Raw genomic sequence first — 57,671 nt, forward strand, 5'->3', positions numbered from 1 at the left:
TCTGACGGCGACCAGGAATTTGAGGTTGTGGGTGAGGGGAGCGAGAGCAGAAGCAGTGATCCAGGCTTCTTCACAACCATACCCGGTGGGGAGGAGTGCACCATCAAAGCCGAGGGAATCTGCGGCCTGGGCGACGCTCTTGAGGTAGTGAAAATCGTTGGTGCGTTTCTGGTTGCTGCTGCCCAGGTGACGGCCATCGCCGCCGGTGGGAATGAACCAGAAAATCTCTGGAACGTTTTTGGCAGTTTGAGTGGTCATGAAGACTCCTTTAAACACACAGGTTTAAACACAGGGAGGGATGCTGCCGGTGAAGCACCGGGCGCTTGAGGTGAAGGTTAGAGTAGATTACAGAATTTGTCAACTATTGAACTGGAAAGCTGGCTTTTGAAGGGACCTGAGATCGAATTTTTTGCGCATCGTCAGCCAGAAAACCCAGATCTAGGTCGGAATTCCAGAAGTTGTACAGAAATCTTCTCTCTGGTACACCTGGATGCCTTGTTGATATATTTTGTAATCTTTACTAGGATTGAAAAGATTACAGATTCACACCAAAGGAGTTTCACCATGAGCAAACGCAAATTGGGCACACTTGAAGTCAGTCCGCTGGGCCTCGGCTGCATGGGCATGTCCCAGTCTTACGGCACCACCGACGATGCAGAATCTTTTCGCACCCTGGATCACGCCCTGGACCATGGCATCAACTTTCTGGACACTGCAGATGTGTACGGCCCACACACCAACGAAGAACTGCTGGGCAAATACCTGCAGGGCAAACGCGATCAGGTGGTGCTCGCCACCAAATTCGGCATTCACCGCACCCCCACCGAACACTTCGGCATCAATGGCAAACCCGAATATGTGAAGCAGGCCATCGAGGGCAGCCTGAAACGCCTGCAGACCGACTTCATCGATCTGTACTACCTGCACCGTGTGGACCCAAACACCCCCATCGAAGACACTGTGGAAGCCCTGGCCGAACTGGTGCAAGCTGGACTGATCCGTCACATTGGTCTGTCAGAAGTGTCTCCTGGGACCCTCAGGCGTGCGCATGCAGTGCATCCGATCACCGCCGTGCAAAGCGAATACTCCCTGTGGACCCGTGACCCCGAAGATGGACTGCTGGCCACCTTGAGGGAACTGGGCGTGGGTCTGGTGGCCTACAGCCCACTGGGACGCGGCTTCCTCACCGGAGCCTTCCAGAGCCCCGAGGATTTTGAACCCACCGACAACCGCCGCAACCACCCCCGCTTTCAGGGCGAGAACTTTTACAAGAACCTCGATCTGGCCCAGCGCATCCAGGACTTTGCCAGAGAGAAAGGGGCAACCCCGGCGCAAGTGGCGCTGGCATGGGTGCTGGCACAGGGGCAGGACATCGTGCCCATTCCCGGAACCAAACGGGTCAAATACCTCGCTGACAACCTCGGCAGCCTGAGTGTTCAGTTGACACAAGCTGAACTGGACGAACTGGACCGCATTGCACCTCTGGGCATTGCCTCAGGAGACCGCTACCCGGACATGAGCTCCATCAACCGCTAAAAGAGACCAGGCAACATTTTTTTCAGGGGAAGGCAGGTTAAGCTTCCCCTATGCGTGTTTTGCTTACAGGCTTTGAACCCTTCGGCGGGGAACAGATCAACCCCTCCTGGCTGGCCGTCCAGCGTGTCCCAGAACTTCTTCCAGATCTGGACATCGTGTGCCACCAGCTTCCCACCGTTTTTGGGGCAGCCCTGCAAGAACTGCGGGTCGCCATTGAGGACCACCATCCCCAGGTGGTGATCTGCACCGGACAGGCCGGAGGCAGGGTGTCCATCAGCCTGGAACGGGTGGCCATCAACCTGATGGATGCCCGCATCCCCGACAACGCAGGCCAGCAACCCCTGGATGAGGCCATCTTTGAAGATGCCCCCAGTGCCTACTTCACCACCTTGCCCATCAAGCGGCTCAGGCAGCGCCTGGCCCGGGAAGGCATTCCTGCAGAAATCAGCTACTCAGCAGGCACTTTCGTGTGCAACAACGTGTTTTATGGCCTGATGCACGACCTGCAGCTGCATTTTCCGGGTGTGATCGGAGGCTTTGTCCACGTTCCCTACCTGCCCGAACAGGTGGCCTCCAGAGGCTGGGAACCCAGCATGTCCCTCTCCACCATCGTGAAAGCCCTGGCGGTGCTGGCAGAAGAATGCAGCAAAAACCCCGAGGACATCGCTGCCTCCGGGGGAAACATCTGCTGATTTGGCAGGTGTCCAGCAAAGAAAAAATCTCCCCCTCGTCAGGGGGAGAAAAGCGCAGCGAAGAGGGGGTCATTCCCAGGAAATGTCAGGCAGTGTCAAAATCTGCTCAGGAGACAGATCCGAGAAAATCTGGTACTGGATGGTGTACTCACCGGGTTCCACATTCCCGAGCCTGAAGGTGTTGCCGCTCATTTCTGCATTGATGCCCTTGCTGGTCAGGTTGCTGCGGGTGGTGAAGGTGTCGCTCCTGGGCAGGGCGTCCACCAGGGTCAGGTTCTTGACGGCTTTCTCTACACTCAGGCTCAGGGTGATGTTGTAAGCCCGACCATCAAAACTCAGGGCTTTCTTGACCCGCACATGGCTGTTTTCCTGCTTGATGCCACTGATCACCAGGCTGAGGGGGCGCACCTGCACCACGTTGGTGGTGCTCAGGTTGCTGATGTCCAGTGCACCCGTGACATTGCCGTTGGCGCAGGCTTTTGCCACAAAGGACACGGTGAGCGGGCTGTCTGCAGAGAGGTTTCCTGATGTCTGGGTGGGTACACTGGCGGTGATGCCCTGGGGCAGGGTCACGTTCAGGGTGCTCTTGATGGGGTAGGGGAAGAGGGTCCGGGCAATGGCATTGATCTGGGTGTTGCCGCAGAAATCCACCACATCAGGACTGGTGGACACCAGCACATCGGTGTTGACCCGGTATTCCAGGGTCACGGTGTTCTCCTGCTCGATCACCACGGTTCCGGTCTGGGTGAAGGTGCTGGATCCGGGAATGTCCGTGGGAATCACGGTGTAGCTTCCGGGAGGCAGATTGATGCTGATGGGCGTTCTGGCGGTGATGCTGGAACTGCCTGCAGGACTGACCGGAGCATTGGGATTGTTTGGGTTGCTGGGATTGTTGGGGTTGTTCGGGTCGCCAGGGTTGTTTGGATTGTTTGGATTGTTTGGATTGTTTGGATTGTTCGAGTTGTTCGGGTTGTTCGGGTTGCTGGGGATGCTTCCTGAGGGGGGGTTGGTGGTGACCTGTGCGTTGCTGGGAATGCCACTCACCTGGAAGGGGATGCCGTTCAGGGGGATGCGGTTGTTGCCCAGCACGGCCACGGCATTCACTTTGAGCTTCCCCTCGTTCAGTTTGGCCACAAAGCGGATTTTGGCTGGAGCCTGATCCACACACACAGCGGTGCTGCTCTGCACATTGCCGGTGCCTTCCACGATGCTGGAACCCACCGGGATGTAGCTCTTGGGCAACACGGGAACAGAGCACCAGTTCTTGTTGTTGGTGAGGGTGTATCCGGCATTGGGAATGGGCCTGCCCTGGGGATCCACCACTTCCACGGTCACGGTGGGGGTGAGTTTCACTCCGGTTGGGGTGCTGAAGGGGGGCACAATCCCATTGAATGGAGCGTTGTTGACGGTCAGTTTCAGGTTGAAGGCGTTGGAATACTGGCTGGGTTTTTCGGGGATGCGGGCGTAGATGCTCCAGGTGCCCAGCAAATCCTGATTGACCTGGAAGCGGTCTGTAGCGCTCTTGCCGTTGTCAGAAGTGGTCAGGCGGTACCGCTTGCCGTCTGGGGCATCTGCGTAGAGTTCCAGATCTGCATTGCCGTCTCCGTCATAATTGATGATCTCGATTTCCCGACCCAGCATGAAATCCGGCACGTTCAATTGTGCGGCCAGCATGTACTGGTCAGGCTTGCCTCTGGCGTTGATGGTGAACTGGTCCGAAAGCAAATTGAGGCCACTGGCCAGACGCAGGGCGTAGGCGTTTTTGCCTTTTCCTTCGCTGTTGACCTTGAGGGTGTAGGTGCCTGCGGGCAGGGGCGTGCTGATCAGGCGTTCCCAGGTGTGGGCCAGGGTGTTTTCGTATCTGCGTTCAAAGACTTTCCCATTGGGTCCCGTGAGGGTGATGATCGAGGCAAAAGGCAGGTCTTTGCCGTAAATTTCATCTCCGTAATACCCGGTGGTGGCCCGGCCATTCACGTAATCGTTGAGGTTGAGGCCCGGAGAGTACACCTCAAGATTGATGGGCACGTTCTTTTGTTCATCCTGAATCACAAAGGTGTAGGTTTCCCCTCTGGTGATCCAGCCAAAACCATCTCCCACATTGACCAGGGGCAGGGTGCCTCCGGTTTGTGCCAGTGCCACAGAAGAGCAAATCAAACTGCCGATCAGGAATGTTTTCAGTCGCATATGCACCCATCTTAAAGTGTCCGCATACCCACTTTGTAAGAGGGAAAGGCCCAGCATGAGGAAAATGGGCATTCCTTCCCTGTAAATCAGGGTTTCTGGCTGTCACACAATCAAAAACGCTTTTTGAGGATTGGCTAAAGAATCCATTAAACTGCGCGAATACAACAGATGCTGGCACCTTCAGGGCTGTGGCCTTTTCACCGGCCTCATGGCATCATTTCCTGCCGGATTCGTCCCCCGGAAGCCAGAATCACTTTCAGGGTGCGGCCCTTTTTGCTCAGCACGATGCTGCCTGCAGCGAAGCCTGTTCCGGTCTGTGCCGGGAAGCCTTCCGGGGTCCAGACCAGATCGGTGGGCAGGTTTTCCTGGTATTGCAGGCCCCGGTAAGGGGCGGTTTCCCAGCGGTCCAGATGGTTATGCGAGGAGCAACTGCCAGTGTGGTCTGCATCCAGGCAACTCTGGATGCCTGCAGCCTCAAAATGCAGCACCACAGGTGTGTTGCGCTTGATGGCTTCCAGCCGGTTTTTTTGCAGAAAAACCTGCAGTTCATTGCCTGCCCGGACCAGCAGCATGCGGTCTGGACTGGTTCTCAATCCCATGATCAGCAGGGCCACGGCCAGGATGCCCAGCACCGTGAGCATTTCAAGTAAAGTCACACCAGAAGTTTTCACCCCTCCAGATTTTCAGACTGGAAGGGTGAATGTTGTGCGGGTGAGCAGTTTTCAGGGTTTGCCCTGAGGAGGGCAGGGGATTTCACTTGCCAAAGAACTCCGGGAGGTCTGCGCTGGAAATCAGGATGTCCCGTGGTTTGGAGCCCTGGTGTTTGCTGACAATGCCCATGGCTTCCAGCATGTCCATCAGCTTGCCTGCACGGGCGTGGCCCACGCTCAGGCGGCGTTGCAGGCGGGACACGCTGCCCTGGCCTTCTTCAATGCAAATCTCTGCAGCCTGACGCAGCAGGGGATCGGAGAAATCCATCGGGCCATTGGCTTTGGGGCCTCCACCCGCTTCATCCACACCATCGAAATCGGTGCCATAAGACTCCCCGAACCAGTCCTCGAAGAACTGGCGGCGCAGGTAGTCGTTGATGCGCACGGTTTCGCCTTCAGAGATGTAGGGACCTTGCAAACGCACAGGCTTGACCAGCCCGGGCTGATAGAACAGCATGTCACCCTGACCGGTCAGGCGTTCGGCACCAGTGTTGTCCAGGATGGTGCGGGAATCGTGGCTGCTGGACACCGCAAAGGCAATGCGGGCAGGCACGTTCACCTTGATCAGGCTGGTCAGGATGTCCACACTGGGGCGCTGGGTGGCCAGCACAAGGTGCATTCCGGTGGCGCGGGCCATCTGGGCCAGCCGCATGATGGAGCTTTCCACTTCTTTGGGGCTGGTGATCATCAAATCTGCCAGCTCGTCAATGATGATCACCATGTAAGGCAGTTCCGGGTCGCCAATCTGACGCATCTTGGCGTTGTACTGTTCCAGGTTCTTGGCCCCGACCTGGCTCATCATCTTGTATCGCCGTTCCATGTGGGCCACGGTTCCCAGCAGCACCCCGGCGGCATCTGCAGGATTGGTGACCACCGGACGGATCAGGTGGGGAATCCCGTCGTAGGGGGTCAGTTCCACCATCTTGGGGTCGATCATCACAAAACGCAGTTCCTGGGGCAGGTACCGGTAGAGCAGGCTCACAATCAGGGTGTTCACGCACACCGATTTCCCGGACCCCGTGGATCCTGCAATCAAGAGGTGGGGCATGCGGGCCAGATCCCCCACGTACATCTCGCCATCAATGCTTTTGCCCAGCACGATGGGCAATTTGGCCTTGGAATCACTGAAAGCCTTGGAGGCAATGGCCGCATGGAAGGTGATGGGTTCCCGTTCAGCATTGGGCACTTCCAGACCGATCACGCTCTTGCCTGGAACGGGGGCTTCCACACGCACGCCCCCCACGGCCAGTGCCCGTGCAAGGTCATTGCTCAGGCCTGAAATGCGGGAAATCTTCTCTCCGGGAGCAGGTTCAATTTCATAACGGGTGACCGTGGGTCCACGGGCAAAATCCGTCACGCGGGCCTGCACCTTGAACTCAGAAAGGGTCTGGTTGATCAAATCTGCCCGTTCTCTGGCCATCTGGTCCAGAATGCGGCGGTCCTGGTGGGTGTTGGGGATGGGATCCAGCAGATCCGGTTCGGGCCGGGTGGCAGGAATGGCACCGACCGTGGGCTGGGGGTCCCGCAGGCTGGCTCTGGTCTGCTCGGGTTCCAGAGGGTTGGAGGCTTCGGTGTCTTTGGTTTCTTCAGGGTCCAGCCAGGGGGCCGGATCCGGGTCAGGCAGGGCAGACGCAGAACGGTTCTGGGTGGGAACAGGAGCAGGCATGGGATCTGCAGGCACAGGAGTTGGATCTTCAAAAGTGAAATCCAGGCTGCTGAAGTCCAGATCGAATTCCACATTCTCTGCCACTTCATTTCTGGCTGCAGGAACGGCGGGAGAGCCTTGCAGGTTTTCCAGGCTCTTTTGCCACCAGCCAATTTCACGCAGGGTTTTCTTGAAATTCTGGGTGAGTTTCTTGGCCAGTTCGCTGTCCAGCACCAGACCCTGGGCATGGGCGGCCACCTCCACCAGAAAATCCATCCAGGGCAGGAAGATGTCCACCTGCAGTTGCCATGCAGCCACGGCCTTGCTGGTCTGCTTCCAGGACAGCAAACGGCTTTCCTGCTGGGACAGCACCTGCCTGAGGTGGTGGGATTTCACCTGACCCGAAAGGGTTTTGACGTTCTGGTCTCGCTCCCGGTTCATCTTGCGGATGGTGTTCAGCAGCTCTGCATATTCCCGGTTGAGCTGGGTGCGGTGCCCTTCCATCAGCTGAGCGCTTTGCAGCTCCAGACGCAGGGGGCGTTCCAGTTCATGGGGAAGCTCGGGAAGCGGATATTCTTCTTCTTGCAGCTTCTCGGTGATGTCATGGGCTTTCTTGGTGGAGAAATCCTGCAACAAATCATGGGTGTTGCTGAGTTCCTCTTCCAGCTGCAGTTTTTCTTCTGGGGTGAAATCCGGGATGTTGACTTTGGCTTTCCTGAGGGTGCCCAGCCAGACCTTGAGTTCCTGTGAGGTGGGATACAACCCCATCAGCGCTTCGAGTTCCTGCTCCTGGGCGCGCAATTTGCTGTAAAGCTTGCGCTGCTGGGAATTCAATTCGGTGGTCTGGGCAAGACCCATCACCTGGGTGGTGACCAGCCGGAAAAACACAATCAGCAAACTGAATGGAGGAAGCAAAAGCAACACTTCTGCCCCCAGGGTCAACCCAATCAGGGGAAGCAGCAAACCCCCCCAGCTGATGCTTTTGCGGATGGGCTCGGTGAGGTACCCCAGCCACTGTCCTCCAGACAGCGGATCGATGATGTTGCTGGCCAGCAATCCTGAAATGAGCAAGATCACACTGGCGATCACAGGGCGAGAAATGCTTTTGGGGCTCTTCTCCATGAACAACAGCACCCCATACACGATGGGGTACAGGGGAATGGCATATGCGGCCCAGCCCAGGTTGTCTTTGAGGTAATCCCGGACAGAGGTTCCCAGTCCTCCGGTGTACTGACTGGGAGCATAAATGCACAGCATGCAGAAGAGCGCGACGGCAAAAAGCACCAGCCCGTACACCTCATGGTTGCCGGGATTGACAGGCACTTTCTTGCTTTTGCTGGCGGATTTTATGCGTTTGGTCACGTCTCAAGAATAGCATGCTGCACACCTTCATGGATTTGAGCATCATGCTTTGGTGAGTGTGATGTGGGTGTATGGGCAGAAGGCAGAAAGCAGAAGGCCAAAAACACTTCAAAGTCCATGCTCTTGCTGGTTTTCTTCTTTTGTCTGCCCTTTTTCTCAAGCCTAATGAGGTGCATTCGTGACCCAGCCCAGCAATCTGAACTGGGCTGCACTACTGGGTCATCCACAACAATTCATGGGGATCAGATTGTTGCCTTCAGCCTTCTGCTTTCCGCCTTCTGCCTGCTACCATAAACCTGTGAAAGAGCTGTTCTCCGACCTGTGGCGCATTGCCAAAATTTTCTTCATGTCTGCTGCGGTGCCCGTGGCGCTGTACTTGCTGCTTTTGTGGGCAGGGGTTCTCAAGTAGCTGTCAAGCAGGGAAAACCCCAAAAGTGTGACTTGTTAAGGAAAAAGACAGGTTTTTTCCTGCACAATGAAAACATCAAGGTCCAGGATGCGTTGCAGGGCTCTTCGGTGATCCCCTCGCTTCATCCAGACCCGAATGGTTCAGGGAGGTGGGCTGTGATCCTGCGTATTCCAGAAGTGCTGTGGAAAGAACTGTGGTCCCATGCATTCAGAGATGCCCCCAGAGAATGCGTGGGCCTCCTGGCTGGAGTGGGAAATCTGGTCCAGGCGGTGTACCCCCTGATCAATGTGGCCCCGGACCCCACCCGAAATTATTTTGCCGATCCTCAACGCCTCCTGCGGGCCATGAAAGTCATGCAATCCGAAGGACTGGAACTGCTGGGCATCTACCACTCCCACCCTCAGGGTCCCAGTGTCCCCAGCATGACCGATGTGCGCAATGCCGAATACGACGTGCCTTACCTGATCCTCAACCTCCGGGAAGGAGAAATTGGAGCTTACCTGCTGCCCAGCCAGGAGCAGGTGGTGGTGCAGGTGGCCTGAAGCAGCACCACTGCAGAAAAAGAGAGAAGGGAGACCTGAATTTCAGGTCTCCCTTCTGGTTTTGAGCAGGTTGTTTTTGAGCAGGTCATTGCTGTGCAGCAGTCAGCGGAGACAGCACCCGACGCACCCCCACCACCCGTCTGGCGTAATAGGTGTTGGTGATGTCATCAATGGACACCCGTTCCAGATAGCTGTTTGCATGAATGAACTGGTTGTCTCCCAGGTAAATGCCCACATGGGACACCCCGTGCCCCAGGGTGTCAAAAAAGATCAAATCGCCTTCTTTCAGGTCCGAACGGTCCACCACTTCACCAATCTGGGATTGTTCCATGCTGGTTCTGGGGAGTTGAACGCCTGCCTGCTGCATCACCAGCAAGGTGAATCCACTGCAGTCCAGCCCCTTGTCGGGGTTTGCGCCCCCATAAACATAAGGGATGTTCAGCAGGCTCATGGCGTAATCCCGCCAGGGGTTGGGGGTGGCGCCCACAATGTTCACCAGACTGGAAGGCTCAGGAATGCTCTTGATGGTGCTGGGCAAAATCAGCACCTGTCCCACCCTCAGGTTGGTGTCGGTCAGGCTGTTGGCCTCTTGCAATGCCCCCACAGTGGTGGAATACTTGCGGGCCAGCACGCTGAGGGTGTCTCCTTTTTGCACAATGTGCCGTTCAGGGTTGCTGACCGGGGCAATCACCACAGCATTGTCCACCACCTGCACAGGTTTGATGGTCATCTGATCTGCTTCAGCAGGTTTGAGGGTGGAGGCCACTTTTACAGGCTCTCTGGCTGCTTCTTTTACAGGTTCTTTTGCAGGCTCTTTGCTGGAAGCTTTGACGTCTTCGATGACTGCCGGGGTTTTGACCATGACAGGATCGGAGGCAGGCGTGGGAACAGGTTGCACCCTGGCAATCAATTGCAGGGACTGACCCACCCCCAGTGTGCTGCTGTCCAGGGCATTCCAGGCCATCAACTCATCCACAGTGACCTCAAATCTGCGGGCCAGTGCATAAAGGGTGTCTCCCCGTTCCACCACATAAGTGATGGCTCCGCTCAGCACAGGTTTGACCTTTGCTTCTTTGGGTTCGGCTTTGAGGGGTTCGGTTTTGGGTGGTTCAGTGGTTTTTGCTGTTTCGGTTTTGAGGGGTTCAGTCTTTGCTGATCCCGATTTTGTTGTTTCAGCTGTGCTGGTTTTGACTGGGGTTTTGGTTGATTCGACTTTGACCGGTTCGGTTTTTGCTGTCTCGGTTTTTAGGACTTCAGTCTTTGTTGGCTCGGTTTTGCTGGTGGTAACGGGGGTCTTTGCAGTTTCGGTCTTGTTGGTTGTTTTGGTTTCAGCTGTGCTGGTTTTGACTGGGGTTTTGGTTGTTTCAACTTTGACCGGTTCGGTTTTTGCTGTCTCGGCCTTGCTGGGGGTTTTCACCACGTCAGATTTGACCCCTTGTGTTTTGCTGCCAGAAGATGCTTTGACTTCATTCTTGACACTGGTTTTGACTGGATCGGTTTTTGCAGCTTCGGTTTTGCTGGATTCAGTCTTTGCGGTCTCGGTTTTGCTGGGGCTTCTGTCTGCAGTGCTGGTTGCAGGAGCACCTGGTCCAGAATTTCCTGCATCTCCCTGCAGTTTCAACACCTGACCAATGGCAATTTCATTGCTGGTCAGGGTGTTCCAGCGTTTGAGGTCTTCCAGTTTGATGCCGTATTTTCTGGCAATGCCAAACAGGGTTTCCTGTCTGGCCACAATGTGTTCTTTTGGGGCCGGGGAAAGGGTTTTGACTTCTGGAGTGACCTTGATGTCGGTTTTGATGTCGGATTTGATGTCGGGTTTGGTTTCGATTTTGACATCAGGCACCTGCAGGACCTGTCCAAGGGCAATGTTTGGTGCGTCTAAATGGTTCAGTTTCATGAGTTCTTCGACACTCAGGCCGAAGCGTCTTGAGAGGCTGTAAAGTGTATCGTTCTTCTGAACGGTATAACTGCCCGCCTGGGCGGCGGAGAGCAACAAAAGAACACCCAAAACACTGAGGTTGGAACGCATGACCTTCCCATCATAACCAGAGAAAGATGTTGAGAAGATGTGAGGTTTTCATGATGCCTCATAGTATTAAGGGTTGCATTTGTCAGGAGATTCATCTTTGTGACTGTCAAAGTTTAAGCCAGCATGCTTAGTCAGAGGTTGTGCAGGACGGGCTTATGATGACCTTATGAATGGCTTGCAGCAGTGGCAGAAACGCACTTTTCAGGCCCTGGTTCACACCGATTTCAGGGTGTACTGGTACTCCCAGATCCTGAGTTTGCTGGCCAGCTGGATTCAGACCACCGCCCTGTCTTATCTGGTTCTGGAACTGACCTCGTCCAGTCAGGTGCTGGGATGGGTCAATGTGGTGCAGTTCACCCCGACCCTGCTGTTTTCGCTGTTTGCTGGAGCATTGCTGGACCGCATTTCCAAGAAAGCTGTTTTGCAGGGCACGCAGGTGGCTTTCATGCTGATTGCAGTGGTGTCCGGGTTGCTGATTCACAGCGGCTCCATCACCCTGCCCCTGATTTTTGTGATGTCTGCCCTTTCCGGGTTCACCAATGCTTTTAACATGCCTGCTCGCCAGTCCCTGCTGGCCGAATTTGTGCCCAGAGAAGCCCTGCCCAATGCGGTGGCCCTCAACAGCCTGGCGTTCAACACCTCCAGAACCATCGGTCAGGCGCTGTTTGGTCTGGTGGTGCCGCTGGGGGTCTATTTGCTGGCTGGAGGGGATGAGCATGACCTCAGCCGACTGGCTTTTCCTTTCTACCTGAACGCCGTGACGTTTCTGGCGGTGATGTTCATTCAGGCACAACTGCACTGGAAGGACCCCGAACCCCAGATCCAGCAGGGCATGCTGGGCCGCATTGCCGAGGGACTGCGGTACGTGAAATCCAGCCCTAAAGTGAAATTCATTATGCTTTTGATTGGGGTGGTCTCCATCACGGTGATCAACTTCAACATCCTGATTCCCTACTTTGCCAAACAGGTGTTTCACCTCAGGGAAGCGGCTTTTGGGGGCCTCAGTGCGGCTTTCGGTGTCGGTTGCATGATGGGTGCCCTCTGGCAGGCCAGCAAACCCAGACCCGAGCGCAACCTCAGGTATGCAGCTGTGGCGTTGCCTTTCACCAACATGCTTTTTGCCCTCAGCCCCAACCTGATGCTGGCTGCAGGTGCACTGGTGCTCTGCGGCTTTGCCATGATGAGCTGTCTGGTCAGCGCCAACAGCATGATCCAGCTTTCCATTCCCCATGAACTGCGGGGCCGGGTGATGAGCCTCTACACCACCGTGCTGGTGGGCACGGCGCCCATTGGATCGGCGCTGGAAGGCTATGTCATTGCCACCAACGGTCCGTTTGGACCGCATCTGGGTGTGATGGTCCTCAGCTCCATTGGCTTTTTGCTGGTGGGATGGTTGCTGTACAGTTACCGTCAGGCTCTGAAATAAGCTTTGAACCAACAAAGAAAAAGCCCCCAGTCTGGGGGCAGGCTCAAATGGACTCAAACAAATAAAGGGTTGTCGTCTTCATCCCGGTCCACCTCATCGGGATGCTTCCGTTTCAGGAAGAACAGGGCGACAATCACTCCAGCAATCACGCCAAGCACCACGGCGGTCACGACAGAGCCCGTGTAATTGCGTTTGCGTGCAGGGGTCGCACGGGTTTCACTGTTTTCTGTCATGGTCTCATTTTAACAGGTGTGAATGAAAGGAGGCAAAGATGCCGAGGGCCCAGAGCCGAGAGCCGAGGGCAAGTGGTAAAGCACCGGCTCCAGCTTTGAGTTGTCTGTTTTGCTCTACCCGCTTGATTGGAGTGGAGCACGTCCCGTCTCAACACTTTCCCTTGACAGTCTGAGCTTCAGAATTTACGGGGCTCTGGGCTCTGGGCCCTCGGCACCTTCAAAACGGCCACTTCCACGGGATGATCACCATCCCCAACACAAACGCCAGCAGCGTCAGGGGCAAACCCACTTTTACAAAATCCATGAACTTGTAGCGTCCAGGACCGAACACCAGCAGGCTGGCGGGCTCCAGGGGGGTGATGAAGCTGTTGCTGGCGGCAATGGTGATGGCAATGGCGAAGGTGCGGGGGTTGTAACCCAGTTCGCTGGCCACCCCGAGGGCCAGGGGCAGCACCACCAGTGCAGCGGCCTGGTTGGACATGGGCTGGGTCAGCACCACCGTCAGCAGGTAGAACGCAGCCAGAATGCCGTAAGGTCCGAGAGGTCTCACCCAGTCTGCCAGCAGACCTGCGATGGCTTTTGCCGTTCCAGTGTCCTGAAAAGCCACCCCGAAAGCCAGCATGGCTGCAATCAGGGCCAGCACCGGCCATTCGATGGTGCTGTAGCTTTCTTCAGGAGAGATGACCCGGAAAATCAACATCACCACCACGCTGATCAAAATGGCAGAGGAGAAGGGCATCCACCCGAAAGCGCCCATCAGGATGGGGAACAGAAAACCCAGCACAGCCAGAGGGGCTTTGCGGTGTTCCCGCACGGTTTCGGAGACATCATCGATCAGCACGAAATTGCTTTTCAGACGCTCGGCCTGCTCCGGGGTGCCCTGCACCAGCAGGACATCTCCCACCTGGAAGCGGGTGCGGGCCACCGGAGCAATCACGGTTTTTTGCAGGCGGTGAAAACCCAGCACGGTGCAGCCGTATTTTTCCCGGAACCCATGTTCTTTGAGGGTGCGGCCCAGCAGGGGAGAGCGGGGCATCACCAGCAATTCCACCAGTTTCAGGGAGCTGGGGCTGGCGTTTTCTTCGGCTTTGGTGACCAGGCCCAGGGCGGATTTGGCCCGCATCAGGTTGGCACTGCTGCCTTCCAGCAGCAAAGTGTCTCCAGTCAGGATCACAAAACCAGAGCCTGGAGACTGGATCAGGTGGTCCCCCCGCCGGACCGCCAGCACCCACAACTGGTAGGTTTCTCCCAGACCGGTTTCCCGCAGGGTTTTCTGGTGGTAGGGGTGTCCTTCTGGCAGGGTCAGGTCTGCCAGATAATCCCGCAGCTGGTAATTGACATCAATGTCGGTGCTGCGTTCTGGCAGCAAACGTGGAGCCACAAACCACAGGTAGGCCAGTCCCAGCAGGGTCATGGGCACCCCGATCCAGGCCAGCTCAAAGAAAGCAAAGGGTTTTTGCTGGAATTTGGGCAGGATTCCGGAAACCACCAGGTTGGTGCTGGTCCCAATCACCGTGATGGTGCCTCCCAGAATGCTGGCAAAGGCCAGAGGCATCAGGGTTTTGGAGGGGTTGAGGTTCAATTTGTGGGTCAGGCTGAGCATGAATGGCAAAAAAACGGCGGCGGTGGCGGTGTTGGAGACAAAACCAGAAACGGCTGCAATCACGGCCAGCATCAGGCGCAGCACCCATTTGACCCGCTTCCCCAGGTGTTTTTGCAAGGCCGTGCCGATGCCTTCGATCACCCCGGTTTTCAGCAGGGTGCGGGTCAGCACAAAGAGACCTGCAATCACCACCACGGTTTCAGACCCGAAAGTCTGAAAGGCCTCTTGGGGTTTGATCAGGCCAAAAACGATCAGAAGGGCCAGGATCAGCAGTGCGGTGACATCCACGGCCAGCAGTTCAAAAGAAAAAAACACCAGTGCCACCACCAGCAGCACCAGCATCAGGAGTTGTTCTGTGGTCATTCCGTTCCTTTCGGGAAAGTGGCCCGGGTTTGCTGGTCCAGGCCACTTCCTGAGGTTCAGGCACCAACGAGTTTGATCAATGCCCTTTTCAGCACTTCAATGGCTTTTTCGTATTCTGCAAGTTCAAGGTGTTCAAACGGTGTGTGATCCAATCCAGAGTCTCCCGGACCGTAAGCCACCATGGGGGCATCCCAGTGGGGGGCCACCACGTTCATGTCGCTGGTGCCGGTTTTGACTTTGAATTTGGGGGTGCCGCCCATCTCGCGAATGGCGATGCGCAAAGCGCGGCTGATGGGGGTGTCTTTTTCTCCCCGGTAGGGCACTTCATGGCCCATGAAATTCAGGTGCATTCCAGGAAGGCGGTGCTCAAAAATCTGGTGCTGGGCTTCAGTGGGATGGAGTCCCGGAGGAAGCCTGAGGCCGATGGTGGCGCGGGCCACCTGTTCCATGCCGTCTGCGTCTCCATGAATGCTTTGCACCATCACCGAGATGGTGTTGAAGGCCCCTGTGGCGTTGTGTTTTTCACCCCAGTCCTGTGCCCACTTTTTCACGCGGGTGCAGAACTCCACCACATCGTCAGAAGCACTGGTGCCGTCTCCAGCGGTGTGAAAGTTGTCTTTGGTGATTTCTGCTTTGCAGATCAGGCGGCCTTTGTACCCCAGCGTAATTGCATCCCAGGCGCTGGGCTCCCCAATGAAAATGAAATCCGGCTGGTGCTGTGTGACCGCATGTCTGGCCCCTCTGGAGGTGGGGGCCTCTTCCTCGGTGGCTCCGACGCACACAAAGCGGGCTTTTTGCAGGGCATTTTCGGGAAGCTGTTGAACGGCGCTGACAAAGGTGCAGAAGCTGCCTTTGGCATCCACGGAACCGCGCCCGTACAGTTTGCCGTCTTCAATTCGCACCTGAATGTCTCCAGGAACCGTGTCGATGTGCCCCAGCAGCACCACGGTCAGGGGACCGGAGCCACGCATTCCGACCGCACTGCCAGAAACATCCACCTGGGTGTTGTTAAAGCCGTTTTTGGACATGTAATCGGCCAGATAATGGGCCACTTCGGATTCATGGTAGGACACGCTGGGAATGGCCACAGCGTGCCTGAGCAGCTCGATGCTCATTTTCTCTCCTGCTGGTCAATCAGCACCCGCAACACTTCGCTGAGCACCAGCACCACCAGGGCCAGGAAGATGCTGGACACGAACATCCACACCGACTGGATCAAAAGGGCATGGTTGTCGGTGTATTGCAAGCCTCCGAACACTGCGCCCACCAGCACGATCAAGAGGGACAGCAGTTTGAAGCGCCCGATCAGGGTGCGGGCTTCTGACTGCAGGTTTGGACGGGAAATTTCAGCTTCTTCGGGTTCAACCTCAACGGCTTTTGGCGCAGGCTGGGGTCTGGGAGCCGGGGTGGGCTTGGGTTTGCTTTGTTTTGGCGCAGGGGTGGGTTTGGGGGCAGCAGCAGGTTTCTGTGTGGCCTGCACTGCTTTTTGTTTGGACTCGGAGACCAGGGGTTTGAGGCCTTCAAAAAATTGCTTCAGGTCGGTGGCCTGAAAGCCCTGCACCGACACCGAGAGGGCGTCCTGTCCTCCGGCCTGAATTTTGAGGAGCCCCTGTGCATCAATGTTGATTTTGCTGATTTTGGACAGTGGGATGCGCTGTGCCCTGCGCCCATCCAGATAAACAAGTTCATCAGAAGAAGCTGCCAGCACCGCCTGAGGGCTGTCTGCCCGCAGGTTTGCTGCAATGCCCTCTTCTTTCAAACGTTCGTCCCAGTTCATGTGACCTCCACAATACTGATACAGCATAGTGCATCTGTGTGGGTTTTCCAGCGAAAAACCCTTACAACTTTACGATCTGGCAGTGTTATAACCAAACCATGAAACGCCTCGGACACCGCGGAACCCCCCGAACCCACCGTGAGAACACCCTCGAAGGCTTCCAGAACGCCCTGATTTGTGGTCTGGATGGCATCGAACTGGACACCCAGCCCACCCGTGACGGCCAGATGGTGGTGTTTCACGATGAGCACCTGCCCGATGGTCGCCTGCTGGCCTCTTTGACCTGGCAGGAGATCCAGCAGGAATTCCCTTTTGTCCCCTTGCTCTCCGATGTGCTGGGCTGGGCAAAAGACCACCCAGGTTTTCTGATCAACGTCGAACTGAAAAACGACTCCAACGTCTCTGATGGTCGGGAAAAACACCTGATGGAAGTGCTGAAAAAATACGGCATGCACGAGCAAATGGTGATCAGCAGCTTCAATCCCATCAGCCTGGTGCGGCTGTACGCCCTGGACAGCAGTTACCGTCTGGGCTTCCTGTATGACGGCGAGCACGGTCTGGAATGGCTGGCCACCGTGGGTCTGCATTTGCCCCTCTACAGCTTGCACCCCCACCACACCCAGGTGACGGAAGACCTGCTGTCAGCAGCCCGCAACAACAAAAAACAGGTTTTCACCTGGACGGTGAATGACCTGGCTCTGATGCAAAAATTCAAGGCCTGGGGCCTGGATGCTGTGATCGGGGATGTGCCGGAGGTGCTTCTGGGAGAGGGGTGAGATCCTCCCGCACCTCGCTTTAACGAAGGGGGGTGGTTCTTGTTTGAGGTTGCTGAGGGTGAGATTTCCCTGCTCCTGATCAACGCAGCAAAGGCTTTGTCATCCACAAGAAAATCCATCCTTGCAACGCAAAGGGCGCAGCACGTTCTCTTGTACAAAACAGGGGGACCAATTCCGGTCCCCCTGTCCGCTGCGCCCTTAAATGTCTTTTAAGCCTTCTGCAATTGGCCGTCAGGCCAATTTACGCCAGCCACTCTTGCAAACTCTTCACAGAGGGAGCCTCATCTTGCACAGCCGCCAGGGCTTTGGCGGTCCAGATGGCAGCCTCTCTGGTGCTGACAATGGGTACACCACGCTCCAGGCAGGTGCGCAGGTACTGGCTTCCGGTGGTGTCGATCAAGAGGCGGGGGAGTTCCTTGCCGGGTCGGGTGCCTACGGCGTAACCAGCATCCTGCAGCATCTTGCACACGTCGTCCAGATCCCTGCCGATCACGGTGATGGTTCCTTCGCCGGGCAGCATGCTCTTGACCCCAAGCTGGGCACGGTAGAACGCCTTGTAAGGATCGGCGTCAATGCCCATGCTTTCCCCGGTGGATTTCATTTCTGGACCCAGGATGGGGCGCACGTTCTTGAACTTCAGGAAGGGCAGGTGCACTTCTTTGACGCTGTACATTTTGGGCTGGGGGGTTTCCAGGAAGTTCAGGTCTTCCAGGGTCCTGCCCACCCCAATCAGTGCAGCGTATTTCGCCAGAGGGTGCCCGATGGCCTTGCTCACGAAAGGCACGGTGCGGGAAGCACGGGGGTTGGCTTCCAGAATGTAGGGCACACCGTCTTTGATGGCGTACTGCACGTTCATCAGGCCCCTCACGCCAAGTTCGAGTGCAAGGCGCTCCGTGGTTTCCTTGATGGTTTTCAGCATCTCGTCGGAGAGGTGCACGGGGGGCAGGATGCAGGCGGAGTCGCCCGAGTGAATCCCTGCAGCCTCGATGTGCTCCATGATGCCTGCCACCACGGCACGTTCACCATCGCAGAGGGTGTCCACATCCAGCTCTAAAGCGCCTTCCAGGAATTGATCGAGAAGGATCGAGGGTTTGCCTTCCACTTCGGCGTACACCTCTTCCAGGTAGGTTTTCAGCTCATCCATGCTGCGCACGGTGCGCATGGCGCGGCCCCCGAGCACGTAGGAAGGACGGACCATCAGGGGGAAGCCCAGTTTTTCGGCGTGCTGGTAGGCTTCTTCTGCGTCGCTGGCAACCAGGCCTTTTGGCTGGGGAATGCCCAGTTTTTCGCAGAGGTCGTTGAAGCTCTTGCGGTCCTCGGCCTGGTGGATGGTTTCAGGGCTGGTCCCGATGATGGGTGCCCCTGCAGCAGCCAGTTTTCCAGCGAGTTTCAGGGGGGTCTGGCCCCCGAGTTGCACGATCACGCCCACGGGTTTCTCGTGGTCGATGATGTTCATCACGTCTTCAAATGTCAGGGGCTCGAAGTACAGACGGTCTGCAGTGTCGTAGTCGGTGGAGACGGTCTCAGGGTTGGAGTTGACCATGATGGTCTCATAACCCGCTGCCTGCAGTGCCCACACCGCGTGCACGGTGGCGTAATCAAATTCCACGCCCTGCCCGATGCGGTTGGGACCGGAACCCAGAATCACGATCTTGGGTTTGTCGGTGGGGGTGACCTCATCTTCCCACTCGTAGGTGCTGTAGTGGTAAGGGGTGAAAGCCTCGAACTCGGCACCGCAGGTGTCCACAGTTTTGTACACCGGGGTGGCCTTGGCCTTCTTGCGGAGTTCACGCACTTCAAGTTCGGTCAGGCCAACAATTTCACCGATTCTGGTGTCACTGAAGCCCAGACGCTTGATTTCGCGCCAGTATTCGTACTTCCACTCTTTGATGTCTCCGAGCTCCAGGATCTCTTTCTCGGCGTCCATGATCTCTTTGACCTGGGACAAAAACCAGGGGTCAATGAAGGTGATTTTGTGCAGCTCTTCCAGGGTCATGCCACGGCGGATCAGTTCCAGCAGGGCACCGATGCGTCTGGGGTTGGGGTAGAGGAGACCCCGCAGTTCTTCTTCGCTGCGCTCGGCAAAGTCGGCACGCAGGTCCCCTTCCAGGGAGCGGATGGCTTTCTGCAGGGATTCCTTGAAGGTGCGACCAATGGCCATCACTTCGCCCACGGAGCGCATCTGGGTGCCCAGGTGGTCGGAGGTTCCGGGGAACTTCTCAAAGGCGAACCTGGGGATCTTGGTCACCACGTAATCGATGGTGGGTTCAAAAGCCGCAGGGGTCACGCGGGTGATGTCGTTGGGAAGCTCGTCCAGGTGGTACCCGACGGCCAGCAGTGCAGCAATTTTTGCAATGGGGAACCCGGTGGCCTTGGAGGCCAGTGCAGAAGAACGGCTCACACGGGGGTTCATCTCAATGACGATCACGCGCCCGTTTTTGGGGTTCACGGCGAACTGGATGTTGCTTCCGCCGGTCTCCACCCCAATTTCCCGGATGATGGCCAGAGACTGGTCCCTGAGCCTTTGGTATTCCATGTCGGAGAGGGTCTGGGCAGGGGCCACGGTGATGGAGTCCCCGGTGTGCACGCCCATGGGATCGAAGTTTTCAATGCTGGTGATGATCACCACGGTGTCGTTGGTGTCCCGCATCACCTCAAGCTCGTATTCCTTCCACCCTAGAATGGATTCTTCGAGCAGCACGCTGGTCACCGGAGAGTCGCGCAAACCCTGTTCGGTGATCTCGAGAAATTCCTCGTAGCTGTGGGCAATGCCGCCCCCGGTGCCCCCCAGGGTGAAGCTGGGGCGAATCACCACAGGCAGGCCCAGTTCTTTCTGGAACTCTTTTGCTTCTTCGAGGGTGTGCACCATCTTGCCTCTGGCGGTCTCTACGCCAATTTTCTTCATGGCGGCCTGGAACAGTTCGCGGTCCTCGCCTTTTTTGATGGCCTCAGGACCTGCCCCGATCAGTTGCACCCCATACTCTTCCAGCACGCCGGTTTCATGGAGTTCCATGGCCAGGTTCAGAGCGGTCTGGCCCCCGAGTGTGGGCAGGATGGCGTCCGGGCGCTCCTTGGCAATGACGGCCTTCACGTAATCCCTGGTCAAGGGCTCGATGTAGGTCTGGTCTGCAAGTTCCGGGTCGGTCATGATGGTGGCCGGGTTGGAATTGATCAGGATCACGTCGTAACCGGCTTTTTTCAGGGCCTTCAGGGCCTGGGTGCCGGAATAATCAAACTCGGCAGCTTGCCCGATCTGAATGGGTCCACTGCCGAGAATCAGGATTTTTTTGAGGTCGGTCCGTGCAGGCATAACGCTCCTTCATGGGTCACGCTGCATTCAGCAGCAGGGAAACGGGTCAGGGGTCGGGATGGTCTTGCTGTTTTGCAGCTTTTCAGAATCTGCAAACATTCCAACCGTAAAGGATAGCATGAGAGGGTCGGGTCTTTGCAACACATCTATGCAATGGGTTAATAAATTTATGCAGAAATCAACGCCTTCGATTCACAGTATTTTCCTTTGCAGAGCAGGACTTTCCCTTAAAGTTTTTGAGGTGCGGGCATAAAGATGCCTCACAGTGGATGCATGAGAAGCAGCTTTTTGCTGTCTGTGCTGCCAGAAACCCATTGTTGAGGATGCAGCAAGAAAATGCGTATTCGCTGTATATACACGGGTGTTGATGGTTGCCTGGGAGAGATGACGGGTCTGTTCTGGCTGCTGAGAGCCAAGGGTCGAGAGCTAAAAAAGCTTTAGCTGAAGCCTGGTTTTGCCCTCGGCCCTCGGCCCTCGGCTCTCGGCAAGTTTACTTTACAGTGCAGACCTGCTCTTGCCATATGCTGAATAATCCATTGACACCCCCGCATAAAAATGTTAATCTCTGTATGAATATACGCTCAAGCGTGTTCCCTCAACCATGATGACCAGACTGCCACGACGTTAAGACCACCCGACACACCCGAGATTTAAAGGTGTTATGGTCTTTTACGTCGGGGTTTTTTCTGTCGACCCTTCCCAATCGGGAACAGCGAGACCCCCCTGAGATTTCCCCTGAAGTCCCTTCTAGAGGAGTTGCACCATGACCAAAGAAAAAATCGTACTGGCATACAGCGGAGGACTGGACACCTCCATCATTCTCAAATGGCTGCAGGTTGAGCGCAATTACGACGTGGTGGCTTTCACCGCCGACCTCGGACAGGGCGACGAAGTGGAACAGGCCCGCGTGAAGGCCCTCAACACCGGAGCCGTGAACGCCTACGCCCTGGACCTCAAAGAAGAATTCATCAAAGACTTTGTGTTTCCCATGATGCGTTCGAGTGCCCTCTACGAAGGCTACTACCTGCTCGGGACCAGCATTGCCCGCCCCCTGATTGCCAAGCACATGGTCGAGATCGCTGAAAAAGAAGGTGCAGTGGCCGTTTCCCACGGTGCCACCGGAAAAGGCAACGATCAGGTGCGCTTCGAATTGACCGCTTTCGCCCTCAAGCCCGACATCAAAACCGTGGCCCCCTGGCGGGAATGGGACTTCAAGGGCCGCTCTGACCTCGAAGCTTTCGCACACGAGCACAACATCCCCGTGCCCACCACCAAAAAGGACCCCTGGAGCACCGATGCCAACATGCTGCACATCTCCTACGAAGGTGGCGTGCTGGAAGACCCCTGGAGTGAGCCCCCCAGCCACATGTTCAAACTGACCGTGAACCCCGAGGATGCTCCTGACACCCCTGAATACGTGGAAATTGAATTCGTTGCCGGTGATCCTGTCGCCATCAACGGAGAAAAACTCTCTCCTGCACAGCTGCTGGAAAAAGCCAACCAGGTCGCAGGAGCGCACGGTGTGGGCCGCGTGGACCTCGTGGAAAACCGCTTCGTGGGCATGAAGTCCCGTGGCGTGTACGAAACCCCCGGTGGAACCCTGCTCTACCATGCCCGCCGTGCTGTGGAATCCCTGGCCCTGGACCGTGAAGTGCTGCACCAGCGCGACCAGCTTTCCCCCAAGTACGCCGAACTGGTGTACAACGGCTTCTGGTATGCCCCCGAGCGTGAAGCCCTGCAGGTCTACTTCGACCACGTGGCACAGCGCGTGACCGGAACCGCCCGCATCAAGCTTTACAAGGGCAACGCCACCGTGGTGGGCCGCAAGTCTCCCTACAGCCTCTACGACAAGGAACTGGTCACCTTCGAGGCCGACAGCGTGTACAACCAGGCAGACGCTGCCGCCTTCATCAAACTGAACGCCCTGCGCCTGCGGGTGTTGAACCGGGTGAACAGCAAGTAACCCCCCAGGGGCGAGGCACGCCTCGCCCCTGCAATTCCCCTGACGAGGGGGGACTGTTCCTCACTCAGGGCACCTGCTTTCCCCCCAAATCAGGGGGGATCTTTTCCCTCTCACTGCGCTCTCCCTCCCGGGTAAAATGGTGACAAAGACACTGCTGCCGTTTCAGAACGCTCCTGGCGTTTCCCAGGGAATGAAGAGGACCCACCATGAAATCAATCCAACCTGCCACACGTGAAGATGCTGAAACCATAGTCTCTCTGGTGCACGGGGCCTGGAAAGACACCATCGATCCCAGGTCCAGCGGTCACCGCATGACGGTGGACGATGTGCACGCTGTTTTTGACGATGAAGGCGGGGGATTTCTGGTTTCCCGTGATGACCATGTGGTGGGGTGCATCTGCTACCGGCCCAACGGCAAGACCCTGGAACTTTCCAAACTGGCGGTGTTGCCTGAGGCCCGCAAGCAGGGGTTTTCCATCATGCTGGTGCAGGCTGTGGAAGATTACGCCCGCCAGCGCAACTTCAAACGTATTTTGCTGGCGGTCAGCCAGTACAACCTCTCGGTGATTCCGCTCTACCAGAAACTGGGCTACACCATTCAGGAAAATGAGGTGTACGAGCATTCCCATCCGGGCAGCTCACCTCCGGTGGTGATGACCCGCAAGCTGCAGACCCGCAAAGATTACCGCCTGAGGGCCGCCACACTGGATGATGCGGCAAACATTGCTTCCCTGGTGCGTGCAGCCTGGAGAAACACCATCGATGAGCGCTCCAGTGGCCACCGGATCACCCCGGAAGCTGTGACAGACATTCTGCAACGTGGTGGGGGCTTCATCATGGAAGAACACTTCAACTATGGTGAAACCCGTCCGGTGGGCTGTGTCTGTTACGTTCCAGATGAAGACACCCTGGACCTGATGAAACTGGCCGTCTTGAACGACACCAGAGGCTACGGTCTGGCCAAACGTCTGGTGCTGGCTTTAGAGGAACATGCGGTCCGGGAGGGCTTCAAGAAGGTTCTGCTGGCCGTGAGCACCTACAACCTGTCTGTGATTCCGTTTTACGAGAAACTCGGGTACAGCATTGATGAAGACGCAGTCTACAAATACCCCAGTGCCTCTGTGCCTGGTCCCAAAGTGCTGGTGAAAAGCCTGTGAAGAATGCTTTCCCTTACACCTTCCGTCTGGCAACGCTGAACGATCTTGAAACGCTGGTCACCCACCGTTTTGAAATGTTCTCAGACATGGGGATGGGAGAAAAGATGGACATTGCAGCCATGCGGAAAGCCTTCATCCCCTGGGTGAAAGCCCAGATGGAAGCAGGCACCTACCTGACTTTTCTGGCAGAACAGGACGGTCAGGTGGTGGCGGGTGCAGCCCTGATGCTGGTGAACTGGCCTCCGGGACACCTGGATGCCAGCCCTATGCGGGGCTACCTGCTGAACGTCTACACCCACCCTGAACACCGCAGAAAAGGACTGGCCCGCATGCTGGTCGATCAGGTCATGGACGAATGCCGCAGGCGAAAGATCAAAGCGCTGTCCTTGCATGCCAGTGAACACGGCAGACCCATGTACGAGAAACTGGGTTTTCAGAACACCAACGAAATGCGCATCATTTTAGGAGCAGAAACATGACCAAAAAACTGTGGGGGGGACGCTTTCAGGAAGCCACCGACAAGCTGGTGGAGGTTTTCAATGCGTCCGTCACCTTTGACCAGAAACTCGCAGAGCAGGACATCCGGGGAAGCCTGGCACACGTCGCCATGCTGGGCAAGCAGGGCATCCTGGAGCCCGAAGAAGTCACCCAGATCACAGATGGTCTGAACAGCATTCTGGAAGACATCCGTGCAGGAAATTTCGAGTGGAGTGTGTCTTTAGAAGATGTGCACATGAACATCGAATCCCGCCTGCGTGAGCGCATCGGGCCTGTGGCTGGAAAGCTGCACACCGCCCGTTCCAGAAACGACCAGGTGGCCACCGATTTCCGGCTGTTCACCAAGGAAGCTGCTCTGGAACTTGCGGACCTGCTGCATGGTTTCAGAAGCGTCATGGCTCTTGAAGCCGAAAAGCACCTGACCAGCGATGAAGGCCAGCCCGTGATCCTGCCCGGGTACACCCACCTGCAGGTGGCCCAGCCCATCTTGCTGTCCCACTGGTTCCTGGCTTATGTGGAGATGCTGGAACGCGACGAATCCCGCTTCCGGGACGCTGCTAGACGCATGGACGAAAGCCCCCTGGGTGCAGGTGCACTGGCCGGAACCCCCTGGCCCATTGACCGCTTTGCCACCGCTGAAGCGCTGGGTTTCGCCCGTCCCACCCGCAACAGCCTGGACAGCGTGGGCAGCCGTGACTTTGCGCTGGAATTCCTGGCGGCCTGCAGCATTGCCACCGCGCACCTCAGCCGCCTGTCTGAAGAACTTGTGCTCTACAGCACCTTTGAATTTGGCTTTTTAACCCTGCCGGACAGCCACACCACCGGGTCCAGCATCATGCCCCAGAAGAAGAACCCCGACGTGTCCGAGCTGGCCCGGGGCAAAGCTGGACGGGTTTTTGGTGACCTGATGGCCCTTTTGACCGTGGTCAAAGGAACCCCTCTGGCCTACAACAAGGACTTCCAGGAAGACAAAGAACCGGTCTTTGATGCCTTCGAGACCCTGGCGATCATTTTGCAGCTGCACATCGACATGATGCCCAAAGCAAAATGGCATGCGAAAGTGACCCGCCGTGCGGCCCAGCGCGGTTACTCCACTGCAACCGACCTTGCAGATTACCTCGCCCGTCAGGGCGTACCCTTCAGGGAAGCGCACGAGGTGGCCGGAGAACTGGTGCACCTGTGCGTCTCACAGGACCGGCAACTGTGGGACCTCACCGAAGAGGAACTGAAAAACGCCCACCCCTTGCTGACCCGTGATGTGGCCCAGTACCTGACCGTGGAATCCAGCGCCAATGCCCGCCTGTCTTACGGCGGAACCGGAGTGGAGCGGGTCAAAGAAGCCGTTCAGGACGCCAAAGAACGCCTGTAACTTTGTTAACCCTGCCTCTGGAGGTCCAGCATGGAAATCAGAAAACAACTTGATCCCACTTTGGGAGCCCTCTTCACAGAGGCTTTCGAAGGGGAAAGTGTGTCCAGCTGGGAAGGCCGCATCGACCTGGGACTGTACGGCGAGGAAGTGCCCATGACCGTGCTGGTCACCGAAGAGGAAATCACCGATGAGCACCGGGACGCTTTCGATGAGGTCAGCAGTGATCCAGAAAGGTACGTCCGTCTGGCCTACCAGGAAATCCAGTTTGAATTGCAGGACCGTCCAGAGAAATACGGTCTGGGCAGCGAAGCCGCAGACATTGCTGTAACGTTGCTCGGTTCAGGGCAGGGGAGTGAAGTGCTTTTTGATCCTCTGGTGGTGATTCATCCGGGTCAGGACGGACAGACCTGCTTCGGGATTGGATTTAAAGAATCCCAGCTGGATGTGCAGGACGGAACAGGCGTGCTGTTTCTGGATGGCCGCCCGGTTGCTGTCCTGAGCCTGTCGCAGCTTCTGGATTTGCCAGAAGACACCTCTGCCTGACGTTGCCTGACTTTTAAGCCCTCTATCTCCCTGACCTGTCGGAGGCCAACATGCTGACCCTGGAATCCATCATCGTCCCTGACATTCACAAAGACGCCCCCCTGATGCTCAGAAAAGCCCGCCTGACCGACATTGATGCCATCAGTGAACTGATTGGGTACTGGGCGGTCCGGGGCCTGATGCTGGTGCGCAGCAAGCAGCTTCTGGCAGAGACCATCCGGGATTTCTTCGTGCTGGAAGCAGAGCCTCTGGACGGGCATCCGGGTGGGATTGCTGGTGTGGTGGGTTTGCACATGCTGGCCACCGATCTGGCAGAGGTGCGCGGTCTGGCCGTTCACCCCAGCTTTCAGGGGAAAGGGCTGGGACGCTGGATGGTGCTGGCCTGTGAACGTGAGGCCCGTGATCTGGGTCTGCCTGCCCTTTTTGCCTGGACCTACCAGCAGAAGTTCTTCGAGAACTGCGGGTTCACCCGCATCGACAAGACCAACTTGCACCCCAAAGTGTGGAGCGAGTGCCAGCGTTGCCCCTTCTACGAGAACTGCAACGAGATCGCCATGCTCAAGGACCTGAAGTGAACTACACCACGGACCTGCCAGACGCCGCTGATTTTCAGCGCCTGTACCTGACCACAGGATGGGGAAATCAGGACAGAATGCTGGAGTGGTTTGAGGCAACCCTGAAAGGCTCCTGGTTTGCGATTTCGGTTTATGAAGAAAATAAACTGGTTGGGTTTGGACGCATCATCAGCGATGGGGCCATCCATGCCTTCATCACTGAGATGATTGTGCATCCCGACTGGCAGGGGAGAGGGATCGGGAAAGAAGTGCTGTCCCGACTGGTGGAGCACTGCAAGCAGCAGGGCATCCGGGACATTCAACTGTTCTGTGCCCGGGGCAAGCAGGAGTTCTACCTGAAGCAGGATTTTGTGATCCGGGCTGAAGACGCTCCGGGCATGGAGTGGAAGTTCAAATATGGCTGACTGTATGGATGACTGCCCGTCCATGAAGCAATTTGACTGGGTGACTGGTGGTCTGGGGTTTCAATCGGTGGTAGTCTGGAACGCTGGAGACCATGAAACCTTGCCTGTGAGCAAGGTATGGGAGGTAACATGATCCGTAAAGAACGCGCAATTCTGGCCCTGGAAGACGGTACCGTATACCGTGGATATGCCTTTGGGCACCGTGGTGAGACCGTTGGTGAGGTGGTGTTCAACACCTCCATGACCGGGTACCAGGAAATCATGACTGACCCTTCTTACAACGGTCAGATCGTCTGCATGACCTATCCGCACATCGGCAACTACGGTGTGGCGATTTATGACATGGAGTCCAACAAGCCATACGTGCGGGGCTTCATCAGTCGGGAATTCAGTGAGTCTTACAGCAACCACCGCGCCCAGGAGTCCCTGGAGCGTTTCATGCAGGACCATGGGATCGTCTCGATTTCCGGGATCGACACCCGCGCCCTGGTGCGCCGCCTGCGCAGTGGTGGTGTGGTCAAGGGCGTGATTGCCCACCGCAGCTTCACCCATCCCACCGATCCTTACGGGGAATTCACCCCCGACGAGGAGCACGATCTGGTGCAACGTGCCCGCAACCACGAGGACATCGATGGTCGGGACATGACCCCGGAAGTGACCACGCCCCTGCCTTATGCTTACCCCACCTTGCAGGAAGGGAAGCGTGTGGTGCTGATGGACTTTGGCATCAAGCACTCCATCGTGAAGAACCTGGCCCGTGTGGGCATCGAACCCATCGTGGTTCCGGCCACCACCACCCCCAGCCAGATCATGGCTTTACAGCCGCATGGTCTGTTTCTTTCCAACGGTCCTGGGGATCCTGCTGCTCCCACCTATGCCCATGAGACCGCCTGGAGCCTTCTGGGTTTGCTTCCCACTTTCGGCATTTGCCTGGGGCACCAGATTCTGGGTCTCGCTGTGGGGGGCAAGACCTACAAGATGAAGTTCGGGCACCGTGGGGGCAACCAGCCGGTCAAGAACCTGCTGACCGGTGAAATCGAGATCACCGCCCAGAACCACGGGTATGCAGTGGACATCGACTCCATTCCGGGTGGACAGTTCATTGCCACCCACATCAACCTGAACGACAACAGCCTGGAAGGCATGGCCCACAGCCGTTATCCGGTGTTCAGTGTGCAGTACCACCCCGAAGCTTCTCCCGGTCCGCACGACTCGCACTACCTCTTTGAGCGCTTCATCGAGGAGATCAATGCCTTCGATGGTGCAACTGGTTCCCCCATTCAGAAAGCCCTGGCTGGAAAGCTCGGAGTGTAAGCCCGACTTCACTTTTGTTGTGCTCTTTCTGTAAGCCAGCCTTTAATGTTTTAACAGACCACCGCTTGTCGGTGGTTTTGTCAATTGGGGAAGACCCGCAACAGAGCCGTGTGTGATACCCTGCAACGTATGGGGTTCAAGGTTGAACCATTGACCTCCTTCCTCAGAAGGTAAGGGTTTTCCTGTAAGAAAGCTGTGATCCCTCTGAGCATAATCTGAGTTCAAACTGAAGCGATGATCCAAACCAGAGTGATGCGGGCGCCTAGTGCTGGTTGGGGAGTTGGTGGCGCGACCGGCAGCTGTTTCTTGAAAATGGCTGTCGGTGTTTTTTTTGTCTGGAGGTGGAAGTGAAACACAGCAGAACACATCTGATCTTGCTCCTGATGGGAGGATTTTCTTTTGCCCAGCAGAGCCAGGCCCCCAAGCTGGAACTCAAAAATCAGGTGTTCACCGTGGTGAAAAGCCAGAAAGATGGCCAGACCGTGGAAACCCTGAAAGCCAGCAGTGGCCTGCAAACCCCGGGACAGGTGGGCTTGCTGCGACTCACCCTCAAGAATGTTTCAAAGGAAGCCCTGAAGAACATTCGCCCCACCCAGCCGCTGAATTCTGCCCAGGAATACCTGGCAGGTAGCGCCAGCAGCACCCGCGCTGTTGAGTTCAGTTTTGATGGCGGCAAGACTTACGCCCCCGAGCCCCTCTTCAAAAACGTTTCTGTGCAGGAAAACGGCAAGACCGTTCTGAAGAAGGTGCAGGTCAAACCCAGCGAATACACCGATGTGCGCTGGACCATCCCAGAGTTGCAACCCGGACAGACCGAAGTTTTGGATCTCAGATACACCGTCAGGTAACCCCCAGGAGGACATTTCATGAGCAAGAAGTTTCTCGCACTTTCACTCGCACTGGCCGCAGCAGGTTCTGCACTGGCCGCTGGCACCCCTGCCAACACCAAGATTCGCAACCAGGCCATTGCCGATTTCACCGACTCCAGCGGTCAGCGCCAGACCACCAAGTCCAACGAAGTGTTCACCGTGGTTCAGCCGGTCTTCAGCTACACCATCACCCCTGACGAGGCCAGCACCGGCAGCACCCCTGCCCGCAGCACCAGTGTGCCCAACACCGGGGCACCCCGTTACTTCGCTTACTACGTCACCAACTCCGGCAACGCCACCGACACCATCACCCTGACCTCCAGCCTGCTGGGCACCTCCAGCCTGACCGGCACCCCCACTTTCAAGCTGTACTACGACTCCACCCCCAACGGACAGGTGGACAGTGGTGAAGTGGAAGTCTCCAAAGACGGCTCTGGCAACTACTTCATCAGCGCCACCGCCGACCAGACCGTCAACCTGGTGGCAGAAGTGCGTCTGCCCGTACAGGCCACCGTGACCGCTGGCACCCGTGCAGATTTCAACCTGACCGGCAACAGCGCCAACATCTCTGGTGCAAACGACGAATCCGGCGACCAGAACAACACCCTGCGCATCAACGTCAGCAACGACGCTGCCTTCCAGGTCATCAAAGATGCCAGTCTGGCAGACCTCGTGGACCGCAACGGTGCCCTGAAGTACACCATCCAGGGCAGCAACAACGGTGCCACCGCCGCTTCTGCAGTGGCAGTGACCGTGGACAGTGCCACCCGTTACGGCATTCTGGTTTCTGACAACCTGCCCACCGACGGCACCAACCAGCTGGCCTTCCTGACCAGCGCACTGGGCACCAGCGCTGCCAGCAGTCCCAACAACTACGTTTATTCCGGGCGTGGCGTGGCTGTTCCTGTGTACAAAGTGGGCGGAAACTGGACCACCACCTTCAGTGCCTCTGCCACCGCTGTGGGCATCCTGATCCAGAACGACGCTGCGGGCACCACCGATCCCGGTGCGTTCTTCCAGCCCGGTGACCAGTTCACATTGGTGTTCAACACCCGCGTGGACAACAACAACACTGCAGCGGACATCCCCGATGCCACCATCCTCAGCGTGGGCAAGGCCATCAACAACACCGCTGCAGTCACCTTCAAGAAGAACCCCCTGGATGGCGGCACCACCACCCCCTCCAACACCCGCGTCAACCACGTGGCCCCCGCTTACGCTGTGGCCATCGGTCAGGACGACAGCGGCACCCCTGGCACCCAGGGTCTGGACAACAGCGGCACCGAGGAAACTTACACCACCGGAGGCAACGCCTACCTGGGCCAGACCTACACCTGGACCGTGTACCTCACCAACAACGGCAACACCACCGACAATGTGAAGCTGACCCTGGACAGCGCCCTGCAACTGCAGAACGCCACCCTGTCCTACACCAACGGCACCTCCATCACCGAGGGTGACCCCATCAGCATCGCCACCGGAGCCACCGTGGCCATCCGTGTGACCGGCACCATCCCCCTCACCGCCACCCTGGGTTCCCCCGCAGGCATTCGCGTGCTGGCCGACTCCTCCAACGTGTCCGGCAGCATCGGGGTTTCGGGCAAGAGCCTGATTGTGGCTGGAGATGCCGCTGACTCTGCCATCCTGCGCAGCCCCAACGTGTCCAACCCCTACAGTGTGGATGGCGCTGTGGACGATGCCGCAACCAGCAAAACGGGTGACAGCAACGCTGCCAACGACAGCACCGACGTGGCCACCGCACCCAGCCAGTACGTCAATGTCAACCCTGGCACCACTGCCTACTACCCCGTGGAAATCCGCAACACCGGCAGCGTGCAGGACAGCTACGACCTGACCGTGCCCTCTGGTGCTGTGCTGCACACCTTCACGGACAGCAACAGCAACGGACGCTGGGATGTGGGCGAGCCTGTGGGTTCCGCCGTCAGCACCACCAGCCCCCTCAACCCCAACGAGGCTGTGAGTCTGGTGCTGGAATACCCCATTGCCAGCAACCAGGCCCCCGGCAACATCACCCTGCCCGTGACCGCCAGGAGCACCACCCTCACCAGCACCACCGACAGCTTCAATGTGATTTTCGTGGTGCAGGCCAACAACCAGGTGACTTTCACCCCCAACCGCACCGGCAGTGTGGTGCCTGGTGGTGTGACCGAGTACACCCACACCGTCAGCAACAACGGCAACACCTACGTGCAATTTGACCTGGCTGCTGCTGGCGTGAGCGGCACCAGCGACAAGGGCCTGATCTACACCTACACCACCGACGGTGGAGCCACCTACGTGGTGGATCCCGCTGCAGGAGCCATCTGCCTGGCCCCCAATGCCAGCTTCAGCCTGAAGGTGCGTGTGGAAGCCCCCTCCAACATCGCCATCGGCACCGAGGACCCCGAAATCCTCTCGGGTGTGGCCAGCTTCTACACCAACGCAGCCTGCACCACTGTGGTTCCAGGTGCAGGCAGCCAGACCCTGTCCGTCACCGACACCACCACCGTGGTGGGCACCCTGATCAAGATTGACAAGAAAGTCAAGAACATCGGGCCCAGCCTTGCCAGTGCTGCCGATGACCGCGACGCCAGCTACCTTGATGACAACATCGCCTACCCTGGCGACCACCTCGAGTACAAACTGGACGCCTTCAACAACGGCAACCTGGATGTGTACGGTCTGGTGGTTTCCGATAAACTGCCCACTGACACCACCTTTGTGAACTTCCAGGTGACCACCTCCAGCCTGCCTGCTGGCAGCAAGGTCTTCATCTCTGCCAACTACGATCCCGCCGCTCCTGGCAGCGCAAGCTGGCTGGCCCTGACCAGTGTGGACAGCAACAGCGACGGCACCGTCACCGCTGCCGAGTGGGCTGCTGCCTTCCCCGCCTTCACCTTCGACACCCTCTACGTGGGCTTTGACACCGATGGGGACAACACCGTCGAGTTCAGCAACACCGACGACAAGATCCAACCCGCACAGGGCGCAACCGTGCTGTTCCGGGTGAAAGTCAAGTAAGCCTCTTACCGGGGGCACCTTACCGGGTGCCCCCTTTTTTCAGATGTTCTTTTTGCTGTGCCCATAAACCCAGACGTTTTTTTTGACACCGAAGGAGACCCCCATGCCTGCTGCCCTGAGAACCCTGATGACTGTGCTGATCGCCTTGCTGGCGTTTGGTCAGGCCCAGGCCCAGACCGCAGCAGGCCGCTCCATCGACAACCAGTTCGGATCGCAGTACACCGAGAGTTTTCCCGGAAACCCGCGCTCCCAGGGCTTTTCCAGAATTGTGAGCACCACGGTTCTGGGCCTTTGTTTGCCTCAGGTGTTGCCCGATGGAACGGTGGCCCTTCCCGGACAGACCGTGTCCAGCATTGCAGGCACCCGCGCCCTGTTGGCCTACACCGTCAGCAACAACGGCAACGCTGCTTTTTCCCTGCCTCTCAGTGTTCAGAGGCTGGATGGCTGGACCCCCCAGGACATCCAGCTGTTCCAGGACCTCAACGAAAACGGCGCGATAGATGCCACCGACCCCGAAATCAGCGCAGTGACCCTGCAGGCAGGACAGTCTGCACGGGTGCTGGTGCAGATCCAGACCCCCTTTGGCGGTCTGGGTGCGGCCCATTTTGATGTGCAGGCCAGTTGCACCGACACCCTCAGCACCAAGACCGACACTGGCAACGTGGGACGGGTGGTGCTCACCGCTGCCTCTGCCATCAAGCTGGACAAGCAGATGGACCTGACCGAAGTGCGCAAAGACGATGAAGTCACCGTCACCCTCAAAGTCACCAACACCGGATTCGATGACCTGCAGAACGTGCAGGTCGTGGATGCACTGGACCAGGAGGCTTTGCAGGGTTTCGGTTATGTGGCGGGTTCGCTGCATGTGGTCAGTGACCTGCAGCCTTTCCCCGGAGCGATGTTCTTTGACTCTGGCACCCAGGCTGTTTCGGTGATTTTTGACCGCATCCCCAGAGCAGGCATCCGGGAAGTGCAATTCAAACTGAAAGTGCTTTCCGCTGCCCTGATGGGAAGCCGCACCAACACCGCACGGGTTCAGGGGGCTTCGGTCTCGGACCCCACCGTGCTGGTGTCTGCAGAATCCAGCTTTCCCTTCAAAGTGCTCAACAAACCCGAAATCTGGCTGGGTCCGTGGCTTGAGCCCCTGGCCGCAGAAATGACCGATGCAGATTTGCAACTGGGCAAGATCACCAGCCAGGGTGCAGAGCTGTGTCTGAAGCACTCCCTGCTGAATGCCGCCCAGGTCACGGATGTGGTCTCGGTGGGCACAGATGTGCTGCCTGCAGATGTGCAGGTGCACCTGCTGACCCTGCAAGGCGCAAACCTCGCTGCAGAAACCACCCTGGAACCCGGTCAGCTCCTGAACTTCCAGGCCTGCTACACCATGGCCTCCAAAGCAGAAGGCACTTTCGAGGCTGTTCTGAAAGCCACCTCAAAACTGGGGGCCACCCCCAACCGCACCCGCGATCGCCTGACCGTGCAGTACCCCCCGGAAATCTACCTCGGTCCCCTCTCGCTGCCCAGAGCCGCAGAACTGACCGAAGAAGACACCGTGCATGGTGAAATCCTGGCCCGCAACCTGATGGAATGCCTGGACCACACCGTGCTGAACGCCGCAGGTGTGATGGACACCGTGACCCTGACCCTGGAAGACATCAATGCCACGCCCGTCCTGACCCCCGATGATGTGCACTTTGACTTCTACCAGGGCACCAACAAACTGACCCTGCCCGTGAAATTTGTGCTGCCTGCGCTGGGCAGTGAGAATTTCCGCATCTGCTACACCCGCACCTCCCGCAAGCAGACCCCCTTCACCATCCGGGTGGTGGCCACCTCTGACCGTGGGGGCGTGAACCGCTCTCTGGACGAACTGCAGCACACCGAACTGGACCCGGACATGAAGCTGAACCTGCAGAAAACCCAGTCTGTTGCAGAAAACACCCGCCTCCTGCACGGTGACACCTACACCTACACCCTCAAACTCACCAACGACCTGCCTTACAGCCTCACGGACCTGCAGATCGGCGATGTGCTGGACCCCAACCTGGATTACGAGACTTCAGATGTCACCATCGACGGGGTGACCCAACCTGATGTGGCGGGCAGTGCCACCGAAGTGAAAGACGACCTGGGCAAACGCACTGCGACCCGCCTGGGATGGACGCTTCCCCTGCTGGATCCCGGTCAGGTGGCAGAGGTGCACTTCAAAGTCAAGGTGCGCCCTGACGCCCTGGACGGTTATGTGGTCAGGAACTTCTTCACAGCAGATGCCAGTGAAATGGCTGCCCCCCTGGACTCCAACCAGGTGCAGGTGCTGCTGTGGTCCACGGCCCTCCTGCTGAAAAAAGAAGCCGACAAAAAAGTGGTGGAGTACGGAGATGTGCTCACCTGGACCCTGACCCTCACCAATCCCGCCAGCACCGTGACCGTGCAGGACGTGGTGCTGGAAGACAACCTGCCCAAAGGTCTGGTTTATTTGCCCGGAAGCACCCGCTGGAAACTGGAAAACGCTGGACCTGCCAACCAGGACATGCACAGCGTCAGTGACCCCATGCAGACAGGTCAACTGCTGCGCTGGGGCCAGAGTGAACAATCCAAACTGCCTGACCTGCCTGCCCAGGCCCGACTGGTGCTGACCTTCAGCACCCGGGTCACCAGCGAAGTGGGAGACCAGATCATCAACGGAGCCACCGCCATTGGCTGCGGACTGAAAGACCCCAACCTCAACCAGTGCGTGGTGACCGTGGCCTCCAACAGTGGGGGCGTCTCCACCGCCACCGTGAAAGTGCAAAGCGCTTTGTTCAAGACCCCTGCCGTGCTGGTGGGCCGGGTGTACGTGGACCAGAACGAGGACCGCAAGTATGACCCTGCCATTGACCAGCCCCTGAAAAATGCCCGCATCGTGCTCTCCAATGGCCGCGCCATCACCACCGATGCAGAAGGACGCTACAGTGCAGACGGCATCCAGACCGGAGTGTGGGCGCTGCGACTGGACCCTTTCAGCGCCCCGTATCTGCCCGAATCCCTCCCGGAAGACCGGGGCAAACCTGGCAGCCGCAACCTGATGATTGCTGGCCTGACCACCGTGGATTTCCCGCTGCAGCCTGCCCGTGCGGACCTGCTGACCTTCCGGTCCACCCGTTTGCAGTACGGACCGGTCACCGTTCAGAAAACTGTGCAACCCATCGGAAATAATGAATTCATTGTGACCGTCAAGCTGACCACTGGCCAGGACCTCCCGGACTTCCAGATCACCGACAGCCTCCCCGAAGGTGCGGTGCTGCTGGATGGGGAAGTGAACCCTGACTTCGATGTGCTGACCCAGGGCGAACACCTGCTGGATTACCGCATCCGCTTCTCTGGAACCTGGGCGGGTGCCCTGATGGATCCGCAGGTGCGCTGGAGGTACCCATGAAACGCCTGCTCACCCTTGCCCTGATGCTGGGTGCCTCTGCTGCACTGGCCCAGAACACCGCCACCACCCTCCCCATCACCAGTGTGGGCAGTGAACTCAAATGGGAAGCAAAAGAAGAACAACTGGTGATCCGGGTGCTGAAGCGCGGACCTGTGAAGCTGCAACTCTACGGAGCCAACTTCGATCCTGAAGATTACCGCAGCTCCAGTTACTACGGCGATGAGCGTTACGACCTGAAGGAAGTGACCTCGATGTTCACCCTGCGCAGCCCTGCAGGCAAGGTGATCAAACAGCGCATGTTTGCCTCAGGCAAGCAGGCCTGGACGGTGTTTTACCAGCAGGACATGGCCCCCGGAGATTACCTGCTGACCGTGACCACCCAGGGTTACGGCAAGAACACCTTTCAGGTCAAGGCAGACAGCCCCAACACCCAGGTGATCGTCAAAGGGGCCAGCCTGAACGTGCGCGGCCAGCAGTGGATTCCGGTGCTGACCCTGCAACTGCTGCCCCCCTTGAAAGACAACCTGAGTCTTCGTCTTTACGATGGAGACGGCATTTCTGAAATGGATGCCCAGATCATGACCCCTTCAGGACGGGTGATTCCCCTGAACATTTCGGGAGATCTGAACTGGGCCGATACCCCCCTGCCCCGTGAAGCCGGGAAATACGTGGTGTATGCCCGCCAGTCTCCCGAAGCAAAGCAGTTCTCCAACACTGTGCGCTTTGAGCTGTTCCAGCAGGACAACCCAGAACCTGTGGTGGTCCCAGCACCAGCACCTGTGGTGACCCCTCCTGTGGCAGAACCCGAACCTATTAAAACCCCGGAGCCTGTGGTGGTCCCAGAACCTGAGCCTGTGGTGACCCCTCCGGTGGCAGAGCCTGAACCCATCAAACTCCCGGAACCCGTGCTGCCTGAGCCCACCCCCGTGGTTCCTGCGCCTGAGCCTGTTCCCGTGGTCATTCCTGCACCGCAACCTTTTGTGATTGCCACCAGTGAACCCGACCAGACCCAGAAAGGCACCTTGCAGATCGAATCGGTGCTGGTGCTGCCAGACGAGACCGTGCCTCTGGGCACCCAGGTGACCGTGGGAGACACCACCCTGCAACTGCCCCAGGGGGAATTCTCGGGAGATTATCCGGCCCAGACCTACCCTGTGGTGCCAGCCCAGATTGTGGGCACCACCGTGACCGCGCCAGCCACCGTTACTGTGCCCAACCAGGGTGTGGGTCAGGTGCGCATTGAATACCGCCCCGAAGCCAGCCTCAGGCTGGTGGCAGACCGCGAAGTGCTCACCGAGGGCGAGATTGTGGAATTCACCGTCACGGGCAGCACCCAGTACGAGGGCTTCATCCCTGCCGATCTGGATTTGCTGCTCCCGGAAGGCTTTGAAGCACTGGATCCGCTGGAATACACCTCTCCCATCCGGGCAGGGGAAGGGTCCACGCTGGTGGTGCGGGCAAAAGCCCTGAAAGCCGGGACCTATGCGGTCCCTGCCACCCTGTCTCCCTGGGACAAAAAAGCCACTGTGGATGTGACCGTGATCCGTCCGGCCCAGCTCAGCCTGACCAAGAGCATCAGTGCCCCGGAAGCCGCTCCCGGTTCCAGCGTGACCTACACCGTGACCGTCAGCAACTCCGGGGATGCTCCAGCCAGAAACATCCTGCTCAAAGATGTGCTGCCTGCGGGCCTGACCGGAAAGAACCTGCAAGAGCAGTTCGATCTGGCCGGAGGAGAGCAGCGCACCTTCACATACGAGGCCCAGGTCAATGTGGGCGCTCCAGAGTGGATCACCAACACTGCGCAGCTCAGCGGGGCCGGGCTGGAAAAAACCCTGATCTCCAAAACCGATTTGCATGTGGCCCGTTTGCTGTTGCAACGCGAAGCCCTGATGACCCCCAGCATCCCCGGTGAAGACCAGGACGTGACCCTCAAAGTCACCAACCCTTCCGGTCTGGTGTTGCCTTTCAGTCTCTCGGACGACAGCACCGCCCTGCTGAAACCTGAAAACGAGGCCCGCTTCAGTGGTTTCCTGCAGCCTGGAGAGGTTCGCACCTTCAAGTACAATGCCACCACCACCTACGGCATCCAGCAAGGTGACCTCCTGAAAGCCACCCTGGACAGCAACGGAGAGCAGCAGACTGCAGAAACCCCCTTTGAACGGGTGCTGTTTTCCCTGCAAAAAACCGTGAACACCCCCCGCACCGTGGTGGGCCGCCCTGTGACGTACACCATCACCATCAAAAACCCATTAAAGCGTGAAGTGGACGTCAAGCTGTCTGGCAAGCATGACTCGGGTTTGACCGTGGGAGACCTGGAGAACGCCCTGCTGAACTTCCAGCCCATGGAAGAAAAAGTGCTGGAAGTGCCTGCCACCACCCGACTGGTGGGCACCTTCGAGAACGTGGTGCAGCTCAGCAAGAACGGGCAGGCCATCTCCAACCCAGCCGTGGCAAAAGTGGAAGTGCTGCCTGAACTGCTGCCCCTCAGGGAATCCATCATCACCATTCCTTTTGTGCAGCACAGCCAGGCCCAGACCCTGATTTTTGCCCAGGCCAGCCTGGAGGGGTCCACCTACATGACCGGCAGCAGCGAACTGAACGGTGAACCTCTGCCCGATCCCCTGATCAGCGAAAAAGGTGTGATGTACTGGAAAGTGCCTGCCTCGGTTTCGGGCAGCATCACCTACAGGTTGCAACACACCGGGGCTTTGAAAGAAGTGCCTGCCCCTGGCCTGCTGGTGGTTTACCCCAACGGCAGAAAAGAAGTGCTCTCTGGAACAGTGGATTACGAGGATTACACCGCTGCCGAGCAGGTGAAGGGCAACCAGATGAACGCCGGGCACATCAAACAGCCCCTGAACGGAACGGTGGTGCGCAACCGCGACCGCATCACCGTGGTCGTGGAAGGCACTGCAGATGAAGAACTGGTCCTGACCATCAACGGCCAGCCTGTTCCCGGTGAACTGCTGGGCAAACGGGTGCTGGACAGAGGCAACAATGTGCAGCATCTGGAGTACTCCTCGGTGCCCCTGAACATTGGCATCAACACCCTGCAGGTGGGCGATGAACAGATTCAGGTGATCCGCCCGGGCATTGCCCGCAACCTGCGCGTCACGCCCCTGCAGATCTATGCCGATGGCACCAACCCCATCCGCTTCAAGGTGGAGGTCATCGATGAAGCCGGGATTCCCACCGGAGAGGGCAACATCACCCTGGAAGCCACCAGTGGTGAAGTGGTCACAAAAGACAACGATCCGCTGATTGCTGGTCATCAGGTGTACCTGCAAGATGGAGCGGCTTACCTGGATTTCCGTCCTCAGACCACCCCGCAGGACATCGAACTGCGGCTCAGCTACGGCAGCATCCGGTATGACAGCAGCTTCCGTCCGCAATTCACCCAGCGCAAACTGGCCATCGGTCAGGCCAGTGTGGGCATCGGTTTCTCCACGGGTCTGGTGCAACTGCTGGGTCGCGCTTACTACGAAGGTCCCCTCTGGGAAGGGAAACTGTACATCGCTGCAGCCAGCGATGGCCTGTTCACCGCTCCAGACACCGCCCAGAACCAGGCGTTTCCGGTTCGCGGAGACAACAGCACCACCGAGCAGCAACTGTTCGGGATGGACCCGGTGGCTTTCGTGTACGACCACCCCAATTTTGAAATGAGTTACCGTCAGGGCAAAGTTCCCGTGGATTTTGTGGCGGTTCCCGCCAACAACACAGCCCTTTCGGTCAGCACCAAGGGCAGCAGCAAATTCTCTGGTTTTGCAGCCCTGGTGCCCGTGGATCAATTCAGCACCGAAACCTTCCCGCTGCTGGACCGCGGATCCCGCTACTTCCGCTTTGCTCAGACTGGACTGGTGCAGGACAGCGAGCAAATCACCCTGATCCGCACCGACCTGAAAACCGCAGAAGAAACCCGCAAGGTGCTTTCAAAAGCCGATTACCTGATCGAATACACCTTCGGGTATGTGATCCTCAGCGATCTGGTGTTGCCCACCGATCTCGATGACCTGAACACCGCTTACCGTATGGAAGTGCGTTACCGGGTGGCAGATGCCGCCAGCACCCGCAAACTGCAATGGGGGGTGCAGTACACCCTGAACCAGCCGGACCTCAAGGCCTCTGTCGGTGTGGTGAATGTGAATGACCACTACACCCTTGGGGGAACCGCCAGCTACAACAACAAAATCTGGACGGTGGGTGCTGGAGTGTTCACCGACCTGCAAGGTTACAAGTGGGACACCAGCGCTTCTTACAAAACCGAAGGCTTTGCGGTCAGTGCAAAGAGCGGCTACCAGAGTGAAGATTACAAAGGTCTGAATGCCACCCAGGAAGGGCTTTATGCTCAGCTGTCTGCCACCCAAAACATCACCGCAGCCTGGGGTCTTGCTGCCAGTGCCGATTACACCGTGCGGGACGGACATGACACCCTTTCCGTGCAGGGGGCAACCACCTACCGGGCAGATCCCTTCAGTGCCTCTGTGGGTTTGAGGCAGATTTTTGGGACCCAGAACAGCACCTTCCTGGAAGGCAGCCTGGGCTACGAGCAAAAACCCTTCAGCGTGAATTTCAAACACGCCCAGAACCTGCAAGATGCTGGCCAGTCGGTGACTTCCCTGAAAGCCCGTTACCAGCTTCAGGACAATGTGGCCCTGGTCCTGAATGATGAGTACACCTGGAAGGGCAGCAACAAAGCCGCAGTGGGTCTGGAAACCCGCATTGAGAGCACCAACCTCTCTGTTTATTACGACCTGCCCACCGCATCAGGAGACGGCAACCGGGCCAGACTGACCGCAGACACCAAGTTGCCCCTTTCTGTAAACTGGTCGGTGGACCTCAAGGGCGGCATGGACCGCAACTTTGCCAGTGGCACCAACAACTACGTGTTCGGGACCACCTTCCGTTACCAGGGAGACAGCATCTCGGGCAGCGTGGGCAGCGATTTCGGACTGAACAGCAAAGGGGAATTCTCCACCACCCTGAAAGCAGGTCTGACCGCCAGTGTCAGCCAGGTGCTGACCCTCAGCGGAGATTACCAGCAGAAATTTGGCACCGATGCGGGCAAACAGGCCAGCGTGGGCTTTGCAGTGCGCAGTGGGCAATGGAACAGCCTGGGCTTTGTGAAGTACGCAGATGGTTCGATGGGCGGCAACACCCCGGCCTTGACTGCGCGCCTTGCAGGCAGTTACTTCCTGCCCAGCTGGCAACTGCGGGCCGGACTGGATTTGCGTTATCCCTTGCTGGACCCTGCCGCGTTCACCTACCAGCTTTACACGGGGGGCACCTTCTACCTGACCGACAGCTTTGGCCTTGGAGCCAACCTGCGCATGCTGTCCACCCCTGGCGCAAACAGCTTCAACTACGGTTACGGCGTGGAAGCCTCCCTGCGCATGCTGGAAGGCCTGTGGCTGACCGGAGGCTACAACTTTAAAGGCTTTGATGGAGCAACCAACCTGGATGCCCGTGCGGGTTTCTATGTGCGGCTGGATTTCCTGCTGGACGAAATGACTTTTGGAGGAGAATAAAACATGTCTTGCGCTGCACCTTCCAGATCAAAATCTGCCGGAGGACTTCCCTGGGGTTCAGCGGAACTCCTGAACCGTTTTGTGCTGAAATTTCTCCTGCTCTTGCTGTTTCTGGGCACGGCTGCCCATGCGCAGACCACCACCCTCAAAATCACCCCCATCACCTGGGACATCATCGGACTGGATTCCAACAATGTGAATGCCGGTCCCAACGTGTTCATTGTGGGGGCGCGGGTGTGCAACATCGGGGCGGCCACCGCCACCAATGTGACGGCCACCTTCAACAAGACCGGGACCAACAACCCCTACATCAATTTGCAGGACCAGAGCAGTTACAGCGTGGCTTCCCTGCCTGCAGGGGCAGATCCAGATCCCGGCAACACCCGCCAGTATTTTTACCCCAACCCCACCCAGAACACCCTGCCCAGCAATTGCTTTGATTTTTATTACAACGGGGTGATCACCCGCACTGCAGCGGCCTACAACACCTTTCAGGGCTACAACATCACTGCCACCGCCAGCAATGCCAGCAGTGTGCAGACCTCTGCCAGCAAACAGCTTTACATTGAGAAACTGGTGTCCCAGAACAGAAACTCCATCATCAGCTTTTCGGGGACCACGGCTGTTGAGGTGGGCAAAACCTACCAGTACACCCTGGTGGCTTCCACCGCCACCAACGGTTACGAACAGATCGAGCACTTCCCCAATTTTCCCAACAATCAGTTTCAGGTGCTGTCCATTCAGACGGCTTACAGTGCACCCACCGGACAGAAAAACCAGATTGCCTATGCAGATGCCTGCGGATTTGTGTATTCCTATGCAGGGTCCGTCAACAAGAGCGACTGCCAGGTTGGAGGGACCACGCCCATTGTCGGGGGCAAAGCGGGTGGCGACCCCATCACCACCGTATATACCGTGAAAATTCTGGGTCCCGGAAACGGCACCATCAACAACCTGGTGTACGACTACTCGGGCAGCAGCTACCACTACAACAGCGATTACTTTACCGGTGGGGCCATGAGCTTCACTGCTGTGTACCCTCCCAACCTGACGGTCAGCAAGAGCACCAGCACCAGCACCATCTGGCGCAGCACCACTGGCAACACCGGCAGTTACAGCATCACGGTGGCCAACAGCAGCGCAGCCAACACCGGGACCGCCACCAGCGTGGTGATCTCTGATCCGCTGCCTTCCGGTTTCACTTATGCCTCCACCGGCACCCTTTCCCTGACCGGAGGGGCCACCCGGACCAGCACCAGCAACCCAACTGCAGGCAGCTCCAGTCCCAGCTGGGGAAGTTTCACCATTCCAGCCGGGGGCAGTGTCACCATCCCCTTCAATGTGACCATCGCGGGCAGCACTGCTCTGGGCACCTACCAGAACGGGGTCACCGCCACCTACACCTCGCCAGACGGCACCACCGGGAACACCTCCACTTACAATTCGGCCAGCAGCACCGCCGAAGACATCACCCTGAAAAGCATTGACTGCTCCACCATTTACGCTGTGGTCGGGCAGGTGGCGACCCAGGCCACCACCGGAACCAAATTCCTGACCCTGGACCCCAACACTGGGCTTTTTGGGGCGCAGATTGTGGACATCTCCGGGATTCCCAGCGTGACCGGGGGTTTCGGGGTTTCTCCCACTTTGCAGAAAATTGTGTACGTGGACGGCAACGGAGGCGCGGGTTATGGAGGCATTGCCCGCATTTACACCACCGATGGCAACACCCCGGTGAACACCGGCCACACCATTGCAGACCCCACTGCAGAGCACCAGGTGGGTGTGGACAAGAGCGGCGTTCTGTGGGCCACCCAGTGGACCGGAGCCAAAACCCTCTACCGCTATGCAGGCACCGGGAACGCGGTCAGCCAGGGAAGCATTTCTGCTGCAGACAGCACCCTGCAAACCGAATGGTCCAGCCTCTCTGAAGGGGATTTTGCCTTCGACAATGCCGGAAACATGTGGTTCATCTCCACCAACACCAACGTCACCCCGGACAAGGTGACGCTGTGGATTGTGGATGCCACCAACCGACTGGCCTACAAGGTTGGGGATTTCGGCTCTCTGGTTTCAGGTTCCTTTGCCAAAGGTGCAGAATTTGGACCCGATGGACAGCTCTACATCGGGGTGACCAACCCAGGCACCAACGGCAACGCCACCATCTACAAATACAATCCGGGCACCGGCGCTTTCATCACCCTGACCAGCGCAGCAGGGGCCCTGAGCACCACCTACGATGACATTCAGGACATGGGTTCCTGCATCTATCCAGACACTTCTGATTCTGGTGATGCCCCCAGCAGCTACGGAACCGCCACCCACGTGGCCATCAGCACCATTTACATGGGCAGCCTGGAAGACAAAGAAGCCAACCAGAGCAGCAGCAACGCCACCGCAGACGACACCACTGGTGTGAACGACGACGATGGCATCTCGGCTTTCCCGGTTCTGGCAGCAGGAGCAACCAGCTACTCGATCAGTGGCATCCCGGTGTTCAACAACACAGGCACAGCAGGCAAACTGATCGGCTGGATTGACTTCAACAAAAACGGCACCTTTGAAACCTCTGAAGGTGTGTCTGTGGCTGTGCCCAGCAGTGCCAGCGCACAGACCGTGACCCTGAGCTGGAGTGGGCTTTCAGGCCTGACCGCAGGAAGCACTTTCGCCCGCTTCCGTCTGGGCACCGACACACCGCTGACCACAGCCACCCCCACCGGGATCAGCACCAACGGTGAGGTGGAAGACTACGCCCTCAGCATCATCAACAACACCGATTACTCGGATGCGCCCAGCGGGTACGGCAGCGCCTCACACAACATTGTGCCCACCGTGCGCCTGGGCAGTGTCGCTCCAGATGCAGAAGTCACAGCAGCTTCCAGCAGCAATGCAGACGGCGATGACACCAGCGGCACCGACGATGAAGAAGCCATTTCCTCTTTCCCCCTGCTGACCACGGCTTCTACAACTTATGCCCTGAACAACATCACCGTGCTGAACAACTCTGGCACGACAGGCAAACTGATTGGCTGGATTGACTTCAACCAGAACGGCACCTTTGAAACCACCGAAGCTGCCTCGGTCAATGTGAACAGCAGTGCCAGCACCCAGAGCGTTTCCCTGAGCTGGACGGGATTGTCTGGTCTGGTGGCTGGGACCACCTATGTGCGTTTGCGGATCAGCTCAGATGCCACCCTCACCACCTCCACCCCCACAGGCCTCAAAACCAACGGCGAAGTGGAAGATTACACAATGACCATTCAGGCCGTGGATTACGGAGATGCCCCCAGCAGTTACCTGAGCGCTTCCCACGTGATTTCTTCCAATCTGCGGCTGGGATCGGTGCTTGCAGATGCCGAATCTGGAATGCAGAACAGCGCCACGGCCAATGGTGATGACCTTGCTGGAACCGATGACGAAGATGCCCTTTCGGGCACCGTCAATGTTTCTGCGCTGGGCACTTTCACGCTCTCAAACATCGGGGTGACCAACACCACTGGAAGCACCGCCCGGCTGGTGGGCTGGATCGATTTCAACCGGAACGGCACTTTTGACAGCGCCACCGAAGCAGCAATTGCCACCATCAACAACGGAGCCACCACCGCCACCTTGAGCTGGATGTTGCCTGCAGACCTGCAGGGCGGAGCCAGTTTCCTGAGACTCAGAATCACCACCGACAGCACCATCGCCACCGGAACAGCCAGCACCAGTGTCCCTACAGGTCTGGCCAGCAACGGCGAAATGGAAGACCACCCGGTCAATCTGAACTTTTACACGCTGTCTGGAACAGTGTTCACCGATGTGAATTACGGTGGAGGGGCAGGTCGGGATTACGCCACAGCCAGCAGCAGCGCCACGGCTTCCGGGTTTGCTGCAGGCAGCATGGCCCGTTCGGGTGCCACCGTTGAGCTTTACAGCAGCACGGGAACCTACATCGGCAATGCCACCACCAATGCTTCAGGTCAGTACAGCTTCCTGGTGGCTGCGGGCAGTTACCAGATCCGGGTGGTCAACAGCACTGTGACCAGTGCCAGAACCGGATATGTTGCAGGGTTGCTGCCTGTGCAAACGTATCGGACCAGTGGCAGCACCGGAACGGCAGTGGCTGTGACCAACAAAGTGGGCGGGGAAGACCCCACCCAGGTGGACGCAGCTGCCAACACCACCAGCACCCTTGCAGTCCTCAATGCTGTGGCAGGTCAGGAAGTCCAGTCTCTGACGCCAGTCACGGTTTCCACAGCAAATGTGACGGGCCTGGATTTCGGGTTCAACTTCGACACCATCGTGAACACCAACAATGCGGGCCAGGGCTCGTTAAGGCAGTTTGTCCTGAATGCCAATGCCATGGGCAATGAAAGCCTGCTGGCCCAGTCAGGAAACCGCAAAAAGCTGGACAACACCAATGAAAGCCTTCCTGCGGGCAAGGAAACCAGCATCTTCATGATTCCGGCAGCCAACCTCACCGCCAGTGTCGGGGTGATCACCCTGTCCAGCACGGTGCAATTCACCGGGACAAATGCTGTGAACACCATCCTGGACGGCACCACCCAGACCGTGAACATTGCAGATGGAAACAGCGGACAGCTGGGCACCGGAGGCACCGTGGGCATCGGGCCGGATTTGATTGCAGGCAACTCCGATGACACCGTGCTGAACAGGATCTACAGACCCGAAATCGAAATCAAATCCCTCACCGGAAGCATTGCGGGCATGGGCTTGCAGCTCTCTGCCAGCAACATCACAGTGCGCGGGGTTTCGGTTTATGGTTTTGGCAGTGCCGCCAACGCCGACAACAACGCCAACATCCAGATCGACAACGATTACACCTCCACCCTGATCGAGCAGAACTTCCTGGGGATTTCCGCCACCCGCAGCACTTTTGATTGCTCTGCCACAGCAGGCACAGCCGTGGCCACCGGAAGTGGCGACAACATTCGCAGCATCGGTGGCGACTCTGGAACCGTGCAGTACAACCTGATCGGCTGTGCAGCGGGCAAAGGGTTCGGGGTGGAAAACAGCTCCACAGGCTGGCAGATCCTGGGCAACGAAATCCGGGGCAACGCCATTGGCAACATGCACCTGGACGGCGTTGACCTGGAGAACGGCAACACTGGAACCGCCACTGTGCGCGGCAACCTGATCGCCAGCAACTGGGGTGTGGGTGTGGACTCCTACTCCGGACTGGGCAGCAACACCACCGAATACAACACCATCGAAAACAACGGCATCGGCACTTCAGGGGGCAGCCCACTGGAAGATTCCGGGGTTCGCATTTACGGCACAGGAAGCACCGTGCGCTACAACATCATCCGCAACAATGTGGGTTCTGGCGTGATGGTCCAGGCGTCCAGCAGTGGCAACACCATCACCCAGAACAGCATTTACGGCAACGGCAAAATCGGGATTGATTTGCTGAACAGCACCGACGATGTGACCAAAGGGACCAGTCCTTTTGTGACCCTCAATGACCTCAATGATGCAGACACTGGAGCCAACGGCCTCCTGAATTACCCAGTGTTCGCTGCAGCCACCCTGGTGGGCAGCAACCTGGAAGTGACCGGATACGCAAGGCCCGGAGCCACCATCGAACTGTTCCTGTCTGACTCGGATGCCAGCAGCTTTGGGGAAGGACAGACCTACCTGGGAACGGTGACGGAAGGCTGCAGCACGGTGTCCAGCACCTGTCTTGCTGTGGATTCGGATGGCACCACTGGAACTTACGGTTCTGCTGCAGTGAACGGCATCCTGCAGGGCACCGACAGCACCAACAAATTCAAATTCACCCTTCCCCTCAGCAGCCTGAAAACCACCGTGGCAAACGGAAACAAACTGACCGCCACCGCCACTTTAAGCAGCAACACTTCAGAGTTCAGTGGTCAGGTGACGGTGCTGGCCCAGATTTCAGGGAACGTGTTTGAAGATGTGAACTACGGTGGTGGAGCAGGGCGCAATTACAGCACCTCCAACACCAGCGCAACCGCTTCTGGATTCACCAGTGGAGCCATCCTGCGTTCCGGTGTAACGGTTGAACTGTACAGCAGCACGGGAACCTACATTAGCAACACCACCACCGACAGCGCTGGAAATTACGTCTTCTCAGTGGCTGCGGGCAGTTACCAGATCCGGGTGGTGAACAGCACGGTCAGCAGCACGAGAACCGGATGGGTCAACACCCTGAGACCCGTACAGACCTACCGGACCAATGGCAGCACGGGAACGGCAGTGGCTGTGACCAACAAAGTGGGCGGAGAAGACCCCACCCAGGTGGATGCCGCAGCCAACACCACCAGCACGCTGGCTGTTCTGAATGCTGTGGCAAATCAGGAAGTGCAGTCCCTGACGCCAGTGACCGTTTCCACCGCCAGCATCTCTGGACTGGACTTTGGATTCAACTTCGACACCATTGTGAACACCAATGATGCGGGCCAGGGTTCCATGGCCCAGTTCATCAGCAATGCCAATGCTCTGGGGAACGAGAGCCTGCTGGCCCAGTCTGGAAACCGCAAGGACCTCAGCAACATCAACCAGAGTCTGCCTTCTGGCAAAGAAACCAGCATTTTCATGATTCCAGCCGCCAACCTCACCTCTGGGGTTGCTTTGATTGATCTGAGCGTGGCCAGCGATCCTGCCCTGCCTGCCTTTAGCGGATCCAATGCCACAAACACCATCCTGGACGGCACCACCCAGACCGTGAACATCGGAGACACCAATTCTGGTGTGCTGGGCACGGGTGGTACGGTGGGCACTGGAAACGATGGTTTGCAAGGCACTTCAGACGATGCTGCTCTGCCCCAGGTCTACAAACCCGAAGTGCAGATCACCGGGCGGTTTGGCATCAACGGCCTGAGCGTCACAGCGGGCACCATCACCCTGCGGGGCATGGCGATCAAAGGCTTCGGGCAGAGCAGCATCAACAGCGACCACGGAGACATTTACGTTGCCGGGGCCAGCAACCTGACCGTGGAAGGCATGGTCATCGGGACCTCCGCCAGCAGCTTCACAGATCCCGGAGCCGGACTGCGCAGCAGCAACGGACTGGTGTTCTGGAGCGGTGCGGTCAGCAACACCACCCTGCAGAACAACCTGATCGGCTTCACGGAAAGGCGCGGCATTGCCGCCACCGGAACCACCCTGCAACTCGACACCCTGCTGATCCAGCAGAACGAGATCCGCTCCACCAACCGCCTGGGCACCACCCAGGGAGGCGGCATCGAACTGAACCCCGACTACAGCCCTTCCGGGACCTATCACCGGGCCATCACCATCAAGCAGAACCTGATCACGGCAACAGGTGCGGGAGATTCGGGCATCGAACTGGGGTACACCCCAACAGACACCATCAAGCGCATTGAGGACAACACCATTTCCAACAATGCTTATGGCGGGATCAGCCTTTCCCTGGACACCACCAGCGGAACCGCCACCCACAACACCAGCACGGTGCGGGATTACCTGCTGCACAACGTGATCACTGGCAACCAGACCGGGATTCAGATTTACGCCACCGGCACCATCGCTGCGCTGGAAAACAAAACCATCTCCCAGAACGCCATCTATGACAACACCGCACTGGGCATTGACCTCAAGCTCGATGGGGTGACCGGAAACGATGGTTTGTTGACCGCTGCACAGCCCAACAGGCTCATCGATTACCCCATCATCACCTCCAGCGTTCTGACCGGAAACAGCCTGCAACTGCAAGGTGTGGTGGGCGGCAACCTGCCCAGCAATGCGGTGCCCACCCCCAGCAACTCCACTTTTGCGGGTGCAACCCTGGAATTCTTCATTGCAGACAACAGTCCAGCCAACCAGGACGGTGTGGTGCTGCTCTCCGATGGGCGCAGCAAACCCCACGGTGAAGGGGCCATCTACATCGGGCAGGGAACTGCAGATGCCAGCGGAAACTTCAATGTGACCCTGAGCCTCAGTGCCTCACAGGTGACGGCCCTGGGAACGGCCACCAACGTGACCGCCACCGCCACCAACGCCTCAGGAAGCACCTCTGAGTTTGGCCCGGTGTACCTGTACCGCCAGGTCTCTGGAACGGTCTTTGAAGATGTGAACTACGGTGGAGGTCTGGGACGCAATTACGGCACCTCCAACACCAGCGCACAGAACGGCGGTTCTGGATTTGCCGCTGGAGCCATTGGCCGTGCTGGCGTGACCCTGGAAGTCTATGACAGCACGGGAACCCCTGTGGATCTGGACCCCTCCACCTCTGGAACCCAGAACAATGTGACCACCACTGCAGGCGGAAACTACAGCATAGGGCTGTTTGAAGGCAACTACCAGATCCGGGTGGTGAACAGCACGGTCAGCAGCACCAGAACCGGCTGGGTGAACACCCTGATGCCTGTGCAGACCTACCGCACCAATGCCAGCACCGGATCTGCCGTGGCTGTGACCAGCAAGGTGGGTGGGGAAGACCCTGCTCAGGTCGATGCAGCCGCCAACACCACCAGCACGCTTGCCACCCTGAACGCCGTGGCAAACCAGGAAGTGCAATCCCTCAGCAGCGTGAACCTGACGGCAGGGAACGTCTCCGGTGTGGACTTTGGTTTCAACTTTGACACCATTGTGAACACCAGCGATGCAGGTCAGGGCTCGTTAAGGCAGTTTGTTCTGAACGCCAACGCGCTGGGCAATGAGAGTCTGCTGGCCCAGTCTGGCAACCGCAAAAAACTGGACAACACCAATGAAAGCCTCCCCGCAGGCAAGGAAACCAGCATCTTCATGGTGCCCCAGCCCGCCTCTCCTCCGACCTCCTGGGCCGCCACCATCACCCTGACCACCACGGTGCAATTCACCGGAGCGAATGCCGTGAACACCATCCTGGACGGCACCACCCAGACCGTGAACATCGGAGACACCAACACCGGACAGCTGGGCACCGGAGGCACAGTGGGCACCGGAGTGGATGCCATTTTGGGCAACGCAGACGACACTGTATTGAACAAGATTTACAAACCCGAAATCGAAATCAAATCCCTGACCGGAAACATAGCAGGCATGGGCTTGCAGGTCTCTGCAAACACCATCACCCTGCGGGGCCTGTCCATCTACGGCTTTGGCACTGCAGTCAACAGCTCAAACCATGCCAACATCCACCTGGACGATGGTTTCACCAACGCAGTGATCGAGCAGAACTTTGTGGGCATCTCCGCCACCCGCAGCAGCTTCAACTGCCCCACCGGAGGGGCCACCGGAACCGGCGACAACATCCGCAGCCTGGGTGCAGACAACGGCACCATCCAGAACAACCTGATCGGGTGCAATGCCAGCAAAGGCATCGGTCTGGAAAACAGCTCCACAGGCTGGCAGATCCTGGGCAATGAGATCCGGGGCAATGCCATTGGCAACCCCAACCTGGACGGCATCGACATCGAAAACGGCAGCAGCGGAAATGTGACGGTGCGTGGCAACCTGGTGGCCTACAACGCCGGGGTCGGTGTGGACACCCACATCGGGATGGGCGGCAACACCATCAGCCAGAACACCATCGAATTCAACGGTGCGGGCACCGGAGCTTCCCTGGAAGACTCGGGCATCCGGGTGTACGGGCCTGGGAACACCATCCAGTACAACATCATCCGCAGCAACACAGGATCAGGGGTGATGGTGGAGCCCACCTCCACCGGAAACGTGATCAGCAAAAACAGCATCTACAGCAACGGAAAAATCGGGATTGACCTGATGACCAGCACCGACACTGAAAAATCCGGGACTGCGCCTTATGTGACCCTCAATGACTCAGGAGATGCAGACACCGGAGGCAACACCCTGCTGAACTTCCCGGTTTTTGCCACAGCAACTTTGCAAGGAGGCAACCTCACCATCACGGGGTATGCCCGTCCCGGAGCCACCATCGAACTGTTCCTGGCCAACCCTGACCCCAGCGGTTTCGGGGAAGGACAGACCTACCTGGGCACCTTTACGGAAGGCTGCAGCACGGTGTCCAGCACCTGCCTTGCTGTGGATTCGGACAGTGCCACTGGCTCTTATGGTCCTTCCAGCGTGAACGGCATCCTGCAAGGCCAGGACAGCACCAGCCGCTTCCAGTTCGTGGTTCCGGTCAGCGGTTTGCTTGCAACAGTCAATCTGGGAGACCAGCTGACCGCCACCGCCACCCTGAGCAGCAACACCTCGGAGTTCAGCGGTCTGGTCACGGTGTCCATTGCCGGATTCAGCGTCTCAGGCAACGTGTACGAGGATGTGCAGCCCAACGGCAGTTTTGAACCCACCGAAAACTGGACGGCGGGCAGCACCGTTTACGTTCACCTGATCCAGAGCGGAAACGTGGTTGCCACCACCACAGTGGGCGCAGGCACTGGAGCTTTCACTTTCTCCAACGTCAACGCTGGCACCTACACCCTGGCGGTCTCCAGTGTCAGCGGTACTGTGGGTAACCCTGCCCCTGGCATTACGGCCCCTGCAGGATGGCTGTACATCAACCCGGCAGATGGCAGCAGGCAACTGGATGTGGCCTCTGCCGTGACCGGACAGAACTTTGGGCTGTACCACGGCTCCAGGGTCACCGGGCGGGTCTTCTACGACGATGCCTTCGGAGCTGCATCCGTGGCAGATGAAAGCAAGGCCAACAACGGCATTCAGGACCTCTCTGAAAAAGGCGCATCTGGGGTGACCGTCAGGGCCACCGCAGGCGTCAACACCGTCAGTGCCACCACCAGTGCCACTGGAGATTTCCAGATGTACCTGCCCCATGCCCAGTTCGGAGGCCAGACCGTGGTGATCGGCCACGCTGCGCAGCCCGCCACGGGCAACAACACCGGCAATGTGGCCCCCATCACCCTGGCCACCACCCTGAACGATGGACTGGCCGCCAGCAGAAGTTACAGCAATGCCAGCGGACAGACCTACGGAACGTATTACTTTGGCATCCTGCACAGCTCCAGCTGGAGGCCCGACCAGAGTGGAACCACCAGCAGCCCAGGCATCATCGATTACACCCACGCCTACACCCCAGAAACCCTGGGCAACCTCGCCTTCAGCACCGCAGGCAACCTGTTCTACGGGGTGTTCGGAGACACCAACTGCGACGGCACCTTCAGCGACACCGAAAAAGCCAGCAACCTGCTGGTCAGCCCCATCCATGTGGGCTACAGCTGGCCCAGACTGAGTGACGGCAGCTTCAAACCCTGCGAATTCCACGTGCAGGTCAATGTGCCCTCCAACCTGGCCGCCAACTCTGTGGACCGCGTGAAAGTCAAAGCCGAACTGACCTGGCAGAACAACAGCAGCGTCAAAGACCCCCTCTACCTGCTGGACACCACCACCACCCGAACGCTTGCCAACGGCGGCAAACTCAGCCTCACCAAGGGCCTGCGCAACGTCACGCAAGGGGAGACCTCCTACACCGTCAGCAACGGCGGCAAGGTCGGAGAAGTCATCGAATACAAGATCACCTTCACCAACTCTGGCGACACCGTGATCACCGACATCGTGCTGGGAGACAATGTTCCGTACTTCACCGACATGGTGCAGAACGTCTACGGAGCCACCGGAGAGATGGAACTGCACTGCCCCAGTGGCTCGGTGGTCAACGTCAACCTCGGGCAGACCAGCGTGATTGATCTGCCCCTGAACCTGCCCACCAGTTGCAACATCACCCAGATGGCCCCCGGAGACTTCGGGTACTTCCTGTACCGCGTGCAGATCCGCTGAGTTTCAAATAATTTCAGATCCCTTCTCAGGAGAGGAGGGATTTTTGGTTTCTGGGAGAGGGCTTGAGGCTGCTTGCACTGGGCGAGGCACGCCTCGCCCCTACAGGTGTCATTTGAGGTTTCTGCCATTGGGCGCAGCACGCTGCGCCCCTACAGGTCTGGTTTGAGATTTCTGCCCTGAGCCCTCGGCATCTTTCCCCCAGCCATCATTTGTGTTCAGCTTCTGTAACCAAAAAATAAAACAAAAACCAGCTCTGGACGCATAAAAACCCCTTCCCAAACGCCAGCAAGAGTGCCATAATGTGTATCAGAGATTTGGCTCATGAAGCGATGAAGCGTTCTCCCGTACACGGGCACCTGGGAAACGCAGAGCTAGTGGTGCGACCGGCATGAGGCAATTGGTCCAGGGTCTGGCCAGCATTGCTGGTTGGACCGAAACAACCCATTGTCTACGTTGTCGGTCACTCTTCCCCACTCGGAAGGAGTGACTTTCAGCATGTTACACAGCAAAGAAAACACCAGGAACCGCGGTCCCAATCCACCTCCGGCTGAGTTGCTCGCCCTGTAAGCTGCAGCTCAAGACCTGACCCCTTCCGCACCACAGACCCACAGAGGAACACATCCTCCGTGAGGGCCGTGCTGTGCCGGAACTTCAGGAAGCCAGCGTGGGAAAGGAAGGCAGTGCAAAAGCACTGGTGAGGACTTCCCACCAACGGCATCAAACCCGTTCAACATCCCTCACACCGCGAAAACATGAAAAACATCCTGATCCTGACCGGGCTCACCTTCCTGATGGTGGCCTGTGGCACCCAGACTGTCCCCTCCCAGAATGCTCCCCTCGCTCCCGACGCTGAAACCATCCCTGTGGAAACCCCCGAAGTGGATGCACAGGCCCTCAGCAAAGTGGCCCCCCGTTTGCTCGCCAGTGGCAACCAGCACAACCTGGGTCTGGTGGGCGGCACCCTCAAAGTGTGGGGCTGGAACGGCTACGGCCAGATCAGCAACGCCAGCACCCTCAGTGGGATCATCGAAGTGGCTGCTGGCTGGAACAACTCCCTGGCCCTGAAGAGTGATGGCACCGTGTGGGCCTGGGGTCGCAACGACTACGGTCAGCTGGGTCTGGGCAACCTCACCGACCAGAGCGCTCCTCAAAAAATCAGCAAGATCAGCAACGTGGTGGCCATCAGCGCAGGCGTCGAGCACTCCCTGGCCCTGAAGAGTGATGGCACCGTGTGGGCCTGGGGCCACAACAATGTGGGCCAGCTGGGTCAGGGCAACACCACCGACCAGACCAACCCCGTGCAGGTTGCAGGCCTCAGCAACATCGTGCAGATCTCCGCAGGTCTGGGGCACTCCCTGGCCCTCAAGAGTGATGGCACCGTGTGGGTGTGGGGCTGGAACATGGACGGACAGCTGGGCAACGGCACCACCACCACGGCCCTGACCGCCGTGAAACTTGCTGACCTGAGCGGCATCACCCGCGTTTCTGCAGGCCACTACCACTCCCTGGCGCTCAAATCAGACGGCACCGTGTGGGCCTGGGGCGACAACCACAACGGCAGACTGGGCAACAACAGCACCATCAGCAGCAAAAAAGCCGTGCAGGTCAAGGGCCTCACCGGAGTGAAAGAAATCGTGGCCGGACCTTCCCACAGCCTGGCCCTCAAAACAGACGGCACTGTGTTTGCCTGGGGCAAGAACGACAGCGGCCAGCTGGGACTGGGCAACACCATCGACCAGAAAGTGGCCGCGCAGGTTCCTGGCCTGAGCAGCATCACCGCACTTTCTGCAGGCCGTGCCCACAGCGTTGCCCTGAGCAGCACCGGCAAAGTCTGGGCTTTCGGCAACAACTTCGGCGGACAGATCGGAGATGGCACCACCATCAACCGCACCTCCGCAGTGCAGGTCACCAAAATGTAATTCCACGGACCCCTGTCTCTGACCAGAAGCCCGGAATTGTTCCGGGCTTCTGGTCGTTGTTTGGCTTTGTGGTTTTTGCCCTGTGGTTTTTGCCCTGTGGTTTTTTTCTGCTCTGAGCAGGAAGGTGTTTCCTGCTGTGAACGGTCCACTGTGAACTGTAAACTTTTACAGGTAAATGTGATGGTCGGTGGGGTTGGCTTTGGCCAGCAACACCTTGAGGTCTTCCTCATCCGGGTCGCTGGTCATGCGCTGGAAATCGTAAGGGTTGATCACGGTTTCCTTGAAATTGCTGACCCCACCATCCAGGGCTTTTTGCACCACAGCACGCAGGGCTTCGCTGCCTGCTGCGCCAAAATGAGGACCAAAAGCGGGAACGGTCAGGACGCTTTCACCGGGGTTGTGCACCAGCACGCTGTAGCGGGCCTGCTTGCGGTGGTCCTGAAAATCGGTGATCAGAATGAACATGGTGTGCATGTTGAGGGTGCTGCGCTCCAGCAACAGGGCCAGCGTTTCCTTGGGTGAGCCAATTCTGCCTGCGATTTCCGGGGTATGCATGGTTTCATCTTAACGGGTTTGTCTGAAGCGAGCAGTGCAGGATGCATGCAGATCGGGAATCCCTGGTTCACGCCAGACAGGGTGTTTGATGACGGCTGAATGCTGACAACTGACTGCTTCACTGGCCATTTCTCCTGTCCAATAGGCTGAAAACACGATGTGTGAAAAGCAGAACTTGTGCTACTTTGATAGCATATGAACCTCTCCAAACTCATGGCTCAGGCTGCCGGAGGCCGGGTGATCCGCACCGGATTCATCCCCCAGGACAGTGTGAGCCGCCGTGAACTGAACAGCCCTGAGGTGAAACATCACATCTCTGGTGGTTTTCTCAATGCAGAACGCATCGTTCTGACCCTCTACCCCGAACACATTCCCAGCGTCAGCGATCCCGTGGACATCTGGGAAATTGGAGGTGAATTTTCCCCGCACATGGATGCGGTGCTGCTCAAACACCAGCTGCTCGACGTTGTGCCCGAAGAACAACTCGGAGACATCCGTGAGCACCAGGGGACCTACTGGGTGGCGGCCACAGGCAAAGCCTCGGCTGCCATAGAGGCCCTGACCAGTCTGGCTGGCACAGAAGTGACCGTCGAGAAGGTGGACCTCTCCCAGCACCAGCGGCCCAGCAAAACCCGCGAAGTGGTGGTGCCCAGCATGCGGGTGGATGTGGTCGGAGCCAAGGGCTTCGGGGTGTCCAGGGCCTACTTCCAGGCCGGTCTGGAAAACAAGAAGGTGCGTCTGAACGGTCAGGTCGCCAAATCCAGCAGCGAAATCCGCGAAGGCGACATGCTGGCCGCCGAGGGCATCGGGAAGATCGAATTCAAGCGCATCATCAACGAGACCCGGCGTGGAAACTTCAAAGTGGAGTTGCTGATCCACCGGGAGTGAGGTTCAGAAGAACCAGCCTTTGAGGCGCTCATGGGCTTCTCTGAATTTCTCAAATTTGTGCTGGTAAACATCACCCCGGGGGATGACCTCCGGGGTGTCTTCCTGTTTGATCCAGCGTTCAAAAGGATGGCCCAGTGCAGCTGCAGCCAGCATTGCTGCTCCCTTTCCACTGCTGTGCAGGGCAGACACAGGATTTAAAGGCACCTGCAGCACATCCGCCAGCAGTTGCTGCCAGCGGGAATCTCCACTGCCCCCTCCGGCCAGACGCAAGTGTTTGACTTCATGGCTTTTTTGCAGGGCTTCCAGACCGTTTCTGATGCTGAAAGCCACCCCTTCCAGTGCCGCCCGCATCAATTCTCCCCGAGAGGTGCCCGGTTCCAGGTTCAGCCATGCCCCTCTGGCTTTCGGGTCCATCAGGGGGGTGCGTTCTCCGATCAGGTGGGGCAGAAACACCACAGAAGTTTCCTGCTGGAAGGCCAGATCATAGGCTTCGGTCCAGTCCAGGCTCAGGCTGCTGCGCACCCATTCCAGGGCCACCCCGGCGTTCTGCATGGCTGCCATCACATACCAGTGGTCAGAGGTGGCCCGGTAAGCGTTCAGGGCAGGATCAAAATTCGGTTTGCTGGAGGTCAGGGTGACCAGTTGCGCCCCACTTCCGGTGGTGAGCTGGGTCTGACCTGCCTGAAGCAGACCACTTCCCAGTGCTGCACAGGGCGTGTCTCCGGCTCCTACAGCCAGAGGAATGCCAGCAGGCAGGCCCAGTTCTTGCGCTGCCCATTCACTCAGGTGTCCTCCCACTGCAGCAGAAGGACGCACTTCGGGAAAAAGACGCTCAGGCAAACCCAGCGCATGAATCAAACCCATGTTCCAGTTTCCATCTGGTTTTGCCAGCAAGGTCCCGGTGCTGTCTGAAGGGTCGGTGCAGGCATCTCCACCCATGCGATACCGCAAGTGGTCCTTGGGCAGAAAAGCAAAATCAGCTTGCTCTACAGCCTCGAGCCTGTGTTTGACCATCCAGAGCAGGCTGGGTCCCAGCATCCCCACCGACAGCGGATTGAGCAGCCTTTCAGCAGCATCTTCCGGGTAGTCCTGCAGTTCAGCGGTGCTGCGCTGGTCCAGCCACAAAACCGCAGGATGGGCCGCCGTTCCATCTGCACGGGTCAACACCAGACCATGCATCTGGCCACTGAACCCCACAGCCTCCACCTGATCTTTCAAATCCTGCGGAACCTGCTGCAGCACCATCTTCAGGGACTGCCACCAGATTTCGGGATCCATTTCTGCATGGCCCCTCTGAGGGGTGGAACAGCGGTAGGTCTGGCTGTGCACCGCCTGGATTTCTCCAGAACGGTTCATCAGGAGGATTTTGATGCTGCC

Annotated in this window: 32 protein-coding genes and 1 riboswitch (1 of these 33 only partly in view); of the genes, 20 read left to right on the forward strand and 12 right to left on the reverse strand. The window is 57.9% G+C overall.

Annotation, left to right across the window (positions count from 1 at the left end; translation table 11 throughout):
- Positions 1-258: LLM class flavin-dependent oxidoreductase (locus IEY52_RS26650; protein ID WP_229684729.1), on the reverse strand; the 258-nt coding region annotated here is incomplete at its 3' end.
- 306 nt (positions 259-564) lie between these two features.
- Here IEY52_RS26650 and IEY52_RS10680 point away from each other — a divergent pair.
- The gene (locus tag IEY52_RS10680) at positions 565-1,536 is read left to right on the forward strand and encodes an aldo/keto reductase (protein WP_189002667.1); all 972 of its coding nucleotides are present in this window, start codon (positions 565-567) and stop codon (positions 1,534-1,536) included.
- 50 nt (positions 1,537-1,586) lie between these two features.
- Entirely contained in the window at positions 1,587-2,228 is a 642-nt protein-coding gene (gene pcp, locus IEY52_RS10685; protein ID WP_189002668.1) for a pyroglutamyl-peptidase I, read from the forward strand.
- 69 nt (positions 2,229-2,297) lie between these two features.
- On the opposite strand, the gene IEY52_RS10690 is transcribed toward pcp, so the two are convergent.
- The 3 genes from IEY52_RS10690 to IEY52_RS10700 all read right to left on the reverse strand — a co-directional run bounded on the left by IEY52_RS10690 (position 2,298) and on the right by IEY52_RS10700 (position 8,129).
- Positions 2,298-4,412 carry a hypothetical protein gene (locus tag IEY52_RS10690; protein ID WP_189002669.1) on the reverse strand — a complete coding sequence of 705 codons (2,115 nt, stop codon included), beginning with the start codon at positions 4,410-4,412 and terminating at the stop codon, positions 2,298-2,300.
- Positions 4,413-4,618: 206 nt separating this feature from the next.
- On the reverse strand, positions 4,619-5,068 hold the full coding sequence (locus IEY52_RS10695) for a GspH/FimT family pseudopilin (RefSeq protein WP_189002670.1): 450 nt from the start codon (positions 5,066-5,068) through the stop codon (positions 4,619-4,621).
- Between the two features lie 97 nt (positions 5,069-5,165).
- The gene (locus tag IEY52_RS10700) at positions 5,166-8,129 is read right to left on the reverse strand and encodes an FtsK/SpoIIIE family DNA translocase (RefSeq protein ID WP_189002671.1); all 2,964 of its coding nucleotides are present in this window, start codon (positions 8,127-8,129) and stop codon (positions 5,166-5,168) included.
- A 564-nt stretch (positions 8,130-8,693) separates the two neighbouring features.
- On the opposite strand from IEY52_RS10700, the gene IEY52_RS10705 reads away from it, so the two are divergent.
- Positions 8,694-9,080: a M67 family metallopeptidase gene (locus IEY52_RS10705; RefSeq protein ID WP_189002672.1), complete on the forward strand. Its 387-nt coding sequence runs from the start codon at positions 8,694-8,696 to the stop codon at positions 9,078-9,080.
- A gap of 85 nt (positions 9,081-9,165) precedes the next feature.
- Here the strand turns inward: IEY52_RS10705 and IEY52_RS10710 are convergent, their stop codons facing one another.
- Entirely contained in the window at positions 9,166-11,109 is a 1,944-nt protein-coding gene (locus IEY52_RS10710) for a LysM peptidoglycan-binding domain-containing protein (RefSeq protein WP_189002673.1), read from the reverse strand.
- A 166-nt stretch (positions 11,110-11,275) separates the two neighbouring features.
- On the opposite strand from IEY52_RS10710, the gene IEY52_RS10715 reads away from it, so the two are divergent.
- Positions 11,276-12,535 carry an MFS transporter gene (locus IEY52_RS10715; RefSeq protein WP_189002674.1) on the forward strand — a complete coding sequence of 420 codons (1,260 nt, stop codon included), beginning with the start codon at positions 11,276-11,278 and terminating at the stop codon, positions 12,533-12,535.
- A 53-nt stretch (positions 12,536-12,588) separates the two neighbouring features.
- On the opposite strand, the gene IEY52_RS10720 is transcribed toward IEY52_RS10715, so the two are convergent.
- The 4 genes from IEY52_RS10720 to IEY52_RS10735 form a co-directional block, all read right to left on the reverse strand.
- On the reverse strand, positions 12,589-12,768 hold the full coding sequence (locus IEY52_RS10720; protein WP_189002675.1) for a hypothetical protein: 180 nt from the start codon (positions 12,766-12,768) through the stop codon (positions 12,589-12,591).
- A gap of 217 nt (positions 12,769-12,985) precedes the next feature.
- A complete protein-coding gene (locus tag IEY52_RS10725) occupies positions 12,986-14,734 on the reverse strand; it encodes an SLC13 family permease (protein WP_189002676.1) in 1,749 nt (582 codons plus the stop codon).
- A gap of 56 nt (positions 14,735-14,790) precedes the next feature.
- Entirely contained in the window at positions 14,791-15,849 is a 1,059-nt protein-coding gene (locus tag IEY52_RS10730; protein WP_189002677.1) for a [LysW]-lysine hydrolase, read from the reverse strand.
- Positions 15,846-16,511: a hypothetical protein gene (locus IEY52_RS10735; RefSeq protein WP_189002678.1), complete on the reverse strand. Its 666-nt coding sequence runs from the start codon at positions 16,509-16,511 to the stop codon at positions 15,846-15,848. Before IEY52_RS10735 ends, IEY52_RS10730 begins: the two co-directional genes overlap by 4 nt.
- 98 nt (positions 16,512-16,609) lie before the next feature.
- On the opposite strand from IEY52_RS10735, the gene IEY52_RS10740 reads away from it, so the two are divergent.
- Entirely contained in the window at positions 16,610-17,287 is a 678-nt protein-coding gene (locus IEY52_RS10740) for a glycerophosphodiester phosphodiesterase (protein ID WP_189002679.1), read from the forward strand.
- 241 nt (positions 17,288-17,528) lie between these two features.
- Here the strand turns inward: IEY52_RS10740 and carB are convergent, their stop codons facing one another.
- Positions 17,529-20,597, reverse strand: coding sequence for a carbamoyl-phosphate synthase large subunit (carB, locus tag IEY52_RS10745; RefSeq protein WP_189002680.1), 3,069 nt, complete (start codon positions 20,595-20,597; stop codon positions 17,529-17,531).
- A 763-nt stretch (positions 20,598-21,360) separates the two neighbouring features.
- Here carB and IEY52_RS10750 point away from each other — a divergent pair.
- The 14 genes from IEY52_RS10750 to IEY52_RS10815 all read left to right on the forward strand — a co-directional run bounded on the left by IEY52_RS10750 (position 21,361) and on the right by IEY52_RS10815 (position 54,851).
- Positions 21,361-22,560 carry an argininosuccinate synthase gene (locus IEY52_RS10750; RefSeq protein ID WP_189002681.1) on the forward strand — a complete coding sequence of 400 codons (1,200 nt, stop codon included), beginning with the start codon at positions 21,361-21,363 and terminating at the stop codon, positions 22,558-22,560.
- Positions 22,561-22,766: 206 nt separating this feature from the next.
- Entirely contained in the window at positions 22,767-23,717 is a 951-nt protein-coding gene (locus IEY52_RS10755; RefSeq protein WP_189002682.1) for a GNAT family N-acetyltransferase, read from the forward strand.
- Complete coding sequence (locus IEY52_RS10760; RefSeq protein WP_229684730.1) at positions 23,714-24,196, forward strand: GNAT family N-acetyltransferase; 483 nt, start codon at positions 23,714-23,716, stop codon at positions 24,194-24,196. Before IEY52_RS10755 ends, IEY52_RS10760 begins: the two co-directional genes overlap by 4 nt.
- Positions 24,193-25,584, forward strand: a complete 1,392-nt coding sequence (gene argH / locus IEY52_RS10765; protein WP_189002683.1) for an argininosuccinate lyase — start codon at positions 24,193-24,195, stop codon at positions 25,582-25,584. The genes IEY52_RS10760 and argH overlap by 4 nt, the downstream gene beginning before the upstream one ends.
- Positions 25,585-25,614: 30 nt before the next feature.
- On the forward strand, positions 25,615-26,127 hold the full coding sequence (locus IEY52_RS10770; protein ID WP_189002684.1) for a hypothetical protein: 513 nt from the start codon (positions 25,615-25,617) through the stop codon (positions 26,125-26,127).
- Between the two features lie 50 nt (positions 26,128-26,177).
- Positions 26,178-26,702, forward strand: coding sequence for an N-acetyltransferase (locus IEY52_RS10775; RefSeq protein WP_189002685.1), 525 nt, complete (start codon positions 26,178-26,180; stop codon positions 26,700-26,702).
- Entirely contained in the window at positions 26,699-27,106 is a 408-nt protein-coding gene (locus tag IEY52_RS10780; RefSeq protein ID WP_229684731.1) for a GNAT family N-acetyltransferase, read from the forward strand. Before IEY52_RS10775 ends, IEY52_RS10780 begins: the two co-directional genes overlap by 4 nt.
- A gap of 129 nt (positions 27,107-27,235) precedes the next feature.
- Positions 27,236-28,420: a glutamine-hydrolyzing carbamoyl-phosphate synthase small subunit gene (carA, locus tag IEY52_RS10785; RefSeq protein ID WP_189002686.1), complete on the forward strand. Its 1,185-nt coding sequence runs from the start codon at positions 27,236-27,238 to the stop codon at positions 28,418-28,420.
- 347 nt (positions 28,421-28,767) lie between these two features.
- A complete protein-coding gene (locus IEY52_RS10790; RefSeq protein WP_189002687.1) occupies positions 28,768-29,268 on the forward strand; it encodes a hypothetical protein in 501 nt (166 codons plus the stop codon).
- An 18-nt stretch (positions 29,269-29,286) separates the two neighbouring features.
- On the forward strand, positions 29,287-32,310 hold the full coding sequence (locus tag IEY52_RS26930) for a beta strand repeat-containing protein (RefSeq protein WP_189002688.1): 3,024 nt from the start codon (positions 29,287-29,289) through the stop codon (positions 32,308-32,310).
- A gap of 103 nt (positions 32,311-32,413) precedes the next feature.
- Positions 32,414-35,725: a DUF11 domain-containing protein gene (locus IEY52_RS10800; protein ID WP_189002689.1), complete on the forward strand. Its 3,312-nt coding sequence runs from the start codon at positions 32,414-32,416 to the stop codon at positions 35,723-35,725.
- Positions 35,722-41,250 (forward strand): DUF11 domain-containing protein, encoded by a 5,529-nt coding sequence (locus tag IEY52_RS10805; protein WP_189002690.1) that lies wholly within the window; start codon positions 35,722-35,724, stop codon positions 41,248-41,250. The genes IEY52_RS10800 and IEY52_RS10805 overlap by 4 nt, the downstream gene beginning before the upstream one ends.
- A gap of 3 nt (positions 41,251-41,253) precedes the next feature.
- Positions 41,254-52,932 carry a GEVED domain-containing protein gene (locus IEY52_RS10810; protein WP_189002691.1) on the forward strand — a complete coding sequence of 3,893 codons (11,679 nt, stop codon included), beginning with the start codon at positions 41,254-41,256 and terminating at the stop codon, positions 52,930-52,932.
- 313 nt (positions 52,933-53,245) lie between these two features.
- A riboswitch (cyclic di-GMP riboswitch) is annotated at positions 53,246-53,330 on the forward strand.
- A 354-nt stretch (positions 53,331-53,684) separates the two neighbouring features.
- Entirely contained in the window at positions 53,685-54,851 is a 1,167-nt protein-coding gene (locus tag IEY52_RS10815) for an RCC1 domain-containing protein (RefSeq protein WP_189002692.1), read from the forward strand.
- A gap of 165 nt (positions 54,852-55,016) precedes the next feature.
- Here IEY52_RS10815 and IEY52_RS10820 read toward each other — a convergent pair whose 3' ends face one another.
- Entirely contained in the window at positions 55,017-55,406 is a 390-nt protein-coding gene (locus IEY52_RS10820) for a DUF3197 domain-containing protein (RefSeq protein ID WP_189002693.1), read from the reverse strand.
- Between the two features lie 195 nt (positions 55,407-55,601).
- On the opposite strand from IEY52_RS10820, the gene IEY52_RS10825 reads away from it, so the two are divergent.
- Complete coding sequence (locus IEY52_RS10825) at positions 55,602-56,294, forward strand: S4 domain-containing protein (protein WP_189002694.1); 693 nt, start codon at positions 55,602-55,604, stop codon at positions 56,292-56,294.
- Positions 56,295-56,297: 3 nt separating this feature from the next.
- On the opposite strand, the gene IEY52_RS10830 is transcribed toward IEY52_RS10825, so the two are convergent.
- Positions 56,298-57,671 carry the 3' portion of a xylulokinase gene (locus IEY52_RS10830; protein WP_189002695.1) on the reverse strand. It continues 27 nt past the right edge of the window, so 1,374 of the gene's 1,401 nt are visible here — the last part of the coding sequence; its start codon lies beyond the right edge, outside the window; its stop codon occupies positions 56,298-56,300.

The organism is Deinococcus roseus (genome assembly GCF_014646895.1).
GTDB classification, from domain to species: domain Bacteria; phylum Deinococcota; class Deinococci; order Deinococcales; family Deinococcaceae; genus Deinococcus_C; species Deinococcus_C roseus.

Excerpts from the sequence above, each read along its gene's own strand:
- IEY52_RS10680 (WP_189002667.1), top strand. The coding sequence starts at position 565 with ATGAGCAAACGCAAATTGGGCACACTTGAAGTCAGTCCGCTGGGCCTC.
- pcp (WP_189002668.1), top strand. The coding sequence starts at position 1,587 with ATGCGTGTTTTGCTTACAGGCTTTGAACCCTTCGGCGGGGAACAGATC.
- IEY52_RS10690 (WP_189002669.1), bottom strand. The coding sequence starts at position 4,412 with ATGCGACTGAAAACATTCCTGATCGGCAGTTTGATTTGCTCTTCTGTG.
- IEY52_RS10710 (WP_189002673.1), bottom strand. The coding sequence starts at position 11,109 with ATGCGTTCCAACCTCAGTGTTTTGGGTGTTCTTTTGTTGCTCTCCGCC.
- IEY52_RS10715 (WP_189002674.1), top strand. The coding sequence starts at position 11,276 with ATGAATGGCTTGCAGCAGTGGCAGAAACGCACTTTTCAGGCCCTGGTT.
- IEY52_RS10720 (WP_189002675.1), bottom strand. The coding sequence starts at position 12,768 with ATGACAGAAAACAGTGAAACCCGTGCGACCCCTGCACGCAAACGCAAT.
- IEY52_RS10725 (WP_189002676.1), bottom strand. The coding sequence starts at position 14,734 with ATGACCACAGAACAACTCCTGATGCTGGTGCTGCTGGTGGTGGCACTG.
- IEY52_RS10730 (WP_189002677.1), bottom strand. The coding sequence starts at position 15,849 with ATGAGCATCGAGCTGCTCAGGCACGCTGTGGCCATTCCCAGCGTGTCC.
- IEY52_RS10735 (WP_189002678.1), bottom strand. The coding sequence starts at position 16,511 with ATGAACTGGGACGAACGTTTGAAAGAAGAGGGCATTGCAGCAAACCTG.
- IEY52_RS10740 (WP_189002679.1), top strand. The coding sequence starts at position 16,610 with ATGAAACGCCTCGGACACCGCGGAACCCCCCGAACCCACCGTGAGAAC.
- carB (WP_189002680.1), bottom strand. The coding sequence starts at position 20,597 with ATGCCTGCACGGACCGACCTCAAAAAAATCCTGATTCTCGGCAGTGGA.
- IEY52_RS10750 (WP_189002681.1), top strand. The coding sequence starts at position 21,361 with ATGACCAAAGAAAAAATCGTACTGGCATACAGCGGAGGACTGGACACC.
- IEY52_RS10755 (WP_189002682.1), top strand. The coding sequence starts at position 22,767 with ATGAAATCAATCCAACCTGCCACACGTGAAGATGCTGAAACCATAGTC.
- argH (WP_189002683.1), top strand. The coding sequence starts at position 24,193 with ATGACCAAAAAACTGTGGGGGGGACGCTTTCAGGAAGCCACCGACAAG.
- IEY52_RS10770 (WP_189002684.1), top strand. The coding sequence starts at position 25,615 with ATGGAAATCAGAAAACAACTTGATCCCACTTTGGGAGCCCTCTTCACA.
- IEY52_RS10775 (WP_189002685.1), top strand. The coding sequence starts at position 26,178 with ATGCTGACCCTGGAATCCATCATCGTCCCTGACATTCACAAAGACGCC.
- carA (WP_189002686.1), top strand. The coding sequence starts at position 27,236 with ATGATCCGTAAAGAACGCGCAATTCTGGCCCTGGAAGACGGTACCGTA.
- IEY52_RS26930 (WP_189002688.1), top strand. The coding sequence starts at position 29,287 with ATGAGCAAGAAGTTTCTCGCACTTTCACTCGCACTGGCCGCAGCAGGT.
- IEY52_RS10800 (WP_189002689.1), top strand. The coding sequence starts at position 32,414 with ATGCCTGCTGCCCTGAGAACCCTGATGACTGTGCTGATCGCCTTGCTG.
- IEY52_RS10805 (WP_189002690.1), top strand. The coding sequence starts at position 35,722 with ATGAAACGCCTGCTCACCCTTGCCCTGATGCTGGGTGCCTCTGCTGCA.
- IEY52_RS10810 (WP_189002691.1), top strand. The coding sequence starts at position 41,254 with ATGTCTTGCGCTGCACCTTCCAGATCAAAATCTGCCGGAGGACTTCCC.
- IEY52_RS10815 (WP_189002692.1), top strand. The coding sequence starts at position 53,685 with ATGAAAAACATCCTGATCCTGACCGGGCTCACCTTCCTGATGGTGGCC.
- IEY52_RS10820 (WP_189002693.1), bottom strand. The coding sequence starts at position 55,406 with ATGCATACCCCGGAAATCGCAGGCAGAATTGGCTCACCCAAGGAAACG.
- IEY52_RS10825 (WP_189002694.1), top strand. The coding sequence starts at position 55,602 with ATGAACCTCTCCAAACTCATGGCTCAGGCTGCCGGAGGCCGGGTGATC.